The organism is Paenibacillus sp. PvR133 (genome assembly GCF_017833155.1).
Lineage (GTDB): Bacteria > Bacillota > Bacilli > Paenibacillales > Paenibacillaceae > Paenibacillus > Paenibacillus polymyxa_B.
Map to the genome: position 1 here is coordinate 1,712,501 of NZ_JAFIBS010000001.1, position 57,671 is coordinate 1,770,171.

General features: G+C 47.9%; 42 protein-coding genes, 21 tRNA genes, 5 rRNA genes, 1 pseudogene and 2 riboswitches (2 of these 71 running past the window's edge). Of the genes and pseudogenes, 50 read left to right on the top strand and 19 right to left on the bottom strand.

Annotated elements, in window-relative coordinates; genetic code table 11:
• The 23 genes from JOE49_RS07555 to JOE49_RS07665 form a co-directional block, all read left to right on the top strand.
• Positions 1-2,189: ribosomal RNA gene (locus tag JOE49_RS07555) — 23S ribosomal RNA — on the top strand; it begins 738 nt to the left of the window's first position.
• A 150-nt stretch (positions 2,190-2,339) separates the two neighbouring features.
• Positions 2,340-2,456, top strand: a 5S ribosomal RNA gene (gene rrf, locus JOE49_RS07560).
• A 36-nt stretch (positions 2,457-2,492) separates the two neighbouring features.
• Positions 2,493-2,569, top strand: a tRNA-Ile gene (locus JOE49_RS07565).
• 22 nt (positions 2,570-2,591) lie between these two features.
• Positions 2,592-2,667: transfer RNA gene (locus tag JOE49_RS07570), tRNA-Ala, on the top strand.
• 4 nt (positions 2,668-2,671) lie between these two features.
• Positions 2,672-2,747, top strand: a tRNA-Asn gene (locus JOE49_RS07575).
• 34 nt (positions 2,748-2,781) lie between these two features.
• A tRNA-Met gene (locus JOE49_RS07580) sits at positions 2,782-2,855 on the top strand.
• A gap of 3 nt (positions 2,856-2,858) precedes the next feature.
• A tRNA-Ser gene (locus tag JOE49_RS07585) sits at positions 2,859-2,950 on the top strand.
• Positions 2,951-2,982: 32 nt separating this feature from the next.
• Positions 2,983-3,054: transfer RNA gene (locus JOE49_RS07590), tRNA-Glu, on the top strand.
• 6 nt (positions 3,055-3,060) lie between these two features.
• A tRNA-Val gene (locus JOE49_RS07595) sits at positions 3,061-3,136 on the top strand.
• A 30-nt stretch (positions 3,137-3,166) separates the two neighbouring features.
• Positions 3,167-3,240 (top strand) — tRNA-Met (locus JOE49_RS07600).
• Between the two features lie 25 nt (positions 3,241-3,265).
• Positions 3,266-3,342: transfer RNA gene (locus tag JOE49_RS07605), tRNA-Asp, on the top strand.
• 66 nt (positions 3,343-3,408) lie between these two features.
• Positions 3,409-3,481 (top strand) — tRNA-Phe (locus tag JOE49_RS07610).
• Between the two features lie 26 nt (positions 3,482-3,507).
• A tRNA-Thr gene (locus JOE49_RS07615) sits at positions 3,508-3,583 on the top strand.
• Positions 3,584-3,587: 4 nt separating this feature from the next.
• Positions 3,588-3,673: transfer RNA gene (locus JOE49_RS07620), tRNA-Tyr, on the top strand.
• Between the two features lie 19 nt (positions 3,674-3,692).
• Positions 3,693-3,765 (top strand) — tRNA-His (locus JOE49_RS07625).
• Positions 3,766-3,782: 17 nt separating this feature from the next.
• Positions 3,783-3,857, top strand: a tRNA-Gln gene (locus tag JOE49_RS07630).
• A 4-nt stretch (positions 3,858-3,861) separates the two neighbouring features.
• Positions 3,862-3,937, top strand: a tRNA-Lys gene (locus tag JOE49_RS07635).
• 14 nt (positions 3,938-3,951) lie between these two features.
• Positions 3,952-4,038, top strand: a tRNA-Leu gene (locus JOE49_RS07640).
• A 6-nt stretch (positions 4,039-4,044) separates the two neighbouring features.
• Positions 4,045-4,119, top strand: a tRNA-Gly gene (locus tag JOE49_RS07645).
• A 10-nt stretch (positions 4,120-4,129) separates the two neighbouring features.
• Positions 4,130-4,200 (top strand) — tRNA-Cys (locus tag JOE49_RS07650).
• 26 nt (positions 4,201-4,226) lie between these two features.
• A tRNA-Arg gene (locus JOE49_RS07655) sits at positions 4,227-4,303 on the top strand.
• A 22-nt stretch (positions 4,304-4,325) separates the two neighbouring features.
• Positions 4,326-4,399 (top strand) — tRNA-Pro (locus JOE49_RS07660).
• Between the two features lie 9 nt (positions 4,400-4,408).
• Positions 4,409-4,479 (top strand) — tRNA-Gly (locus JOE49_RS07665).
• Between the two features lie 200 nt (positions 4,480-4,679).
• Here the strand turns inward: JOE49_RS07665 and JOE49_RS07670 are convergent.
• From JOE49_RS07670 to JOE49_RS07680, 3 genes are all read right to left on the bottom strand, one after another.
• Positions 4,680-5,783, bottom strand: coding sequence for a PAS domain-containing sensor histidine kinase (locus tag JOE49_RS07670; RefSeq protein ID WP_023986656.1), 1,104 nt, complete (start codon positions 5,781-5,783; stop codon positions 4,680-4,682).
• Positions 5,776-6,429, bottom strand: a complete 654-nt coding sequence (locus JOE49_RS07675; RefSeq protein ID WP_023986657.1) for a response regulator — start codon at positions 6,427-6,429, stop codon at positions 5,776-5,778. Before JOE49_RS07675 ends, JOE49_RS07670 begins: the two co-directional genes overlap by 8 nt.
• 144 nt (positions 6,430-6,573) lie before the next feature.
• Positions 6,574-7,023 (bottom strand): GAF domain-containing protein, encoded by a 450-nt coding sequence (locus JOE49_RS07680; protein ID WP_028542674.1) that lies wholly within the window; start codon positions 7,021-7,023, stop codon positions 6,574-6,576.
• Between the two features lie 299 nt (positions 7,024-7,322).
• Between JOE49_RS07680 and JOE49_RS07685 the strand changes: the two genes are divergently transcribed.
• The 4 genes from JOE49_RS07685 (at position 7,323) to rrf (JOE49_RS07700) (ending at position 13,757) form a co-directional block, all read left to right on the top strand.
• A complete protein-coding gene (locus tag JOE49_RS07685) occupies positions 7,323-8,063 on the top strand; it encodes a Crp/Fnr family transcriptional regulator (protein ID WP_023986659.1) in 741 nt (246 codons plus the stop codon).
• A gap of 582 nt (positions 8,064-8,645) precedes the next feature.
• Positions 8,646-10,201, top strand: a 16S ribosomal RNA gene (locus tag JOE49_RS07690).
• Between the two features lie 362 nt (positions 10,202-10,563).
• Positions 10,564-13,490 (top strand): 23S ribosomal RNA (locus JOE49_RS07695).
• A 150-nt stretch (positions 13,491-13,640) separates the two neighbouring features.
• A 5S ribosomal RNA gene (rrf, locus tag JOE49_RS07700) occupies positions 13,641-13,757 on the top strand.
• Together the 16S, 23S and 5S rRNA genes form the textbook arrangement of a ribosomal RNA operon.
• Before the next feature lie 179 nt (positions 13,758-13,936).
• Here the strand turns inward: rrf (JOE49_RS07700) and JOE49_RS07705 are convergent.
• Complete coding sequence (locus JOE49_RS07705) at positions 13,937-14,095, bottom strand: hypothetical protein (RefSeq protein ID WP_165147892.1); 159 nt, start codon at positions 14,093-14,095, stop codon at positions 13,937-13,939.
• Between the two features lie 293 nt (positions 14,096-14,388).
• Between JOE49_RS07705 and JOE49_RS07710 the strand changes: the two genes are divergently transcribed.
• The 5 genes from JOE49_RS07710 to JOE49_RS07730 all read left to right on the top strand — a co-directional run bounded on the left by JOE49_RS07710 (position 14,389) and on the right by JOE49_RS07730 (position 20,665).
• Positions 14,389-15,720, top strand: coding sequence for an extracellular solute-binding protein (locus JOE49_RS07710; protein WP_209940837.1), 1,332 nt, complete (start codon positions 14,389-14,391; stop codon positions 15,718-15,720).
• 223 nt (positions 15,721-15,943) lie between these two features.
• On the top strand, positions 15,944-16,834 hold the full coding sequence (locus JOE49_RS07715; RefSeq protein ID WP_023986662.1) for a carbohydrate ABC transporter permease: 891 nt from the start codon (positions 15,944-15,946) through the stop codon (positions 16,832-16,834).
• A gap of 5 nt (positions 16,835-16,839) precedes the next feature.
• The gene (locus JOE49_RS07720; protein WP_013308419.1) at positions 16,840-17,673 is read left to right on the top strand and encodes a carbohydrate ABC transporter permease; all 834 of its coding nucleotides are present in this window, start codon (positions 16,840-16,842) and stop codon (positions 17,671-17,673) included.
• A 30-nt stretch (positions 17,674-17,703) separates the two neighbouring features.
• Positions 17,704-19,500: a sensor histidine kinase gene (locus tag JOE49_RS07725; protein WP_209940838.1), complete on the top strand. Its 1,797-nt coding sequence runs from the start codon at positions 17,704-17,706 to the stop codon at positions 19,498-19,500.
• Complete coding sequence (locus tag JOE49_RS07730; RefSeq protein WP_076159136.1) at positions 19,481-20,665, top strand: response regulator; 1,185 nt, start codon at positions 19,481-19,483, stop codon at positions 20,663-20,665. Before JOE49_RS07725 ends, JOE49_RS07730 begins: the two co-directional genes overlap by 20 nt.
• A 72-nt stretch (positions 20,666-20,737) precedes the next feature.
• Here the strand turns inward: JOE49_RS07730 and JOE49_RS07735 are convergent, their stop codons facing one another.
• A complete protein-coding gene (locus JOE49_RS07735; RefSeq protein ID WP_076159133.1) occupies positions 20,738-21,643 on the bottom strand; it encodes a LysR family transcriptional regulator in 906 nt (301 codons plus the stop codon).
• 160 nt (positions 21,644-21,803) lie between these two features.
• Here JOE49_RS07735 and JOE49_RS07740 point away from each other — a divergent pair, with 160 nt between their 5' ends.
• From JOE49_RS07740 to JOE49_RS07765, 6 genes are all read left to right on the top strand, one after another.
• Positions 21,804-22,394 (top strand): flavin prenyltransferase UbiX, encoded by a 591-nt coding sequence (locus JOE49_RS07740; protein ID WP_013369033.1) that lies wholly within the window; start codon positions 21,804-21,806, stop codon positions 22,392-22,394.
• Positions 22,395-22,422: 28 nt separating this feature from the next.
• On the top strand, positions 22,423-23,841 hold the full coding sequence (locus tag JOE49_RS07745) for a non-oxidative hydroxyarylic acid decarboxylases subunit C (RefSeq protein ID WP_209940839.1): 1,419 nt from the start codon (positions 22,423-22,425) through the stop codon (positions 23,839-23,841).
• Positions 23,842-23,881: 40 nt separating this feature from the next.
• A complete protein-coding gene (locus JOE49_RS07750) occupies positions 23,882-24,106 on the top strand; it encodes a non-oxidative hydroxyarylic acid decarboxylases subunit D (protein WP_053324466.1) in 225 nt (74 codons plus the stop codon).
• 71 nt (positions 24,107-24,177) lie between these two features.
• On the top strand, positions 24,178-24,639 hold the full coding sequence (locus JOE49_RS07755) for a pyridoxamine 5'-phosphate oxidase family protein (RefSeq protein ID WP_209940840.1): 462 nt from the start codon (positions 24,178-24,180) through the stop codon (positions 24,637-24,639).
• Positions 24,640-24,803: 164 nt separating this feature from the next.
• Entirely contained in the window at positions 24,804-25,964 is a 1,161-nt protein-coding gene (locus JOE49_RS07760) for a serine hydrolase domain-containing protein (protein WP_209940841.1), read from the top strand.
• Positions 25,965-26,179: 215 nt separating this feature from the next.
• A complete protein-coding gene (locus JOE49_RS07765) occupies positions 26,180-28,516 on the top strand; it encodes an Ig-like domain-containing protein (protein ID WP_076159119.1) in 2,337 nt (778 codons plus the stop codon).
• A 70-nt stretch (positions 28,517-28,586) separates the two neighbouring features.
• On the opposite strand, the gene sdaAA is transcribed toward JOE49_RS07765, so the two are convergent.
• Both sdaAA and sdaAB read right to left on the bottom strand, forming a co-directional pair.
• Complete coding sequence (sdaAA, locus tag JOE49_RS07770) at positions 28,587-29,486, bottom strand: L-serine ammonia-lyase, iron-sulfur-dependent, subunit alpha (RefSeq protein ID WP_013308429.1); 900 nt, start codon at positions 29,484-29,486, stop codon at positions 28,587-28,589.
• Entirely contained in the window at positions 29,476-30,165 is a 690-nt protein-coding gene (gene sdaAB / locus JOE49_RS07775; protein WP_013308430.1) for an L-serine ammonia-lyase, iron-sulfur-dependent subunit beta, read from the bottom strand. The genes sdaAA and sdaAB overlap by 11 nt, the downstream gene beginning before the upstream one ends.
• Before the next feature lie 211 nt (positions 30,166-30,376).
• Positions 30,377-30,492, bottom strand: a riboswitch (glycine riboswitch).
• Between the two features lie 215 nt (positions 30,493-30,707).
• On the opposite strand from sdaAB, the gene JOE49_RS07780 reads away from it, so the two are divergent.
• From JOE49_RS07780 to JOE49_RS07810, 8 genes and pseudogenes are all read left to right on the top strand, one after another.
• The gene (locus JOE49_RS07780; RefSeq protein WP_028541235.1) at positions 30,708-32,297 is read left to right on the top strand and encodes a DUF6359 domain-containing protein; all 1,590 of its coding nucleotides are present in this window, start codon (positions 30,708-30,710) and stop codon (positions 32,295-32,297) included.
• Positions 32,298-32,622: 325 nt separating this feature from the next.
• Positions 32,623-33,654, top strand: a complete 1,032-nt coding sequence (locus JOE49_RS07785) for an ABC transporter ATP-binding protein (protein WP_209940842.1) — start codon at positions 32,623-32,625, stop codon at positions 33,652-33,654.
• The gene (locus JOE49_RS07790) at positions 33,632-34,558 is read left to right on the top strand and encodes an ABC transporter ATP-binding protein (RefSeq protein WP_028541233.1); all 927 of its coding nucleotides are present in this window, start codon (positions 33,632-33,634) and stop codon (positions 34,556-34,558) included. The genes JOE49_RS07785 and JOE49_RS07790 overlap by 23 nt, the downstream gene beginning before the upstream one ends.
• A gap of 13 nt (positions 34,559-34,571) precedes the next feature.
• Positions 34,572-35,540, top strand: a complete 969-nt coding sequence (gene opp4B / locus JOE49_RS07795; RefSeq protein ID WP_104497429.1) for an oligopeptide ABC transporter permease — start codon at positions 34,572-34,574, stop codon at positions 35,538-35,540.
• Between the two features lie 28 nt (positions 35,541-35,568).
• Positions 35,569-36,477 carry an ABC transporter permease gene (locus JOE49_RS07800; RefSeq protein WP_160788636.1) on the top strand — a complete coding sequence of 303 codons (909 nt, stop codon included), beginning with the start codon at positions 35,569-35,571 and terminating at the stop codon, positions 36,475-36,477.
• A 42-nt stretch (positions 36,478-36,519) separates the two neighbouring features.
• Entirely contained in the window at positions 36,520-38,340 is a 1,821-nt protein-coding gene (opp4A, locus tag JOE49_RS07805) for an oligopeptide ABC transporter substrate-binding protein (protein ID WP_209940843.1), read from the top strand.
• Between the two features lie 160 nt (positions 38,341-38,500).
• A pseudogene (locus JOE49_RS26310) lies at positions 38,501-38,581 on the top strand (LysR family transcriptional regulator); the annotation flags it as partial.
• A 6-nt stretch (positions 38,582-38,587) separates the two neighbouring features.
• On the top strand, positions 38,588-39,355 hold the full coding sequence (locus JOE49_RS07810) for a LysR family transcriptional regulator (RefSeq protein ID WP_245248352.1): 768 nt from the start codon (positions 38,588-38,590) through the stop codon (positions 39,353-39,355).
• Between the two features lie 15 nt (positions 39,356-39,370).
• Here JOE49_RS07810 and JOE49_RS07815 read toward each other — a convergent pair whose 3' ends face one another.
• The 4 genes from JOE49_RS07815 to JOE49_RS07830 all read right to left on the bottom strand — a co-directional run bounded on the left by JOE49_RS07815 (position 39,371) and on the right by JOE49_RS07830 (position 42,377).
• Positions 39,371-40,021 (bottom strand): amino acid ABC transporter permease, encoded by a 651-nt coding sequence (locus JOE49_RS07815; protein ID WP_023986680.1) that lies wholly within the window; start codon positions 40,019-40,021, stop codon positions 39,371-39,373.
• Between the two features lie 14 nt (positions 40,022-40,035).
• On the bottom strand, positions 40,036-40,695 hold the full coding sequence (locus JOE49_RS07820) for an amino acid ABC transporter permease (RefSeq protein ID WP_023986681.1): 660 nt from the start codon (positions 40,693-40,695) through the stop codon (positions 40,036-40,038).
• Positions 40,696-40,766: 71 nt separating this feature from the next.
• Positions 40,767-41,597 (bottom strand): transporter substrate-binding domain-containing protein, encoded by an 831-nt coding sequence (locus JOE49_RS07825; protein ID WP_160788638.1) that lies wholly within the window; start codon positions 41,595-41,597, stop codon positions 40,767-40,769.
• 42 nt (positions 41,598-41,639) lie between these two features.
• Positions 41,640-42,377 carry an amino acid ABC transporter ATP-binding protein gene (locus JOE49_RS07830; RefSeq protein ID WP_029514673.1) on the bottom strand — a complete coding sequence of 246 codons (738 nt, stop codon included), beginning with the start codon at positions 42,375-42,377 and terminating at the stop codon, positions 41,640-41,642.
• 327 nt (positions 42,378-42,704) lie between these two features.
• On the opposite strand from JOE49_RS07830, the gene JOE49_RS07835 reads away from it, so the two are divergent.
• Positions 42,705-43,172: a cupin domain-containing protein gene (locus JOE49_RS07835; RefSeq protein WP_013308442.1), complete on the top strand. Its 468-nt coding sequence runs from the start codon at positions 42,705-42,707 to the stop codon at positions 43,170-43,172.
• 89 nt (positions 43,173-43,261) lie between these two features.
• Here the strand turns inward: JOE49_RS07835 and JOE49_RS07840 are convergent, their stop codons facing one another.
• The 3 genes from JOE49_RS07840 to JOE49_RS07850 form a co-directional block, all read right to left on the bottom strand.
• Positions 43,262-43,927 (bottom strand): class D sortase, encoded by a 666-nt coding sequence (locus JOE49_RS07840; RefSeq protein ID WP_023986684.1) that lies wholly within the window; start codon positions 43,925-43,927, stop codon positions 43,262-43,264.
• A gap of 110 nt (positions 43,928-44,037) precedes the next feature.
• Complete coding sequence (locus JOE49_RS07845; protein ID WP_209940844.1) at positions 44,038-47,556, bottom strand: collagen binding domain-containing protein; 3,519 nt, start codon at positions 47,554-47,556, stop codon at positions 44,038-44,040.
• A 193-nt stretch (positions 47,557-47,749) separates the two neighbouring features.
• Positions 47,750-47,830, bottom strand: a riboswitch (cyclic di-GMP riboswitch).
• Positions 47,831-47,880: 50 nt separating this feature from the next.
• Complete coding sequence (locus JOE49_RS07850) at positions 47,881-48,762, bottom strand: AraC family transcriptional regulator (protein WP_028541226.1); 882 nt, start codon at positions 48,760-48,762, stop codon at positions 47,881-47,883.
• A gap of 593 nt (positions 48,763-49,355) precedes the next feature.
• Between JOE49_RS07850 and JOE49_RS07855 the strand changes: the two genes are divergently transcribed.
• Both JOE49_RS07855 and JOE49_RS07860 read left to right on the top strand, forming a co-directional pair.
• A complete protein-coding gene (locus JOE49_RS07855) occupies positions 49,356-50,612 on the top strand; it encodes a DUF445 domain-containing protein (RefSeq protein ID WP_068941032.1) in 1,257 nt (418 codons plus the stop codon).
• 33 nt (positions 50,613-50,645) lie between these two features.
• Positions 50,646-51,026 (top strand): TIGR02328 family protein, encoded by a 381-nt coding sequence (locus tag JOE49_RS07860; RefSeq protein WP_023986688.1) that lies wholly within the window; start codon positions 50,646-50,648, stop codon positions 51,024-51,026.
• Positions 51,027-51,130: 104 nt separating this feature from the next.
• Here JOE49_RS07860 and JOE49_RS07865 read toward each other — a convergent pair whose 3' ends face one another.
• Positions 51,131-51,805: an NAD(P)H-dependent oxidoreductase gene (locus JOE49_RS07865; protein ID WP_028541224.1), complete on the bottom strand. Its 675-nt coding sequence runs from the start codon at positions 51,803-51,805 to the stop codon at positions 51,131-51,133.
• Positions 51,806-51,994: 189 nt separating this feature from the next.
• On the opposite strand from JOE49_RS07865, the gene JOE49_RS07870 reads away from it, so the two are divergent.
• Positions 51,995-52,378 carry a winged helix-turn-helix transcriptional regulator gene (locus JOE49_RS07870; protein WP_023986690.1) on the top strand — a complete coding sequence of 128 codons (384 nt, stop codon included), beginning with the start codon at positions 51,995-51,997 and terminating at the stop codon, positions 52,376-52,378.
• Between the two features lie 98 nt (positions 52,379-52,476).
• Here JOE49_RS07870 and JOE49_RS07875 read toward each other — a convergent pair whose 3' ends face one another.
• From JOE49_RS07875 to JOE49_RS07890, 4 genes are all read right to left on the bottom strand, one after another.
• Entirely contained in the window at positions 52,477-53,724 is a 1,248-nt protein-coding gene (locus JOE49_RS07875; protein WP_209940845.1) for a stalk domain-containing protein, read from the bottom strand.
• Between the two features lie 237 nt (positions 53,725-53,961).
• Entirely contained in the window at positions 53,962-54,705 is a 744-nt protein-coding gene (locus tag JOE49_RS07880) for a YcnI family copper-binding membrane protein (RefSeq protein ID WP_209940846.1), read from the bottom strand.
• Positions 54,706-54,736: 31 nt separating this feature from the next.
• Positions 54,737-56,455 carry a copper resistance CopC/CopD family protein gene (locus tag JOE49_RS07885; protein WP_209940847.1) on the bottom strand — a complete coding sequence of 573 codons (1,719 nt, stop codon included), beginning with the start codon at positions 56,453-56,455 and terminating at the stop codon, positions 54,737-54,739.
• A 254-nt stretch (positions 56,456-56,709) separates the two neighbouring features.
• Positions 56,710-57,671, bottom strand: the 3' portion of a protein-coding gene (locus JOE49_RS07890) for a bifunctional diguanylate cyclase/phosphohydrolase (protein ID WP_209940848.1). 889 nt of this gene lie beyond the right edge of the window; 962 of the gene's 1,851 nt are visible here — the last part of the coding sequence; its start codon lies off the right edge, out of view — the gene reads right to left on this strand; it ends in the stop codon at positions 56,710-56,712.

A 57,671-nucleotide genomic window follows, 5' to 3' on the forward strand; every position in this document is an offset into this window, starting at 1 on the left:
CCCCTGTCCAGGGTGAAGGTGCGGTAACACGCACTGGAGGCCCGAACCCACGCATGTTGAAAAATGCGGGGATGAGGTGGGGGTAGCGGAGAAATTCCAATCGAACCCGGAGATAGCTGGTTCTCCCCGAAATAGCTTTAGGGCTAGCCTCGGAAAGAAGAATCGTGGAGGTAGAGCACTGATTGGGTGCGGGGCCCGCAAGGGTTACCAAGCTCAGTCAAACTCCGAATGCCATAGATTTAGTTCCGGGAGTCAGACAGTGAGTGCTAAGATCCATTGTCGAAAGGGAAACAGCCCAGACCATCAGCTAAGGTCCCCAAGTGTGTGTTAAGTGGGAAAGGATGTGGAGTTGCACAGACAACCAGGATGTTGGCTTAGAAGCAGCCACCATTGAAAGAGTGCGTAATAGCTCACTGGTCGAGTGACTCTGCGCCGAAAATGTAACGGGGCTAAACACACCACCGAAGCTATGGCTTGATGCTTGCATCAGGGGTAGGGGAGCGTTGAATGCGGGTTGAAGGTGTACCGTAAGGAGCGCTGGACTGCATTCAAGTGAGAATGCCGGTATGAGTAACGAAAAGATCTGTGAGAATCAGATCCGCCGAAAGCCTAAGGGTTCCTGAGGAAGGTTCGTCCGCTCAGGGTAAGTCGGGACCTAAGGCGAGGCCGATAGGCGTAGTCGAAGGACAACAGGTCGAAATTCCTGTACCACCGTAATCCGTTATGAGCGATGGGGTGACGCAGTAGGGTAGTGACGCGGACTGATGGATGTCCGTCTAAGCAGTGAGGCTGGTGTGTAGGCAAATCCGCACATCGTAAGGCTGGGCTGTGATGGGGAGCGAAAATTATAGTAGCGAAGGTCATGATCTCAGACTGCCAAGAAAAGCCTCTAGCCAGGAGAAGGTGCCCGTACCGCAAACCGACACAGGTAGGCGAGAAGAGAATTCTAAGGCGCGCGGAAGAACTCTCGTTAAGGAACTCGGCAAAATGACCCCGTAACTTCGGGAGAAGGGGTGCCTCGGTAGGGTGAATAGCCCGAGGGGGCCGCAGTGAAAAGGCCCAAGCGACTGTTTAGCAAAAACACAGGTCTGTGCGAAGCCGCAAGGCGAAGTATACGGGCTGACGCCTGCCCGGTGCTGGAAGGTTAAGGGGAGTGGTAAGCCCTTCGGGGCGAAGCTATGAACCGAAGCCCCAGTAAACGGCGGCCGTAACTATAACGGTCCTAAGGTAGCGAAATTCCTTGTCAGGTAAATTCTGACCCGCACGAATGGCGTAACGACTTGGGCGCTGTCTCAACGAGAGATCCGGTGAAATTTTAATACCTGTGAAGATGCAGGTTACCCGCGACAAGACGGAAAGACCCCATGGAGCTTTACTGCAGCTTGATATTGAATTTGGGTACGATCTGTACAGGATAGGTGGGAGCCGTTGAATCTTGAGCGCCAGCTTGAGAGGAGGCATCCTTGGGATACCACCCTGATCGTATCTAGGTTCTAACTTGGTACCGTGATCCGGTGCGAGGACAGTGTCAGGTGGGCAGTTTGACTGGGGCGGTCGCCTCCTAAAGAGTAACGGAGGCGCCCCAAGGTTCCCTCAGAATGGTTGGAAATCATTCGAAGAGTGCAAAGGCAGAAGGGAGCTTGACTGCGAGACCTACAAGTCGAGCAGGGACGAAAGTCGGGCTTAGTGATCCGGTGGTACCGCATGGAAGGGCCATCGCTCAACGGATAAAAGCTACCCTGGGGATAACAGGCTTATCTCCCCCAAGAGTCCACATCGACGGGGAGGTTTGGCACCTCGATGTCGGCTCATCGCATCCTGGGGCTGAAGTAGGTCCCAAGGGTTGGGCTGTTCGCCCATTAAAGCGGTACGCGAGCTGGGTTCAGAACGTCGTGAGACAGTTCGGTCCCTATCTGTCGTGGGCGTAGGAAATTTGAGAGGAGCTGTCCTTAGTACGAGAGGACCGGGATGGACGTACCGCTGGTGTACCAGTTGTTCCGCCAGGAGCACCGCTGGGTAGCTATGTACGGAAGGGATAAGCGCTGAAAGCATCTAAGCGTGAAGCCCCCCTCAAGATGAGATTTCCCAATTAGTAAGACCCCTTGAAGACGACGAGGTAGATAGGTTGGGGGTGGAAGTGCAGTAATGCATGGAGCTGACCAATACTAATCGGTCGAGGGCTTATCCTAAAATAAAACGCAAATAAGTTTCGGATCCAGTTTTCAGGGTGTAACCTTGAAGGTATGTAGAAATACATACAATAAGCGCATGGCTATTCATTCACACGATAAGTGATGAACTGAATAACCGTACGGTAGAATTTGCACAGCAAATTCATGTTTGGTGGCGATAGCGGAGGGGTTCCACACGTACCCATCCCGAACACGACCGTTAAGCCCTCCAGCGCCGATGGTACTTGGACCGCAGGGTCCTGGGAGAGTAGGACGTCGCCAAGCGATATCCTTTAAAGGATGATGAAGTTTTACATGTTAGGGCCTTTAGCTCAGCTGGTTAGAGCGCACCCCTGATAAGGGTGAGGTCGGTGGTTCGAGTCCACTAAGGCCCACCACTTCTAGAATAACAAAAAGATTGGGGCCATAGCTCAGCTGGGAGAGCGCCTGCCTTGCACGCAGGAGGTCAGCGGTTCGATCCCGCTTGGCTCCACCAATATTCCCTGATAGCTCAGTTGGTAGAGCACTCGACTGTTAATCGAGTTGTCACAGGTTCGAGTCCTGTTCGGGGAGCCATGTTTTGAATATTTCTGACTTTTATATATAAGGTGGCGGCGTAGCTCAGCTGGCTAGAGCGTACGGTTCATACCCGTGAGGTCGGGGGTTCGATCCCCTCTGCCGCTACTCGGAGAGATACCCAAGTGGCTATAAGGGGACCCTCTGCTAAGGGGTTAGACTGCGAAAGTGGTGCGAGGGTTCGAATCCCTCTCTCTCCGCCATAAATTTATTGGAATCAGAACTTATTTTGTAAGGCCCGTTGGTCAAGGGGTTAAGACACCTCCCTTTCACGGAGGTAACAGGGGTTCGAATCCCCTACGGGTCATAATATGGAGGCTTAGCTCAGCTGGGAGAGCATCTGCCTTACAAGCAGAGGGTCGGGGGTTCGATCCCCTCAGCCTCCACCATAAGAAAATTTGATAAATCCCTTTTAATGACGCGGGGTGGAGCAGTTCGGTAGCTCGTCGGGCTCATAACCCGAAGGTCGTAGGTTCAAATCCTGCCCCCGCAATTAATTTCCTATTGGAAATGCCTCTGGAACTGTGGTGTAGAGGCCTAACATGCCTGCCTGTCACGCAGGAGATCGCGGGTTCGAATCCCGTCAGTTCCGCCATTTTAATCTCATATATAGTTGACATATATAGTGTGGATTATATGGTGTAATAATAAAACAAAATATGGCTCGGTAGCTCAGTCGGTAGAGCAGAGGACTGAAAATCCTCGTGTCGGCGGTTCGATTCCGTCCCGAGCCACCTTTCAAGTGGGAAATGAGTAATGTGCCGGTGTAGCTCAACTGGTAGAGCAACTGACTTGTAATCAGTAGGTTGGGGGTTCAAGTCCTCTCGCCGGCACCATTTTGGAGGATTAGCGAAGTGGCCAAACGCATCAGACTGTAAATCTGCTCCCTTACGGGTTCGGTGGTTCGAATCCATCATCCTCCACCAGTCTTTTCATAATCATATGGCGGTCGTGGCGAAGTGGTTAACGCACCGGACTGTGACTCCGGCATTCGTGGGTTCAAGCCCCATCGGCCGCCCTTTATTCTTAATTTATTGGGGATTAGCCAAGCGGTAAGGCAACGGACTTTGACTCCGTCATGCATAGGTTCAAATCCTATATCCCCAGCCATTAAGAGCCATTAGCTCAGTTGGTAGAGCACCTGACTTTTAATCAGGGTGTCGAAGGTTCGAGTCCTTCATGGCTCACCATTTATAATTATTTTGCGGTCGTGGCGGAATTGGCAGACGCGCACGGTTCAGGTCCGTGTGGGCTAACCCCCGTGGAGGTTCGAGTCCTCTCGACCGCACCATATTTTGCGGACGTGGCTCAGCGGTAGAGCATCGCCTTGCCAAGGCGAGGGTCGCGGGTTCGATTCCCGTCGTCCGCTCCATTATCCATACGGCGCCATAGCCAAGTGGTAAGGCAAAGCTCTGCAAAAGCTTCATCCCCAGTTCAAATCTGGGTGGCGCCTTGACTGCTCATTATGGATTTAAATATGCGCCCTTAGCTCAGCTGGATAGAGCGTTTGACTACGAATCAAAAGGCCGGGAGTTCGAATCTCTCAGGGCGCGCCATTTCTTAAAAAAAGTATAATGTCGGGATGTAGCTCAGCTTGGTAGAGCACCTGGTTTGGGACCAGGGGGTCGCATGTTCAAATCGTGTCATCCCGATACTGATTTGCGGGTGTAGTTCAATGGTAGAACTCCAGCCTTCCAAGCTGGTAGCGTGGGTTCGATTCCCATCACCCGCTTTTTGCTATAGCGGATTCTTGTTGCCTCAGTGGTGACACCTTATAAATAAAGAGAGCCTGTCTGGGGACAGAGCTCTCTCTTTTTTTGTATTTATCTTCATGTACCCACAATGTGTTGATTATTCATAATCTCGGTATCGGTGTATATCGTTCTGATCATACAACTGGTATACACCGATAACCGATCTAGTGGACAGTTTTTACACGGGAATGGTCAGCTGGATGGAGGTTCCCTCATCTGGAGCAGAGGTCATGCTCATAAATCCCCCTACCCCTCTAGCTCGTTCTTCCATACTGAACAATCCAACTCCCTCTCCTTGGGACTTTCCAGAGAATCCAATGCCCTCATCCCGAATGGTCACTTGTATCATTTCATCTTGATCCTCAACATCGACATATGCCTCCGCTACATCTGCATATTTGGCTACATTCGTTAATGCCTCCTGTACAATCCGATAAATTGCTATTTCCTTGCGAATATCAAGGCGTTTACGTAGAGTGCATTGAAAATGCACCTCAATCCCGTAATGAGAACAGAAGTTTTCAATATAGGTTCTTATAGCTGGGACGACACCCAAATCATCCAGAACTGAGGGACGAAGTTCCCACGCTAGACCACGAACATCTTTGATGATGTCGGTCACCTGCGAACGAAGACTCTCCAGAGCAGCACTAGGTTGTTCGGCAAGTTGGCTATCTAACTGAATAATAAGTGAAAACAAGCTTTGTCCTATCCCATCATGTAGCTCTCTTGAAAAGCGTTTACGTTCTTCTTCCTGTATTTGCATGACTTGCGTCATCATAGACTGGAGTTCTGCTTCTACTTTCTTCAGTTTAGTGACCTCATTACGAATCGCTAAGTACTGATAGGGTTTACCTTCCTCGTCCATAAACGGAACGATCGTAGTATTCACCCAGTAGTAGCTGTTATCTTTAGCACGATTACGTATTTCTCCTTGCCAAACCTCACCTGAACGGATTGTAGTCCACAGGTTTTTCATGAAGGCAGGGGTATGATAGCCTGAATTAATGAGACGATGATCCTGACCGATCAGCTCTTCACGACTGTATTGCGAAATCTCACAGAACTTGTCGTTCACGTACTGAATAATACCTCGATGATCGGTCAAAGCAACGATGGAAGACGTATCTAGAGCAAATTTAAGATTGGATAGTTGGTGGAGTGAGTTACGCAGTGCATGGAGAAAAGGGGACTCTGGTATATAAATTTCCAGATCATTCAGCAGTGTATCGGTTGATTCACCAAAGGCATGCTGCAGTAAAGGATTAGAAGGTTCATTCATAATGGAGAAGCCCCTTTTTTAGTGCGAATTTGACTAGCTCAGGTCGTGTTTTCAAGTTAAGCTTCTCCATAAGGTTACTTTTATGGGACTCTACGGTTTTGACGCTAATCACTAGGTGCTCGGCAATTTCCTTGTTGGCATATCCTTTGGCTACCCACGATAGAATCTCCTTTTCCCGCTCAGATAGGGATTCATAGGGTCCGGCTATGCCTTCCTGTTTGATTTTGTCCAGATATTCACTCATCAGTCGTTTGGTTGCATTCGGGTACAAATAGGCACTACCCTCGGCTACAGACTGGATGGCAGCGAGCAACTCCTCGTGAGGTGCGCTTTTTAAAATATATCCGGATGCTCCAGCCTGAATGGCCCGGAACAGATATTCTTCATCATCATGCATTGTTAAAATAAGGACTTCTGTGTCGGGCAACTTTTTTTTTAATTCAGTGGTTGCCGTGAGACCATCTTTGCCAGGTGGCATGCTAAAATCCATGAGCACGACATTAGGTTGTAGCTCCACTGCCTTGTGGATTGCCTCATCCCCGTCTGCTGCATCTCCTACTACCTTGATACCGTTTTTGCCGTCCAATAGGGCCATGAGGCCAGAACGTACGACAACGTGATCATCCACTACTAGTATACGAATCAATTTGTCATCCCCTCGAACGGTAAAAAAAACCGTGCGTTTTGTCATAATCATAGCAAATTTTAGGGATTTCAATCAACAAAGATAGTTAGGGACAGTGATATCAAGTATTTTATGAGTTTCATTATCTACAGAAACATTGTTGATCTATGGAGTAAGAGGGTAAGCACATAGTTGGCTAAGGCGTTGAGCGACTTGAGTGGCCTCGGCTACATCAGACTCTGTGAACATCCTCACATCACGATTACCAAGAAGCAGCACACCGTTGGGCAGATCCCCTGTGCTGGAAAAGGGAATAGCAACAGCAGAGTGAAGCTGCTCGGCCAGCATTAGTGCACATTCCTGACGCAAACGTATACTACCTGATAGCAAAGCACTTACAGTCACGGTACGTCCCAAGCGAACAGCCATCCCGGCAATACCATGGCCAATCTTAAAAGAAATAAGGCGATAGCGATTGCTTCGGCTACCGGAGGCGTAATACCAATGCAACTTACCACCCGACTTGGACATAAATGCAAGGGCAGTGAGATCACCATAAATAGTATCTCTCAACTGGTTCAGTTCTTTTCGCATTTCATCCGTTATTTGTAGCATAGAAGACACATCCTTTTTCATAACCAAACTATATCTCTAATTCATTGTAGTTCCGACAGTTACAAAAGTAGATCAGGGAACCCCCTGATCTATAGGTGCAGGAAACACTGACTTTTCATCAGGTCGGGTAAGGAGTAGGGAAAAGGCCGATAAATGGGGCATTAGCTTACCTCGGAAGTGATATTTATCACAGTAAATCAGGGAGTAGGAAGGTATAAAATCAGGTGTTCTCCCGATAACAACCCAGGCATTAAAACATTATGATATAGATATCAGGTAAACACGAGGAGGACGCTAACATGCAAGCCACTTGTATGGAACGGTTTGGGGACGAAGCGGAACGCACGGGAATTCAGATTTATTTGACAGAAGAACATTTGGATCTGCTAAAAGATATTATGTCCTGGAAGAAGGTAAAGGCAGGCGTTATGCTTTTCCGAGAGGGCGATGATGCAGAGCAGCTTTATTATATACATTCAGGTCATGTTAAACTTCGTAAATCGACAGAAGATGGTAAAGAACTGATTCTGACCATTCAGCATCAAGGCGACTTAATTGGGGAATTTAGCGGGATAGATGGAGAAGAGTATAGTTGCACTGCGGAAACAGCCGATGTGTGTGAGTTAGGCGTCGTGCTTGTTAAGGATTTGGAGTCGCTCTTGTCCAAAAATGGGGAAATGGCACTTCAGTTCATCCAGTGGATGGCGATGAAGCAACGCATTATGCAATCGCGTTTTCGGGACTTACTGTTGTATGGTAAAACTGGAGCGCTAGCGTCTACATTGATCCGTGCTAGCAATACATGTGGCGTGGCTGTGAAGGATGGCATTTTACTAAATATGAAGCTAAGTCACTCTGAATTAGGTGAGATGATTGGAGCGACGCGAGAGAGTGTGAACCGGATGCTGAGCGCGCTGAAAGAGCAGGGAACCCTAGATACAAGGGATGGAAAGATTGTCATTCACGATCTCAAGGTATTACGTGGCATGTGCTGCTGTCCTTCGTACGGCCAATGTGCCCATGAAATTTGTCGCCTCTAATATTATGAATACCATTAGGCGGGGTCCAAGAGGCTTCGCCTTGTTGCATGTCTTCTAACAATCTAGCACATGGGGTAACGGGGTTAACGAACAAAATAGATTACAAAAAAACTAATTAACGTCGTATAGCGGTTAATTACCAATAATGTATTTATATTAAATGGAACTGAACACATGGCATTTTATGAACTAGCTGTTTTGAAATAACATTGGAGCTAATAATGGTTGACTAAAAGGTGAAAGGGATTTTAAGTTTGAAAAAGGGATTATTTACAAGTTGCTTTCTTTTGCTGAAAATGATATATTATTTGAGCTGAAAACAAAACAGCAGTTTCAAAAGCAAAAAGCTTGGGTGAAACGATCTTCAAAAAAAGAAAAAAATAACCCTTGCATTTTTGAAACGAACATGATATGATCTTATAGCTGCTGAAAAACGCAGCGAAAGAGGAATGTTTGGTCTTTGAAAACTGAACAACGAGTGAGTGAAACGATTTTGTTCGCAAAATCAAACAAGAGATATTTTATCTCGTCAGTTTCAAAATGAGCTTATCGCTCTTTCTATAAACCGACTTCGGTTGGTCTTTAATGGAGAGTTTGATCCTGGCTCAGGACGAACGCTGGCGGCGTGCCTAATACATGCAAGTCGAGCGGGGTTATGTAGAAGCTTGCTTCTACATAACCTAGCGGCGGACGGGTGAGTAACACGTAGGCAACCTGCCCACAAGACAGGGATAACTACCGGAAACGGTAGCTAATACCCGATACATCCTTTTCCTGCATGGGAGAAGGAGGAAAGACGGAGCAATCTGTCACTTGTGGATGGGCCTGCGGCGCATTAGCTAGTTGGTGGGGTAAAGGCCTACCAAGGCGACGATGCGTAGCCGACCTGAGAGGGTGATCGGCCACACTGGGACTGAGACACGGCCCAGACTCCTACGGGAGGCAGCAGTAGGGAATCTTCCGCAATGGGCGAAAGCCTGACGGAGCAACGCCGCGTGAGTGATGAAGGTTTTCGGATCGTAAAGCTCTGTTGCCAGGGAAGAACGTCTTGTAGAGTAACTGCTACAAGAGTGACGGTACCTGAGAAGAAAGCCCCGGCTAACTACGTGCCAGCAGCCGCGGTAATACGTAGGGGGCAAGCGTTGTCCGGAATTATTGGGCGTAAAGCGCGCGCAGGCGGCTCTTTAAGTCTGGTGTTTAATCCCGAGGCTCAACTTCGGGTCGCACTGGAAACTGGGGAGCTTGAGTGCAGAAGAGGAGAGTGGAATTCCACGTGTAGCGGTGAAATGCGTAGATATGTGGAGGAACACCAGTGGCGAAGGCGACTCTCTGGGCTGTAACTGACGCTGAGGCGCGAAAGCGTGGGGAGCAAACAGGATTAGATACCCTGGTAGTCCACGCCGTAAACGATGAATGCTAGGTGTTAGGGGTTTCGATACCCTTGGTGCCGAAGTTAACACATTAAGCATTCCGCCTGGGGAGTACGGTCGCAAGACTGAAACTCAAAGGAATTGACGGGGACCCGCACAAGCAGTGGAGTATGTGGTTTAATTCGAAGCAACGCGAAGAACCTTACCAGGTCTTGACATCCCTCTGATCGGTCTAGAGATAGACCTTTCCTTCGGGACAGAGGAGACAGGTGGTGCATGGTTGTCGTCAGCTCGTGTCGTGAGATGTTGGGTTAAGTCCCGCAACGAGCGCAACCCTTATGCTTAGTTGCCAGCAGGTCAAGCTGGGCACTCTAAGCAGACTGCCGGTGACAAACCGGAGGAAGGTGGGGATGACGTCAAATCATCATGCCCCTTATGACCTGGGCTACACACGTACTACAATGGCCGGTACAACGGGAAGCGAAATCGCGAGGTGGAGCCAATCCTAGAAAAGCCGGTCTCAGTTCGGATTGTAGGCTGCAACTCGCCTACATGAAGTCGGAATTGCTAGTAATCGCGGATCAGCATGCCGCGGTGAATACGTTCCCGGGTCTTGTACACACCGCCCGTCACACCACGAGAGTTTACAACACCCGAAGTCGGTGGGGTAACCCGCAAGGGAGCCAGCCGCCGAAGGTGGGGTAGATGATTGGGGTGAAGTCGTAACAAGGTAGCCGTATCGGAAGGTGCGGCTGGATCACCTCCTTTCTATGGAGAATCGTTTCCTGCAACGGAAACATTCAAATATGAAGCGTAAGCTTCAAAACTCAGGTTTAGGCCTGTTACTCACTCGTTGCTCAGTTTTGAGAGCTCAAACTCTCAAGCTTCGACGAATGTTTCATTCACACATCCGTGTGGAACCGAAATATTCATCGGGTTTCGCTTCGATGAAGCGAATTGCACCTTGAAAACTGGATACCGAAACGAAATTGCGTTTTAGAATATTCCTTTAAGCTGATCTTGTGTAAACAAGTGAAATAAAGGTAGCAGGTAAGGAAAGATCTTTTGCCTTTGGCAAAAATCATTCTTTATCGAACATCGACATTTTCTTTCTTTGAAAGAAAAGTCTAGGTTAAGCTACAAAGAGCACACGGAGGATGCCTAGGCGCCAGGAGCCGACGAAGGACGTGGCGAACAACGATAAGGCCTCGGGGAGCTGTAAGCAAGCTTTGATCCGGGGATGTCCGAATGGGGAAACCCGGCTGTCTTCATCGACAGTCACTTTCTGCTGAATACATAGGCAGAATAGAGGCAGACCAGGGGAACTGAAACATCTAAGTACCCTGAGGAAGAGAAAACAATAGTGATTCCGTCAGTAGCGGCGAGCGAACGCGGATTAGCCCAAACCAAGGAGCTTGCTCCTTGGGGTTGTGGGACGTCTCACATGGAGTTACAAAGGAACCGGTTAGATGAAGAGGTCTGGAAAGGCCCGCCAGAGAAGGTAAAAGCCCTGTAGTTCAAAACTTGTTCTCTCCGAGACGGATCCCGAGTAGTGCGGGGCACGTGAAACCCCGTATGAATCCGGCAGGACCATCTGCCAAGGCTAAATACTCCCTGGCGACCGATAGTGAAGCAGTACCGTGAGGGAAAGGTGAAAAGCACCCCGGAAGGGGAGTGAAATAGATCCTGAAACCGTGTGCTTACAAGAAGTCAGAGCCCTATTTATGGGTGATGGCGTGCCTTTTGTAGAATGAACCGGCGAGTTACGTTCCCGTGCAAGGTTAAGGTGAAGAGCTGAAGCCGCAGCGAAAGCGAGTCTGAATAGGGCGAATGAGTACGTGGACGTAGACCCGAAACCGGGTGATCTACCCCTGTCCAGGGTGAAGGTGCGGTAACACGCACTGGAGGCCCGAACCCACGCATGTTGAAAAATGCGGGGATGAGGTGGGGGTAGCGGAGAAATTCCAATCGAACCCGGAGATAGCTGGTTCTCCCCGAAATAGCTTTAGGGCTAGCCTCGGAAAGAAGAATCGTGGAGGTAGAGCACTGATTGGGTGCGGGGCCCGCAAGGGTTACCAAGCTCAGTCAAACTCCGAATGCCATAGATTTAGTTCCGGGAGTCAGACAGTGAGTGCTAAGATCCATTGTCGAAAGGGAAACAGCCCAGACCATCAGCTAAGGTCCCCAAGTGTGTGTTAAGTGGGAAAGGATGTGGAGTTGCACAGACAACCAGGATGTTGGCTTAGAAGCAGCCACCATTGAAAGAGTGCGTAATAGCTCACTGGTCGAGTGACTCTGCGCCGAAAATGTAACGGGGCTAAACACACCACCGAAGCTATGGCTTGATGCTTGCATCAGGGGTAGGGGAGCGTTGAATGCGGGTTGAAGGTGTACCGTAAGGAGCGCTGGACTGCATTCAAGTGAGAATGCCGGTATGAGTAACGAAAAGATCTGTGAGAATCAGATCCGCCGAAAGCCTAAGGGTTCCTGAGGAAGGTTCGTCCGCTCAGGGTAAGTCGGGACCTAAGGCGAGGCCGATAGGCGTAGTCGAAGGACAACAGGTCGAAATTCCTGTACCACCGTAATCCGTTATGAGCGATGGGGTGACGCAGTAGGGTAGTGACGCGGACTGATGGATGTCCGTCTAAGCAGTGAGGCTGGTGTGTAGGCAAATCCGCACATCGTAAGGCTGGGCTGTGATGGGGAGCGAAAATTATAGTAGCGAAGGTCATGATCTCAGACTGCCAAGAAAAGCCTCTAGCCAGGAGAAGGTGCCCGTACCGCAAACCGACACAGGTAGGCGAGAAGAGAATTCTAAGGCGCGCGGAAGAACTCTCGTTAAGGAACTCGGCAAAATGACCCCGTAACTTCGGGAGAAGGGGTGCCTCGGTAGGGTGAATAGCCCGAGGGGGCCGCAGTGAAAAGGCCCAAGCGACTGTTTAGCAAAAACACAGGTCTGTGCGAAGCCGCAAGGCGAAGTATACGGGCTGACGCCTGCCCGGTGCTGGAAGGTTAAGGGGAGTGGTAAGCCCTTCGGGGCGAAGCTATGAACCGAAGCCCCAGTAAACGGCGGCCGTAACTATAACGGTCCTAAGGTAGCGAAATTCCTTGTCAGGTAAATTCTGACCCGCACGAATGGCGTAACGACTTGGGCGCTGTCTCAACGAGAGATCCGGTGAAATTTTAATACCTGTGAAGATGCAGGTTACCCGCGACAAGACGGAAAGACCCCATGGAGCTTTACTGCAGCTTGATATTGAATTTGGGTACGATCTGTACAGGATAGGTGGGAGCCGTTGAATCTTGAGCGCCAGCTTGAGAGGAGGCATCCTTGGGATACCACCCTGATCGTATCTAGGTTCTAACTTGGTACCGTGATCCGGTGCGAGGACAGTGTCAGGTGGGCAGTTTGACTGGGGCGGTCGCCTCCTAAAGAGTAACGGAGGCGCCCCAAGGTTCCCTCAGAATGGTTGGAAATCATTCGAAGAGTGCAAAGGCAGAAGGGAGCTTGACTGCGAGACCTACAAGTCGAGCAGGGACGAAAGTCGGGCTTAGTGATCCGGTGGTACCGCATGGAAGGGCCATCGCTCAACGGATAAAAGCTACCCTGGGGATAACAGGCTTATCTCCCCCAAGAGTCCACATCGACGGGGAGGTTTGGCACCTCGATGTCGGCTCATCGCATCCTGGGGCTGAAGTAGGTCCCAAGGGTTGGGCTGTTCGCCCATTAAAGCGGTACGCGAGCTGGGTTCAGAACGTCGTGAGACAGTTCGGTCCCTATCTGTCGTGGGCGTAGGAAATTTGAGAGGAGCTGTCCTTAGTACGAGAGGACCGGGATGGACGTACCGCTGGTGTACCAGTTGTTCCGCCAGGAGCACCGCTGGGTAGCTATGTACGGAAGGGATAAGCGCTGAAAGCATCTAAGCGTGAAGCCCCCCTCAAGATGAGATTTCCCAATTAGTAAGACCCCTTGAAGACGACGAGGTAGATAGGTTGGGGGTGGAAGTGCAGTAATGCATGGAGCTGACCAATACTAATCGGTCGAGGGCTTATCCTAAAATAAAACGCAAATAAGTTTCGGATCCAGTTTTCAGGGTGTAACCTTGAAGGTATGTAGAAATACATACAACAAGCGCATGGCTATTCATTCACACGTTAAGTGATGAACCGAATAACCGTACGGTAGAATTTACGATGTAAATTCATGTTTGGTGGCGATAGCGGAGGGGTTCCACACGTACCCATCCCGAACACGACCGTTAAGCCCTCCAGCGCCGATGGTACTTGGACCGCAGGGTCCTGGGAGAGTAGGACGTCGCCAAGCAAGATAAAAGAGCACAGCCTTAACGGGCTGTGCTCTTTTTCCTATAACCGATTCATTTATCATTCACATGAAAGATCTTTCTCATGGATTCGGTCAAAAGTTTTATGATATCCTGGTTGTCCTTTGTATAGTGGTGCTTAGTTAGCATTTTTAACTAAGGACAGTATTAACTGGGGAAGTTAATCTATTTCAACCTGTTCTGTCTGAAGGACACTCAAGGCTTGAAGTTTACGGGTAATTTCTTTTTGCCACTTGGTATCTCCGACTTGTACGGCAAGATTGAGAAGGTCCAAATAATCATCAATATGCAGGGAGGTTTTACTGAAAGTTTCTTTCACTGCGGTCCTGCCTCCTTTAAAGTCTATGTGTATTTATCATTTAATAATGATAATCATTATCAAAATATGATCTTATTCATATTATGCCTGTGTTCTAGATAAATTGCAAGTTATGATATGAATGAATTTTGAAGCACGCAAATGAGGGCTTGAAAAAACAAACCCTTCTCCTTAAGTTCACGCATTGTTCACGTCTTTTCTATGGAACATAATGAAAAGAACAAGCGGGATTGAGTGTCCACCAATAAGGAGGGCAAATTGCGCAATGCTTCAACAAGAGGAGGAAAAGGACCATGAGCAGAACAAAAATGAAAGCGTTTGCCGTTGCGATGGTGAGCGCCTTGGCATTGACGCTGGCAGCTTGTAATAACGGACAAAGCGCAAGTCCGGGAAATTCAGGAGAACCGAGCAGAGGCACCGAAACGAAAGATGTTACGATTACCTTTCAGAACATTAATCCTGATCCGAGCACCCCTTCGTACAAAATGATTAAGCAAATTGTAGGTCAATACGAGCAGGATCATCCTCATGTCAAAATTGAATTGGATTCGCTAAATACAGATCAACAAAAGCTTAAGCTGAAGACACAGGCAGCGGCGAAGGAAGTACCTGATATCACGATTGTAAACCCGGCTGCACAGATGAAGCCATTCGTAGATGCCGGGCTGCTGGCTCCATTAAACGATGTGGCTGATAAAGAGGGGTTAAAAGATACATTTCAGAATGGACTTCTTAATTACTATAGTTTCGACGATAAGCTCTACGCTTTTCCGGATGGCAACAATATAGAAGTGGTGTTTTACAATAAGGAACTGTTCAAGCAGGCGGGAATCCAGAAGTTGCCGACCACCTTTGCCGAGCTGATTACGACGGTCAAAACGCTGAAGGCGAAGGGAATTACTCCGATTGCCATTGGGGAAAAGGATTCATGGACGGGGTCCCTCCTTTTTATGAACATTTTGTTGCGTACGAATGAAGGACCGAATTTTCTCAATGATGTACTGGACGGCAAAAAGACGTTTAACGACCCGGCTTTTGTGGAAGCGGTGGATGCATTTCAGGAATTGGTGCAGGCAGGAGCTTTCCCGGATGGAGCTACATCTATTGACTACAATGCAGGTGGTAATATTTTTAAAACAGGAAAAGCCGCGATGTATATCATGGGTACATGGGAAACGGGGTCTATTGATGCTTCTTCGGTAGCGGGTAAGGTAGGAGCGTTTCAATTCCCTACGGTGAATGGCAAGGGTGATGTGAATGAGTATGTAATTGCGCCGGGCAGCGCATTTGCGGTATCTGCGAACAGTGAACATTTACAGGAGACGAAGGATTTTCTGCACTATTTTATTACGGAGATGCCCAAAATTCAGTTTGATCTGAAAAATGCGATTGGCAGTGGTCAGAAAATGAAAGGTGATCTGAAGGAAGCGGGCTACTCCGAGTTAGCGATTAGTCTTAATGAGCTGTTCAAGAATGTAAAAGGGGGCGATCTCGCTTTTGATAATACGATGAATCCGGCTATTGCGCAGGCGCATCTGAGTAGCATTCAAAACCTGTTCGTGCAAAAGGAAGACTCTGCACAAGTTGCCAAGGAACATCAGAACACTTTTGAAGCGAATAAATAAGTGAGGATTTTGCAAAAATCCAATAAACGACTCCCAATGAACAATGATCGGAATGGCCTAGTTCGTCTAGATATTGCACTTTGGAGCGACTGGAATCGAATTTTGCAAAATCCTGAAGTAGCTGACACTAGGGAGGGGGCAGAGTGCTCCTTCCCTGATTGGAAATCATGTAGGTTGTGCATCCTCAGAAGATGTTCAGAATCAACACAAAGGAGATTAGAGCATGAATGTACTGAAGGTGCCAGCACGTACCATTGCCGTTTTCGTGCTACCCTGCCTGTTGTTGTATACCTGTATGGTATTTGTTCCGATTCTGGTGTCGGTGTATTGCGGATTGCTGGATTGGAACGGAATCGCCGAGGCAAAGTTCGTGGGGCTGGCTAATTTTGAACGGATTTTTACAGCAGATTCAGTGTTCTGGCCGTCCGTGAAACGGACTATGATGTTCGCTGTGTTTTCCATGCTGGAAATTCCGTTTTGTCTGTTGCTGGCGATCTTGCTTAATCGTTATGTGCGTAAGGCCAATACGCTGGTTACGATGTATTTTCTGCCGGTTATTCTATCGGTGGTCATTATCGGGCAGCTGTGGAAGACGATCTATAATCCAGCTTCGATGGGTGGAATGCTGAACGGTATTTTGCTGGCGATTGGGCTGGAAAGCTGGACGCGCTCATGGCTGACGGAACCGCAGATAGCGATGTACGCCCTCTATTTTGTATCGTTGTGGCAGTATTTTGGCTATCATTTGCTTATCCAGTTTACCGGGGTACAAAATATACCGAATGAGCTGTACGAAGCAGCCAAAATTGATGGAGCTGAAGGATTCAAAGCAGACCGCTATATTACGCTGCCGCTCATTGTACCTATTTTCAAGATATCAATTGTATTAGCATTTATCGGCTCCCTGCAATCATTTGATTTGATCTGGGTGATGACGGGTGGAGGACCAGCTCATGCAACGGATACAGTATCTACGTATATGTACAATATGTCCTTTTTATCGATGAAATACGGATATGGCAGTGCATTAGCTTCAATTCTCGTAGTGATTTGCTTGTCATTTACAATTGTGATAAATTTTGTTTTCAAACGAATCGAAAATAAGGTAAGCTAAAGGAGATGGAACTGTTGAATGCCTTAAAAAAAACGGGAGTCTTTTCCTTATTGGCAATCTTAATTGTCACGCAGCTGTATCCACTCTTTTGGCTGCTGACCTATTCGTTGAAGACGAATGAAGAGATATTGAGCTCAAGCTTCTTTGCACTCCCTCAAGTGCCCCAGTGGCACAACTATCAGGAAGCCTATGAATCAGGGAGCTACTTGCGCTATTTAGGAAACAGTGTGCTGGTGACCGGGGTTACGATGATTTTCGTCATTTTATTAAGCTCAATGACTGCTTATGCGATTACACGTTTTCGTTGGCGCTTCGGGGCTGTTGTGCTGACTTTGTTTCTGATCGGGATGATGATCCCGATGCAAGCTACACTGCTGCCGCTGATGGTGATGTTTAAAAACGTCCATATTCTGAATACGTATTTCTCACTGATTTTACCCTACATTGCTTTTCAGACACCGATTGCGGTCTTCATCCTATCCGGCTTTATGCGGTCCATTCCCCACGAAATTGAAGAATCCGCTTACATTGACGGAGCAAGCATTTATCGTATTTTCCGCAGTGTAATCTTACCCATCTCGATTCCGCCTATCATGACGGTATGTATTTTAACTTTCATTAACATCTGGAATGAATACATTATGGCTGCCACCTTTATCTCGTCCGAGAAGCTCAAAACTCTCCCTTTCGGCGTATATACGTTCGTCAGCCAGTATTCTGTGAACTACGGTAATATTGGTGCTTTTCTAGTCATGGGTGCCTTACCGGTCATTATTATTTATTTTGTTCTGTCCGAAAATATCACCAAGGGCATGGTTGCGGGAGCGGTTAAAGGATAGGCGGCCGATGCGAAAGGAGCGCACGGAGGTATGCTGCGCCGTTTTCAATCCATTCAATACCGCTTGTTTGTTCTGTTCCTGTTGAGCATGTCCGGCATTGTGCTGGCGGTCAGTCTATTATTTTACAACCGTACTACGGTGCAGTTCCATGATAAGGTCAGCGAGCTGGCGCGTAAAAATGTATCCCAGACGGCAGGCCTGTTCGAATTGCTACTCGGCAGCTATAACAGTCTCTCCAAATCGATCAGCAACAATATGGAATTGGTTCGTCTGTTGACGACGGATAGTAGTGATTTACCTGCTGTCAATTACATCAACGAACGTACGATTACGAATATTCTGGGCGCTATCTATTATTCGCGTGAGGATCTGATTGGCATCCATGTCATCACAGACACAGGCAAGGTATATAACTATGGCAATTATATGAATGTCATTGATACTCATTACGAACATACGGAATGGTATAAGGAAATTCGAAAGTCGGCGGGCAAAATTGCATGGCTGGGCGTGTATCCTCATTCTGTCATTGATCAGGTGGAAACCAGACCCGTGTTTGCGTTTGGACGGCAGCTCTATGATCTGGATGAGCACAAGCCGATTGGTATTGTCCTGTTTGAGGCTGAGCCGCGTTCTGTTTTGTCCGCTCTCCACAATTTGCGGCTGGGCACCAATAGTCAGGTATATTTGTTAGGTCATGAAAATCGAATTGTGTCGGCCACTTCCTCTGATCCGCCACCGGATTTGCAAAATCTAGAGCAGCAGGTACCGGAGGAGGATGTTATTGTAAATCGAAGTAATGAAAAAGTTGTAATCGCTTCCAAGTTGCCGTTTGCCGACTGGTCTGTGATTAGTGTGACACCTAGTGAGGATCTGAACGTGGAGCTGGTGCAAAATCAAAGGTACTTATTTATCGTGGCACCTATACTTATTATTGTGTCGGCGTTAATTGCATCTATCGTCTCCAGGGGCATTTCCCTTCCACTCAAGCGAGTCATTCGGGAAATGAAGCGGGTAGAGACAGGAAATTTCCGTCATACGGTAAACACCAAATCCTATGAAGAAATTAATCAGCTAGCTACTTCTTTTAACCATATGGTAAGACGGATTGCAGAGCTGATTGAGCTGGTGCGTATATCATCAGTCAGCGAAAAAAATGCAGAGCTGCACGCGCTTCAGACGCAGGTCAATCCACATTTTCTATATAATACGCTGGATATGATCTATTGGATGCTGGATGAAAAGGGACAAGATCAGCTCGGAGAGGTGGTTCTCTCCTTATCCCATATGTTCCGTTACAGCAGCCATTGCGAAGAGGGGACCGATGTAAGCCTTTGTGAAGAAGTGGAGCAGGTTGGCCACTATCTCACCATTATCCAAGCCCGGCTGGAGGGCAGGGTATCCGTAGACATCAATATTGAAGAACGATGGATGGATATCCGCTTGCCGAAAATGACCTTACAGCCATTGATTGAAAATGCGGTGAAGCACGGACTGGAGCCTCTTCATGCGGATACAGGTGGCAAGCTGCTCGTCAGAGCGGAGGAATATGGCGGTGTATTGAGCCTGCACATCATCGACAACGGTGCAGGGATGGAGTACGAACGATGGGAGGTGGTCCAGGTCGCTTTGGCAGAACCCGGCAAACAGGCGGGCAGCGGGCAGGCGGGAGGCATCGGCCTGCAAAACCTAAATTTACGGCTACGGCACATGTTCGGAGAAGAGTACGGCCTACGGATCTCTAGCGTACCTGGGGCCGGAACAACAGTCACTGTAAGTGTGCCTCTGCCACAGAAGGAGGAGAAACATGAATATTCTGATAGCTGACGATGAAAATATGATTCGGCAGGGGATTCGGCGTACCATTGGCCAAGCTCTACCAACCTGCGGCATTCATCTCGCTGCTTCCACCGAGGAGGCAGCAGGCATTCTGGCGGAGCATCCTGTAGATATTGTATTAACTGATATCCTGATGCCCGGTATGGATGGTCTGGAATTCATGCGTATTTCTAAGCGAAAGCATCCTCATCTGCAGTGGGTTGTTATTTCGGCCCATTCCGACTTCCATTATGCACAAAGAGCAGTAAAGCTGGGTGCCAAAGACTACCTGTTAAAGCCGATTGGTAAAAGAAAGCTGCTGGAATGCATTGAAATACTGGCAGCCGAAGCGCTTGTGGCCTCGCAGCAGGCGAACGAGGGTAGGCTTCTCAAATCCAATATGGTTTATTTGCGTGAAGCCGTTTTCCAACGCTATGCCCTTGGACTGGACACGGGCAAGCTGGATATACAGCCTTTTGTCGAAAATTATCCGGAATTCCATCTCTTCATGGTTCGTATGGAACCTGATCACAAGCAGACGCATTTGGAGCATTTTATGATTGAAAATGTACTGTCCGAGCTCATTGAGGCAGGAGGCAGCGGCTTTGTCGTCAGTCTAGACCGCCATAGTCTCCTGGGCATTGCAAGGCTAAGGGATGAGGCAGAGGCCGCACGGCTAGAGACATTGCTCGAATCCCATTTGAAGCGTTATGTGAAGGTGCCCCTACAAATTACACGTTCGGGTGTTCATCACAATTTTGCCTCCATACCTGAAGAGGTGGCGCGACTAAGACGTACGCCAGAGGAGATTGCAGCCGCAGCAGCGGATACAGGAGAATGTCTCCGCAAAGGCATGCATACGGTAGATGTGGCATTGCAATACATTCGGGCTCACTTTACAGAGGAGCTGTCGCTGGAGAAGGTGGCTTCAATCGTATTTTTGAATCCGGTGTATTTCAGCCAGTTATTCAAGCAAAAGATGGGACAAGGCTACAAGGATTACGTCATTTGCTTGCGTATGGAGGAGGCGAAGCGGCTGCTCAGTGATCCTCATCTGCGGCTGGCTGATATTTCAGAGCGGATCGGTTATCAGGATATGAGGCATTTTACACAGGTATTCCGGCGCAAATGTGGAATGACTCCAACCGAGTATCGACATCAGGGAGTCAAATAAGGCGGTATCAACGACCGAATGAAGGAAGTTCTTCAAGCATCAGACTGTTTCAGGAGTAGAGCGGTAGAGCATCTACTCGGGAGCAGTCTTTTTCGTGTCTCCAGCTTGTAGCAGTTCAACAAATTTGCGAGCTGCATTGGATAAATAACGATCCTTGCGCCATACGACGGCAGGCCGTGTGAAGGGGAATGGCTCCTTAATGGAGAGTGTGCGAAATCTGTCCCCGTATTCTTGTCCTAAGCCAGCGTCTGGAATAATGGTAATTCCCATGCCTGTGGAAACGAGCGAGAGAATGGTCGATATTTCTGGACAGTCCAGTACGACGTGCGGAATAAGATGGTGTTCCTGAAATTTGCGGATGACGGTTTCGTATAGTCCGTGTCCTTCTGTTCGGCGTCCCAACAAGAGGTCATAGCTGGCAGCTTCCTCTAAGGTAATTTCCCCACTGGGATGGCGATCTGCCCATTCACACGGAAGAACCGCAACAAAAGAAACTCCCTCCAGTTCAATCGTATGGTACGATTTGTCATCTACCGGAAGCAGCAGCAGGGCCAGATCCACTTTATTTTGGTGCAGCAGTTCTTCCAGATGATGTGTGTCTCCGTGTCCTATTTTAACGTATACCTCTGGAAAATCCTGATGAAAGCGGCTGAGTTGTTCAGTAATCAGAGACATACAGGCGGATGACGTGCCTATGGAAAGTGTACCAGTTACTTTGTTTTCAAACTCCCCAATTTCTCTACAGGTGTCCTCCATTTCAGCCAATAATCGCTTGGCGCGTGTATACAGTGTATATCCGGCCTCGGTTACCTCCCACTTCTTTCCTTCACGGTAAATCAGCTTTACGCCAAGCTCGTCCTCCATATTTTTGAGTTGTTGACTCAGCGGAGGCTGGGCCATGTTGAGCGTTCTGGCGGCCTTGGTGATTTGCCCTTCCTCCACGATGACGCAAAAGTAATGCAGATGCTTCATGTCCATTGGGATTCCTCCTTATTTCTAAAGAACGCTTCAATTTGGATACTTTTAAAGTATGTATTCCATATATTATATATATTTTTCGTGTGCAAGGAACAGGCGTATAATTTTTGACAGTAATGCATGGGTGAACATAAAACGATGGGGTGGAAGGAGGGGACATATGAAGAAAATCATTGTAGGAATATCGGGAGCGACAGGATCGATCTTCGGTATCCGTATATTACAACAATTACGAGAGGCTGGAGTCCAAAGCCATCTGGTGCTATCCCCGTGGGCTATTGCGAACATTCCCTATGAGACAGGCTACACGGTGAAGGAAGTGGAGGCAATGGCGGATGCAGTCTACTCGTATAAGGATCAGGCTGCGCGTATTTCCAGCGGCTCCTTTCGAGTAGACGGCATGGTCGTCGCTCCTTGCAGCATGAAGACCCTTGCCTCTATTCGTATAGGTATGGCGGACAACCTGCTTACCCGATCAGCGGATGTGATACTGAAGGAGCGAAAGAAGCTGCTGCTCATGACCAGGGAAACACCATTAAGCAGTATCCATCTGGAAAATATGCTGGAGCTGTCACGTATGGGCGTGATGATCCTGCCGCCGATGCCTGCCTTTTATAATCATCCTGCAAGTATCGAGGAATTAGTGGATCATATTGTTTTTCGTGCATTGGATCAGTTCGGTATTGTCACAACCGCAGCCAAACGCTGGGATGGAATGAAGCAGAATGACTCCAGGCTGCACCAGAATTGAGAAATCGAAAGACGAAGGAGAATGAACAATGGCTTATAAAGACTTTCGCGATTTTCTACACACCTTGGAAAAGGAGGGACAATTACTCACGATCAGCGATGAGGTAAAGCCGGAGCCGGACCTCGCAGCAGCTAACAGAGCATTAAACAATCTTGGAGATAAGACGCCTGCTCTCTTTTTCAACAACATCTATGGATATACGGATGCTCGTATTGCAATGAATGTGATGGGCTCCTGGCCCAATCATGCCCTCATGATGGGAATGCCAAAAAACACGCCGCTCAAGGAGCAGTTTTTTGAATTTGCCAGACGCTATGAACAATTCCCGGTGCCCGTGAAGCGGGAAGAAACCGCACCCTTTCATGAAGTCGAGATTACAGAGGATATTAATTTGTTTGATATTTTGCCGTTGTTTCGTTTGAATCAGGGGGACGGAGGGTTTTATCTGGATAAAGCAATTCTAGTTTCACGCGATCTGGATGACCCGGACACCTACGGTAAGCAAAATGTCGGTTTGTACCGGATGCAGGTAAAAGGCAAGAACCGTTTGGGCATCCAGCCTGTACCACAGCATGATATTGCGATCCATATCCGTCAGGCTGAGGAGCGCGGCGAAAATCTGAAGGTCGCTATTGCCCTCGGATGTGAGCCTGTGATTACAACGGCTGCTTCTACGCCGCTGCTGTACGATCAATCCGAATATGAGATGGCGGGCGCCATTCAGGGTGAGCCTTACCGTGTGGTCAAAGCGAAGGATGCAGATTTGGATCTGCCTTGGGGAGCTGAGGTCATTTTGGAAGGCGAAGTATTAGCAGGTGAACGTGAGTATGAAGGTCCATTCGGTGAATTCACAGGTCACTATTCCGGCGGTCGCGCGATGCCAGTCATTCAGATTAATCGTGTATATCACCGCAAACAGCCTATCTTTGAGCATCTGTACATCGGGATGCCTTGGACGGAAACGGATTATATGATCGGTGTGAATACAAGTGTACCGTTGTTTCAGCAGCTTAAGGATGCTTTTCCTAATGAAATCGTAGCCGTTAATGCCATGTATACGCATGGGCTGGTCGCTATTATTTCCACGAAAACCCGGTATGGCGGCTTTGCAAAGGCTGTGGGAATGCGTGCGTTAACGACTCCGCATGGATTAGGGTATTGCAAGCTGGTCATTGTGGTGGATGAGGATGTCGATCCGTTCAATCTGCCGCAGGTCATGTGGGCTTTATCCACCAAGCTTCATCCAAAGCATGATACTGTCATAGTCCCAGGCTTGTCTATTTTACCGCTTGACCCCGGTTCTGACCCGGCAGGTATGACGCACAAAATGATATTGGATGCGACGACACCTGTAGCACCGGATATTAGAGGACATTACTCGCAGTCGCTCGATTCCCCGTTGGGTGTAGCAGAATGGGAGAAAAAGTTGAGCCAAATGCTTCGCTAAATATTTTAAAAACAAAAAAAGATTAAAGGAGTGCTGACAGATGCATATTTGTCCCCGTTGTGAATCTAATCGTTCGGAGGTTGTTACCCGCTCGCCAGTTAAAGGCGCCTGGGAGGTTTTGTTGTGCCCTGTATGCCTGTTCACATGGCGGACCTCAGAACCGGATAGCATTACTGATCCAGCAAAGTATAAATCGGCGTTCAAGGTAAACCCCAAAGATATTCCGAATGCTGCTCATGTTCCTCCTATTCCAGAGCGGATATAGGGTCGTTCGTAAGTAGCCGTAAATTATGGTACTTTGAAGTTATAGGCCAAATGTAAAGGGGATTATACTTCATGCAGACACCAAGGATCGGTAAGGAACTGTTCACGCTACTGGACGGTAAGGTATTGGAGGACAAGCAGCATGAAGCAATGATGCTGCTGACGGTCACGGAAGATCAGTGGCCGCACATAGCGATGATTAGTGTGGGCGAAGTTGTAGCGCTGGACGAGGGGAATTTGCGTCTGGCACTATGGCCAGGCACGACCACGACGGGCAACATGATTCGTACCAGGAAGGCGACGCTTGCGGTGTTTACCGGGGGGAAGGCGCATTATGTGCGGTTGTCGCTGGAACATCTGCCTGCTTTGCCCGGAGCCAAGCATGTACGTGAGCGATTTGCGGCTCATGTTGTTGCATCCAGAGGAGATTCGGCCCAATATGCGGATATCTTGACAGGTGTCACGGTCCGTCTCAAGGAACCGGAATCGGTGATCCATCGCTGGAAGGAAACGGTGGCCGAGCTGTTAATGTAAAGCCATCTGATTATGACAAATAATCTATGTATTTACCAAGTTTACCGTTAAAATAAATGCGGGGAATAAGCGCTTACAAGGGATCGCGCTGAGCTTGTTAGAACAGGAAATTAGAGCGCGAGGGGAAGGTTGTTTCTTTTGAAGTAAAAATAGGAGGGATGAATATGTCTCGTTTTGACAAGGTAGATCAGCTATTGAAACATTTCGTAGCAAATGGGCCAGCAGGTTGCGGTTGTGCCATTGCCCAGAATGGTCAAGTGTTGTATGAAGGATATCATGGATATGCTGATCTGGAAGCCCGAAAGCCAATCACTGAGGATACAGTGTATCGCTTGTTTTCCATGACAAAAGTTGTTGTCTGTGCGGCTGCACTTATGCTGTACGAACGCGGGGAATTTTTGTTGAATGAGCCTTTGTATGAATATTTTCCCGAATATCGTAATGCGCATGTATTCAAAACCGCTCCTAACGGATACACCTATGTGGATAAGGCGGAGAATCCCATTTTAATTAAGCATATATTCAATATGAGTGTGGGTCTTCCTTACGCTTCCGAGTCTTCAGAGACAGGACGGGCAATGCAAAAGGTCCTTAGAACGTTAAAGGAAAAGCAGGGGAAATATGATCTGCGCACAGAAATTAAAGCGCTTTCTGATATTCCACTTTCATTTGAGCCGGGAACACGCTGGTTATATGGATATGGACATGACCTGGTTGCAGGTCTTATTGAAGTGATTTCAGGTAAATCATTAGGGCAATTCCTAAAGGATGAAATATTTGATCCGCTTGGAATGAACAATACAGGTTACCGATATCGTGGAGATATTGAATCGCGAATGGCCTCCTTTTACCAACGAACAGACGCCGGAGAGCTAGAAAAAATAGAGGGTTTCTTGGATGAATATCATCAGCCCGATGCTATATATGAAAGTGGGGGCGCAGGTCTGTATTCGACAGTTAAGGAGTACCTTACATTTTCACAAATGCTGTCGAATGGAGGTATGGTAGATGGTGTGAGGCTATTAGGGAGAAAAACTATTGATTTAATGCGCACCAATCATCTGAATACAGATCAATTATTGGATTTTACTAATTCTTATCATACAGGTTATGGTTACGGACTGGGCGTGCGCACGTTAATTGATAAAGCGGCTGGGCATGCAAATAGTTCTATTGGAGAATTTGGCTGGACGGGAGTAGCAGGCACTTGGGTTTCTATAGATCCAAGCGAACAATTCTCCGTCGTTTATATGCACCAACTGGCTCCTAATATGGAAGAATACCATCATTTGAGAGTTCGCGCAGCAGCTTATAGCTGTTTGTAAATGCGAGGTTGTGGGTCTGTTGGGGAAACTCTTCACTATGGCTCTGAAGCTACACAAATTGTAATGTCTAATCTTTATCAGAAATGATCTAGTTAATAAGGACCAAATTTCCTTCGAAGCCTAAACTATTCTTTTCCATATGACGACATAAAACGTAGGTGTAAGGATTTTGCGAAATCCTTAATTTAAGTTTTGGAATGGGAGGGAATTAGATTTTGAAGAATAGATGGTCCGGTTTTCTGGCGTTGGTCATCCTGATTTCAAGTTTTACATCATATGCAGGGTTTGCATCTGCTGCGGATGCGGTGCTTTCCAAGATTGTCCTTTCCTCTAACGAGGTAACTTTGCAGCAGGGAGATACGGCTGCGTTGACGGCTACTGCTGTTTTTAGCGATGGGACAACCTCGAATGTAACCGTAAGCACGGATTGGAAAAGTGATAATACAACTATTGCTACCGTGTATAACGGTACAGTTTCGGCCAAGGCTGAAGGGGAAGCCACCGTGGTTGCGACCTATAAAGAGAAGGTGCAATCGGTTCAGGTACATGTAACGAAAAAGGTTAAGGCGCTGACATCCAGTGTACAAAGCCTGAACTTGCGTTCAAGCGGTACAGGACAGGTTGATTTGACAGCGACATACAGTGATAATACAACTGCTCAGGTTTCGGGTGATGCTACTTGGACCTCCGATAATCAAAAGGTAGCCACAGTAGTTAACGGATTGGTTACCGCTCAGGGAGCAGGTACAGCCAATATTAAGGCCGTATATGGTCAACAGACCGTAACCATTGCTGTGCAGGTGGAGCAGGTTAAACGTCTCGATGTCAGTTCATCAGAGGTTTCTCTTTTGCTGAAGGATACTGAGAAGGTTAAACTTACGGCGACGTTCCCGGATGGATCGGTACAGGACGTGACAGAGTCTGCTGAGTGGAGCTCCAGCAATGCAGCCGTGGCGGATGTACTGAAAGGCACCATTACCGGCTACAGCGCGGGAAAGGCGACAATTACAGGTAAGTATGGCACGATGTCCGCTACGATTTCGGTAGATGTCGATCAAACGAATAAGCTGAAAGCCAGCGAATCCAATATTTTTCTCCGTCTGGATGAATCTAAAAAAATACAAGTTACTGCCGTTTACCCGGATGGGACGGTAACGGATATCACAGATAAAGCTACTTGGACATCAAGCGATGAAAAAATTGCGACTGTGAATAAGGGAACGATTATGGCCATTGGAGCGGGTTCGGCTACGGTGACCGCTAAGTATGGAGATAAGACTGTTTCGATCAAGACAGATGTCGAAACCTCCAGATATTTGGATTTGAGTGAGGACAAGCTGAGCCTGAATGCCAAGGAATCCAAAAAGCTCAAGCTGACCGCAACGTATGTAACAGGTACGGAAGAAGATATCACAAGTAAGGCAGAGTGGAAGTCCAGCAATGAAGATATCGCTTTTGTCAGTGCGGGAGAAGTCACGGGTTATAAAACAGGTGAGGCTACGATCACCGCTTCTTATGGTGGCAAAACAGTTACAGCTACGGTATCCGTAAATGTACCCGGTGATCTGTCTCTGTCCTCCAAAACGGCAACGATTGATATTGATGAGGACTATACTGCAACTTTGACGGCTACTTATGCGGATGGGCGTAAGGAAGATGTAACACAGGATGCAGAATGGGCTTCAAGCGCGGAAGATATTGCTTCTGTGTCCAAAGGAACGATTACGGGTAAATCCGCTGGTAAAGCGGTTATTACAGCGACCTATAATGGCAAAAAACTGACGATTAACGTACAAGTAGGCCTTGTAGACCGTCTGGAAACAGACTCGCGTGTAATTGCACTTGGTGCTCAGGAAACGAAGCAGCTGAAAGTAACAGGAGTTAAGAGTGGCGGTACAAAAACAGATGTAACCAAGGACGCCACCTGGACAACGAGCAATGTAAAAGTGGTTGAAGTTAGCGAAGGTTTGATCAAAGCGAATGGTAGCGGTAAGGCAACGGTGACTGCTTCATATGGCAAGCAAAACATTACGTTTACGGTAGAAGTGGACGTAGCGCAAAAGATTGAAGCGGATGCAATCGCGTTGTCACTTAAATCCGGAGATCAAAAAACCATCGCGATTGTGGTTAAATCGAGTGATGGTAAAGAAAAGGACGTTACGGCCCAAGCTGAATGGAAAACGTCTAATTATAAGGTAGCCACTGTTAAAAAGGGTCAGGTTACTGCGGTTAGCTACGGTAAAGCTAACATTCAGGCGAAGTTTGGCGGGAAGGTAATCAGCGTACCCGTGGATGTTGATACGCTTAAATATCTGCAAACAGACGAAGTTGCTTTGAATTTGAAGGCAGGACAGCTGGCCAAGGTTACGGCTACAGCCACGTATAAGGATGAGTCGGAGAAGGATGTTTCCAAACCGGCTGTCTGGTCCTCGTCCAGAATTGTTGTTGCGACCGTCAAAGACGGTAACATTAAGGCACAGGGCAAGGGCAAAGCAGTAATTACTGTGAAATATGCAGGTAAAATGACGAAGATACAGGTAACCGTTCAGTAAAAAAGAGAGCAAGCATACGTCCAAGGACGACATGCTTGCTCTTTTATTTTAAGGAGGCACCGCTTATAAATTATGACTTATCCTTCTTGGTCGGTGTGTTGCGTGTAAGTGATTCGGTCAAACGCTTGCCAGTCGGCGTCTGGGCCAAGCCGCCTTTGGCGGTCTCGCGGTGCTTCGACGGCATCGCACTGCCGACTTCAAGCATCACGTCAATGACTTCGTCAGACGGAATAGCGCTGCGCACACCCGCCAAAGCCATGTCCGCTGCGGCAAGCGCAGTCACGGCTCCCAGCCCGTTGCGCACGATGCACGGAATCTCCACGAGTCCAGCGACGGGGTCGCAAATCAGGCCGAGCGTGTTCTTAAGAGCGAGGCCCACGGCGTGAACAGCCTGTTCAGGCGTACCACCACGCAGCTCGACCATAGCGCCAGCAGCCATCCCGATAGCTGAACCAATCTCAGCCTGGCAGCCTCCCTCCGCGCCAGAAATGAAGGAGTTGTTGGCGATCACGTAGCCAATGGCTCCAGCGGCGAACAGGCCGTTCACCATATGCTCATCATCCCAGCCGAACCGCTCCTGCGCACTGATGAACACACCAGGGATAACCCCACATGAGCCTGCGGTAGGCGTGGCGACAATGCGACCCATGGATGCATTTACCTCCGACACAGAGAGGGCATAAGCCATGGCGAGCGCGGAGGCATCGCCGGAGCAGGTTTCCCCTGACCGCAGATACTCGGCTAGGCGCTTGCCGTCACCGCCCGTCAATCCACTGCGGGATACGGTGTCTTGTGTCTGACCGCGATGAACGGCTTCCTTCATGACTTCATAATAATCAGACATTTGGCGAAAGATTTCTTCCTCCGTTGTATTCGTCTCTTGTACCTGCTCTTGAATCATCAAGCGGCCAATTGTGGTGGATTCTTCAGCGCATAAAGCGCTGATTTCATGCAGATGGCTAAACCGCATCGGATTCAGCTCCTTTTTTCAAATTAATCATCTTAATTTCATACATATGAGGTAAAGAACGCAGTTCCGCAATCAGTTCAGCTGGAGCAGAACTGTCCGTTTCAATGGCGGTGAGTGCTTCACCATCCCGGCCTTTGCGATCTACGTGCATATAGGCAATGTTAATGTGGGCCGCGCCCAGCGCTGAAGTTATCGCGCCCAATGTACCGGGCTTATCCGAGTGGAGAAGCACCAGCGTAGGCAGCTCCCCGGTCAGATTGACCCGGAATTCGTTGAGCTGCTGGACATGGATGCTGCCGCCGCCGATGGAGGAGCCCAGCAGTGTGCGCTGATCCTCGCCCTTCCACAGTTCGAAACGGACAGTGTTCGGATGAGGCGCGGGGAGTCCGCTGACGGCGAATTCCACGGCCATCCCGGCTTGCTCTGCCCATTGCTCGGCATCCGGAATCCGGTGATCGTCCGTATCGTAATTAAGCAGCCCTGCGATGAGCGCCAGGTCTGTACCGTGTCCTTTATACGTGTCGGCAAAGGAGCCGTACAGCGTCATGCGGGCACGGTCAGGCTGCGTCCCGAGCCAGTGCCGGGCAACGCGTGCGAGCCGCACCGCGCCTGCGGTGTGTGAACTGGAAGGTCCGGTCATGGCCGGACCGATAATAGAAAATACATCTTTGAAACGCATGGTGTGGCCCCCTGTATGTTCTAATACCATACTATATGGTATTTCCGCGTCTTTGCGCGGTTATGACGGTTCCTAATGCTGACGCACAATGTGAGCACAAAAAAGGACAGGATAAGGAAGTTTCCCTTATCTCTGTCCTCGTTACCTGAGAGTTTCGTGCGGTGTTCTTACCGCCTTACCCCTTGGGTGGCTTGCGCTCTCTCCAGAGTTGCGTCAGATGACGATACATGGACCTGAGAGATTATCCGCCAGCCGGGTGCTGGCGTCTTGCTCCTTCGGTGCCGCCAGAGTGTAGGCTCCCTGGACAGACTCTCCCGTCATCTTCATTCGCGTATACCGTTCTACATGTCTTCCTTAGGGTAATGTATGCCGTGCTCGGTGTCAATCACAGGGTTCAATTTTTACATAAACAGGTGCGTTTCCAATAAAAAAGATTAAAATTTACATAATTATGGATGAAATCAGGAAGGAATTAGAAGATTGGCGGCTAATCTGATAAAGGACAAGTATATTTATGGAAATCATAGGAGGGATATTGACGTATGGTAAAAGGCTTGCGATTCACAGGTTCACGCTTAAAAGGGATGTTGCATCTAGCAGCGATCGTATCACTGCTGATTGGGATCTTCGTTCCATTCGGTCAGGTCAAGGCGGAGGGAGCATTGACAGTAGCCGAAGCACTTCAGCGCCAAAGCAGTGGAGGTACGGTGACGGTGGAAGGTTACATCGTCGGACATGCTACCGGATCGAAAACGGCTAACTTTTCTTCCCCGTTCGCGAATGATTTTAACGTACTGATTGCCGATCAGGCAAATGAACGTAATACGTCTAATCTGTTGGATGTACAGCTGACTTCAGCGTACAGAGGGCAATATGGGCTATCAGGCCATCCTGAGCTGATCGGCAGCAAAATTCGTGTGACGGGTACACTCGGCGCCTACAATAATTTTGGTGGAGTGAAAAGTCCAAGCGCTGTTGAACTGGTGAGCGGAAGCGAGCCGGGGGAACCAGGCGAACCTGGCAACCCGGGTCAACCCGGTACTACACTGCCGGATGGAAAAGGCAAAAAGGTGCTGTTCGATAATACGCACGCACAGACCGCTGGTGCAGCAGATTGGGTCATTGAAGGCGCCTTCTCCGACTTTGCCAATGGACTGCGTAATGTAGGCTTTACGGTAGACCAATTGAATCGTCCCATTCCTTTTACTTATGGAGAGCAGGCTATAACATATGATAAGTTGCGCCAATATGATGTGTTCATTATTGGTGAAGCGAATGTTGCCTTTAAGGCATCCGAGCAGGCTGCCCTGCTGCAATACGTGAATAGCGGGGGGAGCGTCTTCTTCATCTCCGATCATTATAATGCGGACCGTAACAAAAACCGTTGGGATTCCTCCGAGGTTATGAATGGTTACCGTCGTGGAGCCTATACTAATCCGGCCAAGGGCATGACTGCAGAAGAAGCTGCATCACCGGCGATGCAAGGATTAACAAGCTCCGATTGGTTGGCGGCCAACTTTGGCGTTCGTTTCCGTTACAATGCGCTGGGTGATGTGAATGCTACCGAAATTGTAGCCGCAGATCAATCTTTCGGCATTACCAAGGGTGTGCGCTCGATTGCAATGCATGCAGGATCTACGCTGGCTATTATTGATCCTACCAAGGCTAAAGGCATTGCTTATATCCCTTCAGGCACGAAAAAATGGGGTAATGCGGTAGACCAGGGAGTTTATAACGGCGGGGGCCGTGCGGAAGGACCTTATGCCGCTATCTCCAAGGTAGGTCAAGGCAAGGCAGCGTTCATCGGTGATTCTTCCCCTGTAGAAGATGCTACACCGAAATATGTGCGTGAGGAAAACGGACAGTCGAAGAAGACATATGATGGTTTTAAAGAAGTGGATGATTCCACCTTCCTGGTGCAAACGGTTCAATGGCTTGCATGGAAGCAGGACTACACGAAATTGTCTGATGTGGCAGGTTTGACTCTGGATCAACCGACGAAGCTTCTACCATTCGAGGAGCCTGCGGCTTCCACGGAACCGCAGCCTGAGCCTTGGTCTGCTCCGGCAGCAGGCTACAAATGGTACGATCCTAGAACGTTCAAGTCTGGCTCCTATGGAGCGGCTTCGTAATTATCGCCAGAAGCTCAATGTGAGCTGGTATTAGTTAGTCGTTTGATCCCTGCAGAGGGATCAAACGACTTTTTTTGTGATGAAAATTAACCTGTGGTTGGTTATTTCATTACATTTTGTGCCAGAAAGACCGCGCTACTGCTGGATCATTGATTTTTTAAATGATGTTGATAGCATAATCTTAATTGATATATCCATATACTGGTGATAGGATGTATTCAAATTATTCCGACAAAAACGGTATGTAATGTTCATGAGAGGTTTTAAACATCAAACATGGTGAGAATAAGCGGGACAAGACCATGGAGAATGGAGGAAGCGCGCATTGAATACCGGACCCGTGTTGGAAATTAAAGGATTATCCGTCTCTTTTCGCATCAATGATCAATATCACCCCGCAGTCGACCATCTGTATCTGACGGTCAACCCCAATGAAGTGCTGGCTGTAGTCGGAGAATCCGGCTGTGGCAAAAGCGCGCTGGCGCTTTCGATCGCACAACTGCATGACATGGAACGCACGCGTGTAGAGGGAGAGGTCCTTTTTAAAGGCACGGACCTGAACCGTCTTTCTTCAGGGCAAATGAATAAAATCCGCGGAGCGGGCATTGGCATGATCTTTCAGGACCCGCTGACAGCACTCAACCCGTTAATGAGCATTGGTAAGCAGATTGAGGAAAATCTTGATTATCATACGTCACTATCTACGAAGCAAAAAAGGGAACGTGTGCTGGAGCTGCTGGAAAGCGTAGATATACCGAATCCTGTGCGTGTGTATGAGCAGTATCCGCATGAACTGTCAGGAGGGATGCGTCAGCGTGTGATGATCGCGATTGCCATAGCTTGCCGACCTTCTCTTATTATCGCAGATGAACCAACTACTGCGCTCGATGTAACGATCCAATCGCAAATTCTCGACTTGCTCAAACAGCTTCAACAGGAGAGTGGGAGCGGAATTATCTTGATTACGCATGATCTTGGTGTTGTGGCAGAAGTAGCCGACCGTGTGGTGGTCATGTATGCCGGAGAAATCGTGGAGAGCGCTGATGTTTTTGAATTATTCAGGCATCCACAGCATCCGTACACGCGTTCTTTGCTTGCTTCCATGCCGGGAGCGCATACCAAGGGGGAATCACTGCATGTCATCGGCGGCATTGTTCCCTCATTACAAGATATCCCCCGCAATAGCTGTCGCTTTGCCCCGCGTATTCCCTGGATTCAGCAGGGAGTGCATGAAGACCATCCCCAACTAAATGAAATTTCCCCTGGACATTGGGTCCGTTGTACATGTTACCAGCATTTTCATTTTGAAGACGAGGCAAAGGGGGAAGCTGCTCATGGCACTACTGGAGTTAAATGATTTGAGGGTCCACTATCCGGTGCGCGGTGGTTTCTTCCAGCGTGTTATCGATCAGGTGAAAGCAGTGGATGGCGTGTCGATCAGCATTGAGGCAGGCCAGACATACGGGCTGGTGGGAGAATCCGGCTGTGGAAAAACGACGACAGGCAGGACGATCATCGGTCTAAATAAGCTGACGAGCGGACGGATTCTTTTTAAGGGAAAGGACCTTGCGGCTCTGAGCCGTAACAACCGTCATCCGCTGCGTAGAGACATTCAGATGATTTTTCAGGACCCCTACTCTTCGCTCAACCCGCGCAAGCGCGTATTGGATGTCATTGCTGAACCGCTGCGAAATTTTGAAAGGCTGAGCAGTGAGGAGGAACGGAGGAAAGTACAGACGTTGCTGGAAAAGGTCGGCTTGAACGCCGATGCAGCCTACAAATATCCGCATGAATTTTCCGGGGGGCAACGGCAACGGATCGGGATCGCGCGTGCGCTGACATTAAACCCCAAGCTGATCATTGCTGATGAGCCGGTGTCGGCACTGGACGTTTCCGTGCAGGCACAGGTGCTGAATTTTATGAAGGATGTGCAACGGGAATTTAATTTGACGTATTTGTTCATCAGTCATGACTTGGGTATTATCCGCCATATGTGCGACCAAATCGGTATTATGTATCGAGGCCGTCTAGTGGAGCAGGGGAGCGAGCAAGACATTTATGAGCGTCCACAGCATCTGTATACCCAGCGCCTCATTGCAACCATTCCCAATATTGATCCTACAAAACGGCTGGAAAATGCCCAAAAAAGGCGAATGCTTTTATCCTCCTACAAAACAGAGCTGCCCAAACATCTAGACGTGAGTGGAAAGCCGTTTGCACTAAAATCAGTAAGTCCATCCCATCAAGTCGCGCTACCATAAGGGGGGTACAGAAATGTGGAAATTTACACTGCGTCGGCTGCTGGTTATGATCCCTCAACTTTTTGCACTGAGCGTGCTTATATTTTTCCTTGCTAAGGCTATGCCGGGGGATGCCCTGACGGGACTTATTACTTCGACACCCAATCTGAATCCGGCCGCACTGGAAGAACAGCGACAAAGACTGGGACTGAATGACCCGGTGTGGGTGCAGTATGGGAACTGGCTCGTCCAGCTTGCTCACGGGGATCTGGGCAAATCTTATGTACATAAAATTAGCGTTACCGATCTGATTGGCAGCCGTCTGGGGAACACGTTTTTCCTGGGCGTAGTAATTCTGGTTCTGACGTATCTGATCGCCATTCCGCTCGGCGTACTCAGCGGTCGTTATCAGCATAGTCTGCTGGACAAAACCGTAGTGGGCTATACCTATCTCAGCTTTGCCACACCTCTATTTATACTCGCGTTGTTGCTGCTGTACGTATTCGGATTCAGGCTCGGCTGGTTTCCAACCAGCGGCAGTGTGGATGTAGGCGTGGAGCCGGGGACATGGTCATATTACGTGAACAAGTCGTATCATCTCATTTTACCAGCGGTTACAGGCGCATTGCTCAGTACAACGGCTACGATTCAGTATTTGCGCAATGAGGTCATTGACACACGACTGAAGGATTTTGTGAAAACAGCGCGTTCCAAAGGGGTGCCCGAAGGTAAAATTTATTCCCGCCATATTTTCAAAAACTCTCTATTGCCGATTGCTGCCTTTTTGGGCTATGACCTGACGGGAGTAATTGCAGGCAACATTTTCCTTGAATCTATTTTTGGATACCCGGGGTTGGGCCAACTATTTCTCCAGTCCATCACTCAACGGGATTTTTCAGTCGTGAACGCGTTGGTCATGATTTCCGGATTCTTGGCGCTATTAGGAACCCTTTTATCTGATGTCATCCTAAGCAAAGTCGATCCCCGCATTCGAATCGAATAGCGAACAAGTCTAGAGAAAAGGAGGGATTATGGTGTCTATTCAGGTGGAGGAGGTCTTCACGCCGGAAATCATTCGTAAATCACCATCCAGTTGGTCTGTACTGCGTCGTGAGCTGGTGCGTGACAAAACGGCCTTGGTTTCCATTGGCTTTGTAATTCTGTTCTTGATCTTTATATATGCCTCTGTCCTGTTTGTAAATCAGGATGTAGTCACGACGGTGGATTTGGGCGCAATCCGTGAAGCTCCCGGCTCAGTGCATTGGCTGGGCACAGATCGAGCGGGCAGGGATATTTTCGGCCAGCTGGTCATTGGAGCCCGCAATTCCTTCACCATTGGCTTTACGATTACATTGTTATCCGCCGCTATTGGCTTAACGTTAGGTTTGCTGGCTGGTTTTTATGGGGGACTGGTCGATAACATCATCATGCGGATCATTGATTTTATTCTGGTACTTCCATTTCTGATGTTGGTCATCGTATTTGTCAGCATTGTACCCAAAAGCGGCATAGGGTCCTTTATTTTCATTATGACTGCCTTTTTATGGATTGGAAAAGCACGTCTGATCCGGGCCAAGGTGTTGTCGGAGCGCGAACTGGATTATGTGCAGGCTTCCAAAACCCTTGGCACACCCAATTGGAAAATCATCTGGTTTGGCGTGCTGCCTAATCTTAGCTCGGTCGTGATCGTCAATCTGACCCTCAGCCTCGCGGGAAATATCGGGATTGAGACCGGGCTTTCTTATCTCGGTTTTGGCTTACCGGAATCTACTCCAAGCTTGGGTACACTGGTGAGTTATGCGAATGACCCGGATGTTTTGCAGAATAGCTGGTGGATGTGGTTGCCTGCCTCACTGCTTATTTTGGTGCTAATGCTGGCGATTAACTTTATTGGCCAGGCGCTCAAACGCGCCACGGATGCCAGACAACGATTGGGTTAACTGAAGTTCAAGGATAAGGACAATGACAAGGAGGGATTTACAATGGTTAAACACTGGAAAAAAGGAATTCTGCCTGTTCTATCTGCAATTTTGGTGCTTTCTCTGGCCGCATGCAGCGGTTCGCCTTCCGCTTCGAATGGAGGGAAATCGTCTGACGGTACAGGCGGCACAGGGTCCGACAGCAAGCAGGTGAATGCCACAGCGCTGGAGAAGGCGATCAAGAACGATAAGGCCCCGATTAAGGGTGGCATCATCAATTATGCACTCGTGTCTGATACCCCTTTTGAAGGTATTCTGAATCCTGTATTTTATGAAGGCAATCCTGATTTTGAAGTCTTCCAGTTTTTCTACCCTTCTATGTTTTCGATTGACTCCAATCTAAATATTGACAATAAAGGAGCGGCGACGATTTCCTTTTCCCCAGACAATAAGGCGGTGACTGTAAAAATTGATCCCAAACTGAACTGGACGGATGGTAATCCCGTAACGGCAGAGGACTATGCTTTTTCCTATGAAGTGATCGGTCATAAAGACTACGAAGGTCCGCGTTATGATAGCTTTATGACCAACATTGTGGGCATGGAGGATTATCACGCGGGTAAGGCCAAAACCATTTCTGGCGTCAAGGTGCTGAATGAGAAAGAGGTTACCATTCACTTCAAGGAACCTAATCCTTCGGTGAAATCGGGACTTTGGTCTACACCACTGGAGAAAAAGGTATTTCAGAATATCCCCGTGAAAGATATGGCCGGATCTGATCCTGTCCGTAAAAATCCGATTGGCTATGGACCGTTCAAAATTAAATCAATGGTCACAGGTGAATCTGTGGAATTCGTCAAAAATGAAGATTATTTCCACGGTGAGCCCAAGTTGGATGGTCTTCATCTGAAGGTGGTGAACCCGAATGTCATTACCGAGGCGCTGAAAAGTGGAGAAGTCGATTGGGCCAGCTATCCAACCACCCGTTACAATGAGGCCAGCAATCCGAAAAATGTACAGTTTCTCGGTCAGGAGGAATTATCTTATAGCTATGTGGGCTTTAAGATGGGCAAATTCGATCAGGCCAAGAATCTAAATATCATGGACCCGAACGCCAAGCTGGCGAACAAGTCATTGCGTCAGGCCCTCGGCTATGCGCTGAATAATGAGCAGGTCGGCAAGCAGCTCTATCATGGACTTCGGATTCCAGCAACATCCCTGATTCCGCCTGCCTTTAAGGGATATCATGATATAAATGCAAAGGGCATCGCGTATGACCCGGACAAGGCGAAAAAGCTGCTGGACGAGGCAGGCTATGTGGACACCAATGGAGATGGATACCGTGAGGACCCTAAGGGCAAGGAACTGGTTCTCCATTATGCGGCAATGAGCGGAGATGCGACAGCTGAATCGCTGGCAAAGTTTTATTTGCAAAACTGGAAGGATGTCGGACTTCATGTCGAGCTGGTGGACGGTCGTCTGCTTGAGTTCAATTCTTTCTATGATCGTGTGCAAAAGGATGACCCCGGCATTGATATTTTTGGCGGTGCGTGGAGTACGGGTTCAGATATAGACCCTAGTGGACTGTATGGACGCGGAGCCAGCTTTAACTATTCGCGTTTTACAAGTGAAGAGAATGATAAGCTGTTGCGGGAAGGGGTGTCTGTGAAAGCCTTTGACGACAATTATCGTAGAGATATATACAATCAGTGGCAGGCGTATATGAGCGAGGAGGCGCCAATCGTGCCGACGTTATTCCGTTACTCGTTGGAGGCAGTGAATAATCGGGTAGCCAATTACGATATTACCCGTGGCAAGGAGTATGATGCAGACACGTTTGCGAATATTACGTTGACTGCGGAAAAAGCCGAAGTAGCCCAATAATCTAAAAAAGCGCAACAACCTGAAGAAGAAGCGCGAACCGGATTGATCCGATTTTGCGCTTCTTTTGACCTTTTAATGCAATCATTCTGGGGATTCTCGAAGGGAGAGAAGGAAGACGGAAATACGTCAGCTTCAATACTTCATTGCCGTATGCGAGGAACTGCATTTTACGAAAGCTTCGGAAAAGATCGGAATCTCCCAACCCACGCTTAGCTTGCAAATTAAGGCGTTGGAAGAGGAATTGGGCATGACGCTTTTTGACCGTGCAGGCAAGAAAATAAAAATGACAGATGCCGGGAAATTGTTGCTGCAACACAGTGCACATGCGCTCAAGGATTTACAGCAAGCGAAGGCTTCCATTGAGGAGTTGCGCACCGAGCAACGCGGGAGTTTGCGGATTGGCATTGCATTACCGGAGCTGGAGGAACCATTGCAAGAGCTGCTTATCCATTTTCATCAGTCATTTCCTAGAGTCAGCCTGCACATCCATCCATCATTTGATGTAACAGAACAGCTGCTAGATAACCGAGTGGATGTTGGCATTACGCTGCATTCGGCTACGGATGAAAGGCTTGTCCAGCTTCCTCTTCGTACGGAGAACTACTGTCTTGTTGTTCCGGTAGAGCATGTGTTTTCCAACCGTACTTCCATTACGCTGGACGAATTGAGGCATGTACCCTGGGCGATGCAGCCAGAGTGTCATCCCGGCAGGAAACTGATTGAGAAGTGCTTCCGTGATCGCGGGTATCCCTTTGCAACCGTCTTGGAGACAAATTCCATACCTTCAATCCTGCGCTGGGTACAGGAGGGACTTGCCGTAACCCTACAGACGGAGTCCCTTGCGACAGAATTGGATCGCTCACAATTTTGCGCTGTACCTATTTTGTGCGACGTGCTCCAGGGTCAGCTAGAGCTGACTTATCGGTCTGGCCGTTATCAGGGAGAAGCGTTGAAGCGATTGATTGAAAAGATACAAGCTGTACTAACAGTGCGTTCCAACTTGTGGCAACCCTGATGAGTATCACGAGCTTTAATGTGTACGAACTTCCAGCCTGCGTGCAATCAGTGACATACTGTAATTGACAGCAAAGTACAGGAAAGCTGCGAACAGCAGGGCTGGAATGACAAAAGATTGATTTTGCCCACCGACAATCTGAATGTTATGCGTCAGCTCCGGCAAACTGATAATGACAGCCAGTGAGGTATCCTTGAATAGGGAAATGAACTGGCTGACCATCGGGGGCACCATGCGACGAAGCGCTTGGGGCAGAATGATATGCCATAAGGTTTGAGAATAGCTTAAACCGGAGGAACGTGCGGCTTCCACCTGTCCTTTATGGACCGAATTCAGACCGCTGCGCACAATCTCGGCGATCATGGCTCCCTCGAAGATCGACAGGCCTGTAATGGCTGCCCACTTGAGGGAAATCGAAATTCCGATGGATGGTAAAACCATGCCGATGAAGAAAATAATGAGCAATAATGGAAGATTGCGAATGAGATCAATGATAAAGGCTGCAACCTGTGAAATAACAGGTAAGCGGGTATAGCGCAGAATGCCGAATAAGATACCAAGAACGAAGCTGAACACGATAGAGTAAATAGCAACCTCCAGTGTGAGCAGGAAGCCCTCCAGTATAAAACGCACATTAGGCCACACAAACAATCCACCGAAATCCATACGGGCTTCCCTCCTTAGGATGTTTTGGACAGACGCCGTTCCATATAAAGTACAAGAAAGCTAAGCGGAACCGTCAAGATAAGATACAACAGCGCCGTGATGGCGTAGACTGTGATGGGCAGGAAGGTATCCGAGTTAATGAGGTCCGAGTAATACATTAGGTCCAGTCCGGCCACAATAGCCAGCACGGAAGAGTTTTTGACCAGATTAATGAATTGGTTGCCGATCGCAGGCAGTACAATTTTGATGGCTTGCGGTAAAATAATGCTGATCATCGTCTGGTTGTAACTCAACCCGGAGGACCTTGCCGCTTCAAATTGCCCCTTGGGCACAGATTGAATGCCGGCACGTATGGCTTCAGCAATAAAGGAGGCTGTGTATACAGTCAATCCGAGCGTTCCAGATACGAATCCGTCCAAAGGGATGCCCAAAGTAGGAAGTCCGAGATAAAAAAACAGTACGACGATCAGCAATGGGATATTGCGGATGACCTCTACATAGACGGTACCGATCCAGTTCAGCCATTTAAAAGGCGCAATTCGGAGGATGGCAATAATAGCCCCTAGAATAAAGCTTCCGATCAAGGCAATGACACTAGCTTGAACGGTATGAAGCAAGCCTTCTCTGAAACGGTCGCTATGATCGAAAAGTACGTTGATATCAAAAGTAAGCATCTGCGAATTTACCTCCTTATCCAGACTTAAGAAAGGAAGGAGCACGCAATTGCGGCTCCTTCACAAGAATACTATTCGGGTTTAACCCCAAGCCATTGCTCGTGGAGCTTATCGTATTCACCGTTGCTTTTCAGTTCCTTGAGCGTATCATTAATAGCTTGTAGCAGTTCGGTTTGCCCCTTCTTCACTGCAATGCCGTAAGGTTCCTCTGTGAAGTTCCCGCCTACAAGAGTATAATTCGGGTCTTGCTGCTGCATGCCGAGCAGAATAGAGTTATCCGTAGTCAAGGCTTCTCCTTTACCTGCTTTGAGGGCGTTGAAAGCATCCTGATAGTTTTCGAATTCCAATATCGTTGCTTCAGGTGCTTTTTCACGGATATTTTTGGCGGAAGTAGAGCCCTTCACGGCGAGCACCTTGGTATTCGGGGTCAGAGACTCCAGCCCGGTGATGGGGCTCCCTTTTTTCACAAGCAGAGATTGCCCGGCGTTAAAATAGACGTCGCTGAAATCAACCTGCTTTTTACGTTCATCCGAAATGGTCATCGTCGCGATAATGGCGTCGATGTCCCCGTTTTGCAATAAGGTGATTCGTGTTTTGGACGTGACTTCTTTTAGTTCAAGCTTGGTTTCATCGCCAAAAATATGTTTGGCTACAGCCTTGGCGATGTCGATATCAAAGCCTTCTACTTTTCCGCTAGCCGGGTCTTTCAGTCCGAACAGCTTGGTATCGTATTTCACACCAACGACCAGTTTGCCACGCTGTTTGATCGCTTCCAGCCCGTTGGCTGCCGCCGGCTCATTCCCCGACGTTGCCGCTCCTTCTTTGCCTCCACAGCCTGCCAAGACGAGCAGACAAGATAAAGCTACCAGCACCAAAGTACTCCATTGAAATCTTTTTCTCATCAGAACATTCCCCTTTCGATTTACGCTACATTGGTAGTCTGTTTAATGATGAATCAGACGGCTCAGGAACAGGCGAGCCCGTTCCTCACCCGGATTCTGAAAAAATTCGGCAGGTTGGCTGTCTTCCAAAATCTGTCCTTTATCCATAAAAATCACGCGGTCCGCCACTTCACGTGCAAAGCCCATTTCATGAGTGACAATGACCATTGTGATGCCCTGATGGGCGAGCGAGCGCATAACATCCAGTACCTCTCCGATCGTTTCGGGATCAAGAGCTGAAGTAGGCTCGTCAAACAACATAATTTTTGGATTCATCGCGAGCCCGCGGGCGATCGCGACCCGCTGCTGCTGTCCACCGGACAATTGGGCGGGGTAGCTTTGTGCTTTTTCTTCGATTCCGACGCGCTTTAGATAGGTGATGGCTGTTTGAGTAGCTTCTTCTTTCGAGATGCCCAGTACCTTCATAGGTGCCAGTACAATGTTTTCAATCACCTTTTTGTGGGGATACAGATTGAAATGTTGGAACACCATCCCGATATTGCGGCGGAAGGCATTAATATCAATTTTTTTGTCGTGTACAGGGATCTCGTTAACGATCAGCTCCCCATCCGATATCGTTTCCAGACGATTGATGCAGCGAAGCAGGGTGCTTTTACCCGAGCCGGAGGGACCGATGATTACGACGACCTCGCCCTCCTTAATCTGAAGATTAATGTCTTTGAGTACATGGAAGTGACCGTAATGCTTGTTGACGTTGCGAAACTGGATCAGAGAGCTCACTCCTTTTTAGGCTTGGATACATAGCTTAGTAGACGGATTGACATGATCAAGCTCTATTAGAATTTAAAAATTTCTCTCATGATACTATAAGCTTACAATAAAAAACAAGATTTTATGTCACTAAACTTTACGTGTGATGTATTTTGGTGTGTTTTTTGCTAGTAAACTGTTATTTATATGTTGAAAACGAATAAATATCCGTAATTTTATGTTATTAAATTTGACATAAACTATTGATCCTCGACATGCCAAGGGAGAAACGTGACAAAAGCAACGCTATGTTTTACAGTAGGGAAGAAGGAATTTAGGGTAAAGGAAGGTTAGACAATGACGAAAGCTATTTCACCGCTAGTAACGGCATTGGGCATGGAGCCCCATCCAGAAGGCGGCTGGTACAAAGAGATGTGGAAGGCCCATTTCCAAATTCCGAAGCCTGTACTGCCGGATGTGTATTCCGGTCCGCGCTTTGCAGCTTCGTCTACGTATTTCTTGCTGCATCCGGGTGAGTTCTCCGAGTGGCATGTGGTCCATTCTGATGAGCTGTGGTTATATCATAGCGGAAGCCCTGTAGAGTTGAAATTGGGTGGAAGTGGAGAAGAGCCTGGTGAAGAAACTGTGATTATCGTCGGTGCGGATGTGGAGGCAGGACAGCATCCACAAGCACTCGTTCCAGGAGCAGTATGGCAAACGGCACGTCCGCTTGGGGATGAGCCCGTGCTGGTAACCTGTGTGGTTGCACCAGGATTCCACTTTGATGATTTCAAGCTGATTGCCAAGAATCCAACTGAATCATGATGTGAGCATTGGCGGGTGTATTTCTGTAATGAACAGGAATGGCCCGCCTGATTTATGTTTACTCATAGAAATAGGGCTTTAAAATAGCTTTAGGTGCTTAGTTTCGCCTGAACAATGAGACGATGGGTGGGGTTTACGAGAGGGTCACATGTAATCAGTGTAAGCAGCTTTTGTTTTTTGAAGCTTTTCAGAACAGACACGTCCGTAGGATCGACCACCTTCAGGCTATAAACGCTATATACATATTGGTTACCCCGAGCGTTAACAACAATCTTATCCCCGATCTTCAATTCATTTAGACGATTAAATAAACGTCCAGAGGTACGGGCTCGATGAGCAGCAATGGCGGCATTCCCTGCTTGTCCCAGCGTCCCCGTTTCCGGCATATGTACAGCCGCGTGTCTCATATTTATCCTCGTTGCGCCTTCCAATACAGGGAGCTTTAAAGCAATACGACTTATACTAATAGTGGCTATGGGAGTTTGTTCATTAGCGCTTACCATGGGAGCAGGGGATGGGGAAGTATTTTGTCGTGCTTCACTAACCGGAACTTCTGTAAGACGAGTGGACAAGCGAGCATAGCTGTCCGTAAGACTGGGGGGCCATAGCGCGTCGCTTTTTCCAGATGGTAGCTCTGCTGCTTTTAATAGCTTGCTTTGTTCCTGATCCTCATTCCATTCTGTCGCTTTAGGAAACAAAATAAAAAGTAAGCCTAACACAATAAATACGTAGGAAAGTTTACGCAGACTCAGCAATCTCGCCTCCCCTAAGCAAAGTACGGATTATACATATTTTTTGAAAAATGCCCCATTCCCGACTCATTCCAATCGGGAATGAGTCGGGAGATCAGGGCAGGTGATCGGTTTTATTTTTTGTTTGTTCGTGTGAATTTCAAAAATACGCCCCACATAACCATCGCTATGCCTGTCAAATAGAACGGAACGGGGCTGCTTTCACCTGTTTGGGGCAATTGGTGTACCGCAGGTGTATCCTCCGGATCTTCAGGTTCTTTTCCCGGAACCTTGAGACGGATCTTAGGTTCGGGATCGTCTTTCGAATCCACCGGAGGAGGAGGAGGATCTTGATGAGGCATGACGGCTGGCGGCTCCGGCTCCGGCGGTATAGGCGCAGGTTCCTCCTGTGGAGGGACTATGTCCTCCGGAGACTTTGGCAATGACGGAGGAACGGTTATAGACGGAGTATCGGGTATTTCTGGATCTTTGTCATGTTTTTTACCTGAGCCTCCGGACGGGGGTGAAGGATCTGGATGAGTAGGCGTTCCTGGTTCGTTTTTCTTTTCTTTACGATTGGTGATCACAACCCTCTTTACGCCAGAGCTTTGCCGCAGTGTTGCGTCTATTTTGATCTCGAGCTTGCCCTCGGTGACTTTATAGCCCTCCGGTGCTGCCAATTCTTCCAAGATGTAATCGTCATGAAGCAAGGAGGAAAAGATGATTTTGCCTTCCGCATTGGTGGTCTGAATGAGAGGGGCTCTTTTTTGACCTTTATCATAGAGCGCAAACTGTGCGCCAGGCAGTACCTTGTCAGGCATATCCTGATCTACTTTGGTCAGCTCAAGACTTTCGGTCACACCCCCGCCAGAACCGGAGCCGGAAGACGTTCGTACGATGATTTCCTGGCTGGTTTCCCGCATCTCTGTCGTCAAGCGATCCCCCTCAAAGGCAACCTTATTACTCACCTTGGCTTTGTCCTCAGCATGAATGAACGATTGATATTCAAGTATAAAAGCAGTGGAAATATCCTTGGCAAAAGTAAGTTCAAACGTTTGCTGGCCTTGAGCGTCTGTCTTGATATACAGCTTGTAATCTTGGTTTCTAATCAACTCGGTGCCCTTGGTTGTATTTCCGTTGGCAGCGATGATTGTAGAGTACAAATGAAAGGAATCCTCAATTAGGATTTGATTGCTGCTAGGCTGATCTATAATTTTACCGTTGGATACATGGGACTGTCCTTCATTGATGCGGATGCTCCAGTCAATCTTATTTCCATTTTGTGCACCGACTTTAGATACATATTCTCCGCCATGAGGTACCGTGACTTGCGCTGCCCATTCGGAGACAGTTTTTTGTCCATCCAGTAGAAGGGCTTGATTATGGATTTCCTTTTCAATCAGTTCTCCTTCCAATGAAGTTTGAAAGGTAATCCAGTAGGGAGTCTGTATCTTATTTTTGAACTGGATACGCAATTCATTACCATTTTGCTGGGAGGGAGGAATAATGGTGTATTGATCTGCTGGGATTTCAGCCCCTTTTTGTACGCCATCCCACCATCCCAGCAAGGTCATATCGTATACTTTTACGGAGGCGGGCAGTAACTTCTGACCTTGCAACAAGGGGTCTCTCACTTCCGCATGATTCAGAATCTTGCGATTGTAGTTAGCTTTAATGTCCCAGGTAATGAGCTTGGAGGTCGCATTATAGCTTCCTTGCTTGGCACCGTTTCGTTGTGTCATAAAGTCCGGCCAGATCGGGCACTCCACGTCTTGCGATGATCTTTCTCCGTCTTCAAACTGGTATTCTATATGGGATTTATTACGAAACTCGGGCTTCGTCGTATCCGTTTTCCAGTCATTATTATAGGTGGTTGAATACTTGATTGTATAAGCCTTCTGAATGGCTTTATGAAAAATGAGCGTAAATCCTTGTTTATAGTCCTGTGATAGCGGAATCAGCTCATAATCCGTGGGTGCACGTAGCTCCGTTGTTCCGTCAACACTTTGAATTTTCAGGGTGTCCGGTAACAAGGCCAAGCCCCCGTTTGGAAACACATCCTGAATGACAATATTTTTCATGATGTACAAGTCTGTATTGATGGTAATCACCCAAGGTATGATTTTGGTGTTGTAATTGGGTGTGTCATACATTTTAGTCATAACTCCGCTTATGATTTCCGTCGATACAATCTTCTGCGTTCCATCCGAGGTTATGATGTTTATAACTTTTCCATTATCATAGACACGGCCTCTGGCTTGAGTCTGGTATCGGATGGTATAGGCTGAATCTACGTCGAAGTTGAATTGAAGTTTGAAGCCGTTGCGGTCCGGATAATCAACTGGGATGACAGTATACGCCCACGATGGGAGTTCCTCCAGTGTGTTTCCCTTAAATACTTTCAAAGAACCGGGCAGCAATTCTTGAGTTTTATTGAAATGATCAATTAAAAGAGCTTTGGCTTCGGGAATTTTTGTCTCGCTGAAGTTATATCTTATGGCCCACGAGAGTGTTTGTGTGGCATGATCATATTTTTCAACCTTTTTGGACAAAAATTCACCACGTTCCACCTGAACAGTAGCGGTAGCAACAACGTTCTCTATCGCATCTCCTGAAAGCGTTGCTGTGTTGGAGAAACGAGTTTCATCGCCAATAATACGCGTGGAATATTGAATCTGATAGGCCGTGTTAATGCTATGATCTTGAAAACGAATCCCAAACCCTGTCCCGGCTTGATCTGCTTCAATGACATATTCACTCGCATTTACTAGGTCTTGAACAACGGTCGAGCCGTCGATATTGATTTGTAGATGATAGAGCCGGATAGAGTCTCTTCTGAGTTCCAGCCCTGAAGGAATGGGATCGGTGATGAGGGCATGCTTTACGGTGTTTAGCTGTTTGTTCACATCAATGGTCCAGTCGATCTGGTTTGTGCCAGCTATTTTCCCTTGTTTGCTTAGGGTTGGCCCTGACTGGGGTTTAACATTCACGATGACCGTTTGCACCCCACCTTTGATCGGAATCGCAATGATGATCTCTGTACTGCCTTTCACCGTTTCTTTCGTAAACTCGGTTTTAACTTGTAGTTTGCCGCTGACATTGGAGTGATTCTCTACATATTGGTTAAAGGTCATGATCACCTTGCCCTGACGATCTACTGTGAAGTATCCCACGGTTCCGTCGGTAGTGACTAACGGAGATGAGATATCAGTGTAGATGACAAGCTGTTCTGGTAAATGAAAGATGAAGGTGTCCCCTGACTTATAGGTATTGTCAGGAAGCTCCCATTCATAGCCTAGTTGGATGGCTGATCCGATGTCGAATTGGCTGTCTGGACTATATACCGCATCAATGACACGCCCTGCTTCGTCTGTCAGGCTCAACTTCGTTAATATGCTCTGCGGAGCTGCATCATGTTGAGACTTTGAACTGACTGCTCCTTGAACGAAGGGGACCGTGTTTGAAGGAATCTCCCCAGGAGGTTCAAGGTTTGGGACAACGTATACAGCATCTGTAACGGTAGGTGTAGGATCAGATACAGCACTCTGCGGCAGTTCTGGGGCTGGAGCATCTGCGTAAGCCAGCGTTGCGCTGAAAAAGCTTTGGACAATGAGCAATAAGGCAATGATCATTACATTTATTTTTGTTCTCATGCTCCAAGTGATTCTCCTATTCATCGTAATATGGCAATGCTTCGTTCGAAATTAGTATATTCAGCATGCTAGGCAGACATGACTATCCCAATAGAAAAAAAGCCCTGATCATAGCGATCAGGGCTTTCTTCGAGAGAGGCATAGCAATTTGTGATGGATCTATGTAAAAAAGACATAATAAAAAGCTCGTTCATCTGGTAGCTGGCTGCCATCCGGATAGGAAGGCCCTATAGTTTTGCGTCACTGCCTTTCGACAGTTTTGCCATTAACTTGAATAGCTTGTGCGTCTATCATCTATCAAACTGATTTCATGTAACCTCTCATTTACAACTTGGAACGGTTCCCCCATTTTTTGCGGAAGGAATGAGGTGTTTCTCCTACATGCTCCTTGAATAGGTTAATAAAATGGCTCGTATTGGGAATCCCTACGTACCTTGCGATATCCACAATGGACATGTCACTGGTTTTAAGCCAGCTTTGAGCGGCTGTGATACGGACATTAATGAGATAATCAATCGGAGAGAAACCGATCTGCTTTTTGAAATTTTTAGCCAGATTAAACTTGTTTAATTCAAACATGTCTGCCAGCGAGTCCAGTGTTATTCGCTCACAGTAGGACTGATCCAAATATTGTTGTACCCGGCGTACTTCGCTGAGGGTTTCAGCATTCACATGCGGATGATCATAGGGATGTTGCAAAATGCACATTAGTATTTCACCAATGAGCCTGGACGTTAGCAGCTCAGCGGAAAGACTTCTGTCAGACTGCCCGCAAATCAGAGCATGGAGCTTATCCAATATAATATGCGGATTATGCATGGAAATGACCGGTTTATTATGCTTGGCAAATTGTTCGTAAAAATTTTCGATCAGGTTGCCATACAGGTACAGGCTGATATACTCCCAGGATTCATGACCGGAGGTGCTGTATTGAACATATTCCTCGCAATTAATAAAGAACAAATCTTGAGGTTTTATGATATATTTCTTGCCCCGGTACAGTAATTCTCCCTTACCAGACAACGTAAAGACAAGCAAAAAAGAGGCAAGTTCTTTCCTTTCCATCGTAAAAGCAGAAGTTTTTTGGAAGTAGCCTAATTCCTGGATATATAAAAGGGATTGCTTGGCAAAAGCGGAGGGAGTGCGTACAATTACGACCGGATCGCCATTCCAGAGGCCCACGTTGTTTTTTTGGTCTGTTGTCATATTCAATTCCTTTACAAAAAAGCAATTTTATCTAGCATATCTTGGTTTGATTTACCAATATATAATGGCTGATTAAACATGATTTCCTATTTATAAAAGTTTATTTTATCACAACAAATATGTCTATATATCAAATTATGTGTGTGAGCTTTATGGGAGTCTCGCTTTTTATGGATATTTAATCTGATAATCCATATGAAAAAGTCGAATGCTGTTGAAAGAATCTGGGGTTATCATGGATTCAAATCCTTTCTGAGGTCAAATACCAAAATGGTACTGAAAAAAGGTATCTTATGCCCATTCAACTTTCTTGTTCACTTCTCCTTTCGGTTTAAAAAAATTGGGACTTGGTTTTGTTAAAATGGTTCGTAAGGCTTATTATTGAAAATAAGAGTTTGGGCCCAGTACTGTGATTTTGTTCACAAACATGAATGTAAAAAAGAGAGATATATGCATAAAAAATTACGCAAAAAGTGCCCTTGCGCGTTTCATCAAAAGTGCTTTCAACTTTGGAAATGACACGGGCAATGATATGATGGGTAATACAGGTATAGTGCTTTACTTACTCGACAGTCAGTTTGGAGGATTACAGGATGGGAAAACCAAAAAGTACGAAAACCGCAGCGGCTTGGTCGCTCGTTATTCTAGGGGCAGGCTTTGCAGCCACATTGCCCTTCCAGCAATATGGCTGGGCTCGTTTATTAGCCGGAGCTTTTGAGGCAGGACTTGTAGGGGGACTGGCAGACTGGTTCGCTGTCACTGCTTTGTTCCGTCATCCGCTAGGCATTCCGATACCACATACGGCGCTGCTTCCTAAAAATAGGGACAAGCTCACGAATGCATTGGTGAGTACCGTGGAAAATAACCTGCTAAACAAAGACAGCATTGCGTCTAAAATTGCAGATATTCGTTTGGCCGATTTGGTACTGGGCGGTGTGGAAAAAGGAATGCGCACGCCGGAGGCGGCGGCATCCATAGATGTTCTTGCCAAGCGTCTCGTCCAGTCGCTCCCGCTCGCGGAATTGGCTCCGGTCATCGTGGCAGAGCTCAAGCGGCAGGTGACTGACTTTGACACCGGACCGCTGCTGGAGGCGCTTGCTCGTCAAACCAGCGAGAAGGGCTATGATCGCCGCGCACTGGATTACACGCTGGAGCAAGCCGAGTCCTGGCTTTTGCGACCCGAAACGGGTTATACGCTGGGCACCTTAGGGATGCAGGCTGTTAGCGGTTTGCAGGTGAGCGGGCTGATGCAGTTTGCCTTGAACGCATTCCTCGGCTATCTGAACGAAGAGCGTATGGGTGAAATGATTCGTCATTTCCTGCTGGATCAGGTAGCAGAACTGCAAAGGGAAGAGCACCCGCGCCGCCAGGCCGTGCTGGATGGTCTGAGAACACAGGTGACCCGATTGGCGACGAAAGATACGGTTCAGGAAGGGTTGAACGGCTGGAAGGATAGCCTTGTTGAAGCCTGGGAAGGCGATGCGTCAGTGCTGGGCAAAATGGAAGAACTGCGTATACGCTTATTGGACTACATGGAAGACGGAAGCTATGTGCAGACCTATATTTTACCGCTATTGGATCGGATGCTGACTGATTTAAGAGGGAATACCGAGCTGCTGGACAAGATCAATGTGCGAATTGTGGAAGGTATTACTGGACTGGTGGAAGCCAACCATAGTCGAATTGGTAACTTGGTACGCGAAAATGTAGACAAAATGGATAACAAATCCCTGATTGCACTGATGGAGGACAAACTGGGACAGGATTTGCAGTGGATACGTATTAACGGCGCAGTTACAGGCTTCCTGATCGGCATTGTGCTGACAGGTATCCGTATGCTAATCCAATAGACCAGAAAAAGCTACAGATAGGGTTGTGGAAGCATGAGGCTTTGGCATGAACATTTAATCGACAGGTTACCCCGTCCGCAACTGCTGGGGCAACATCGTGAGTGCTGTGCCCTGCGCGGGAATGGGTGGGGCAAGCCACACGCCACCGTGAATTATGTGTTCGATTATCACCCAATGCTGCTGGTGCGCTATCATAGGCTCATTATGGACGAAATGAAAAGCAGAGGGTACAATGTTGATCCACTATGGGAACAGCCGTTGTATCGCGGTAAGCAGTGTGAGCCTTGGGAGGCGGAGCTGGGTGAGGAACTGGCAGGCGCGGGTGCATATGTGGAGCATGACGATGAGTATATGAAGGAGTGCCTGGATAACCTGGCTTCCAAGGGTATTTTAATAGAGATTGAAGTGACCTAAAAAAGACGGGCTGCGGTATGTTCATCATTCAGATGAAGTGCCGCAAGCCCGCTTTTTTGATGCTTCAGTGTTCAGTGCTTGGGGGAGAGACTCGGGATATTAGATTACAGAATCCAGCGGGTGACCTTTTCCAGCGGTTGTCTGGATTTTTCCCGCTTGGGTTCATGAGCGCGATAACCGAAGGCAGCAATGACTGAAATATCGAGCAGCCCGTTTTCTAGCAGTCCTTCTTCCTCCAAAATGGCATGCACCTGATCGTAGTTAAAGCCCTCAATTGGACAGGAATCAATACCGATCTGAGCCGCCGCTGTCATCATATTGCCTAAGGCAATGTAGGTTTGCTTGGAAGCCCAGTCAAATAACGTACGTTCGTTTTCCAGTAAGCGTTGATTTTCACCCTGGAAAATCTTATAGCGGCCTGGCAGTGAGGCAAAGTCCTCCTCAGACATACCTTTAACCTCTTTATACATATACTCCACGTAAGGAGAATCATAACGAACATCCTTGCGCGCCAAAATCAGGACGACGTGGCTAGCCGCAGGAATCTGCTTTTGACCGCCGCTGGAAACTGCAGCCAGCTTTTCTCTCAATGCCTGATTTTGTACAACTACAAACTGCCATGGTTCAAAACCAACGGAGCTTGGAGAAAGTCGCCCGGTTTCGAGAATGAACTGAAAATCCTCTTCTGGTATGATGCGATTGGGATCGAATTCTTTCGTGGCGTGCCTGAACAGAAAGGCGTCCAGAATTTCCTGTTTTTTAGCTGATGTATTAGACATAAAATATACTCCTTTTGATATGGGTTTAGTTGGTACTCTATGGGTTTTCTGCTACTATAATGAGAGCTGATATCGAATATATAGTTATCATATAGAAAGTTTTTGCAGGGAACAAGTACGCACATATTTGTTCCTTGTCATGCGTCTGGGGCTATTGGTTTACACATTCTACAGAAAGAAGGGGTATACATGGCACAGGAGATGGAACATGCAGTTAGCGTTAATTTTGGATGTCCGGTAGCGAAAACCGTCGGGGTTATAGGCGGCAAGTGGAAGGGAGTCATCTTGTATCATTTGACGACAGGACCGCGGCGCTATAACGAAATTCGACGGACCTTACCTAATATTACACAGCGGATGCTAACCTTGCAGTTGCGTGAACTGGAGAGAGATGGCATTGTGCACCGTGAAATTTATAATGAGAACCCACCGCGTGTGGAATACTCGCTTACCCCGTTGGGAGATACGTTAAGGCCGTTGCTGGATTTTATGAGAGACTGGGGGATCTTCTATGGAGAACAGGGTTGCGAGCCTGTGACGACAACTTCCAAATCAGGCAAGCACTTTTGTTAAAGGGCATGAAGAAAGCCCGCCAAATGATTTCATAGAAGACGCATAAGAAATCATTAGCGGGCGGAATAAGGTCTGGGTTATTTAGATAAAATGTACACTTATTTAAACTCGATGGCTTCGTTCATCTGCGCCCAGGCCGTTTCTCCAATGATGCCCAAGCGCCAGATAGCGATTCCTTTGAGGTCATAACGTTTGGCTAAACCGATCTTGACGTTAACGGTGCTATCTTTTTCACTACCCATCGAAATCCCCAAAATGAGCTTGTCCCGCGAGGTTTCCTTCAAGGCCAGTTGTATGGCTTCGTCCACTTTATCCAAAGGCTCAGGCGTAGCCTTTTGTCCGTAATCATAGGCCATGATGATCAGATCGTCCGCCAGATTGCCCAGCGTTTTGTAGTCATAGCCAGAGTAAGAGCTGTTCAGCGGATGTAGAACGACGGTGAGCTTGAGTCCAGCCTGATGCGCTTTGGCCGATAACTTTTGAATAAAGGCGTTGTAGTCTGAACGCGCTTTGGCTTTATCGCCGCTCCAGCCCAATCCTTCCAGATCTAGCGTAATGCCTTTAAATTGTTTGTCGGTGGCGGTACTGACGATTTGGGAAATGGTTTGTTCTTGAAGCTGCGCATTTTCCAAAACCTTGGTCAGTTCGTGATTGCCATCTCCGGAATAGACCATCAGGTAAGGGGAAGTCCCCTGGCTGTCTGCCTCCTGCACAATGGACTCCGGCGTTACGGTTCCAGCGGCTTGAGGCCATTTGTATTCTTTGCCGTTTGTCGTAAATTGTCCGTTCGTATCAATTCGACTCCAGCCGAAGGCAACTGCGTTAAAATCCGGTATTTTGGATTTTTGGTCAAAGGAAGACAGCGCATAGAAGCCTACTGTATACATAGCTTCACGTGGCGATGTAATGGAGACCGTCCGTGTTCCCTGGTTCCAGTTCACCGTGGCTCCAAACTGCTGCCCGAAAAAGCCCAGCGGAATCATGGTGCTGCCGTGCACGGTTTGCGGAGCGGCTGTTAGTTGAACCGTTTGTCCGTCCACTGTGGCATTGCGGCTACCCATCTTTAGAACCACCTGTTTGGTAGCAGAGCCTTGCGCTTTGGTAGCAGTGATGCTTTGGCTGGCTTGATCCCATTTCACTGTAATGCCGAGAGCCTCAGAAATAGCGCGAAAGGGAACCATGGTCGTGCCGTTCATCATGGCAGGTTGTACGGGGAACGGTAATGGATATCCGTCCAGCATAATGCTGATCTTGCCGGTCTCGGCTTGTGCCAAGGGGCTATAGATGCCCGCTGCGGTACTCAGGAAAATAGCGCTAGATAACAGAGCCTTATTTACGATTTTCATCCTATGATCTCCTATGCTCAATAGATTGCAATGCTATCATGTTAGAATCGTGAGGTATCTACCATTTTACCAAAAAAATGATAGAAAGGTGAATGTGAAATAATAGGATGAGATGAATTTGAGTATGTATTAAAGCTGAATATTAATCGTTTTCTTTCATACAAAAAAAGCTGACCCCTTTAACTAGGTGTCAGCTTTTTCTTTTTAAAACGATCTTAACTTCATTCGTAACCCAGATTACTTGCGGCGCTTGAGTGTAATGCCGACAGCTGCAGCACCAAGAACGACTGCAATGATCGAGAGGACGAGTGCTGTCGTTTGTGCAGTAGAGCTGGCAGGAGCAGAAGCGGCAGGTGTAGCCTCTACAGCATTGTTAGAAGCAGGTGCGGGGCTACTACTATCTTTAGCCGTATCTGTGCTCGTATGGCCTGCTGCCGTGCCCGCCGAATCGTGTCCGCTGTCTGCGGCAGGAGTTTGGGACGTGGCATCTGCCGTGATTTCGGTAATGGAATGAGGGTTGTTACTTCCTTCGTCGCCTGTCCATTCCACAATACTTCCGTCACTATAATATTGGAAGGCGTCCCAGGCTGCTGCGGTATTCTGGTCTGCATTTTGCGCTACAAAGCTGAAACGCTGATACTGACCCGCTTGAATGCCGTCTTTTTCAGTCGTCCAGGTCACGGTGGTTACTTTGCCAGAGCTGTCTTTTTCGGTGGCTACCTTCCAATTCGGTACAGGCTCGTATTGTTTGAAAACGACCTCTTTCGGAATTTTCAAGGCGACTTTGGTGGTTGGAATGTTTTTTTCCACGGGTACTTTCAATGTGTACGTTTCCCACGCATTAGGTTGTGAAACAGAAGGCTTGACTGTCACATGTGCACTGGCCAAACCTGCAAAAAATAAGGCACCCGCCGCAATTAGACCCACAGAGGTTGCAAACCTGGAAAATCTGGATTTTGCTGTTTGAATCGTTGTATTCATATTCATTTCGCTCCTTTTAAGTATAAAATAATTATTTTTTACCGCCTACATGCAGGGTAAATTCAGCATCAACCGCATCGAGTGATGCCGTCAGAGCATGTACTTTTACCGCCCATGTTCCTTCGGAGGTTATCAATTCCTGACTGCGGAATGGTTGTTGTTGCTTTACGGGCAGAACAAATTCCTGTTGATCTTGGTCAGGGTCTGCTGGAGTGAGCGTTAACGTGACCTGCTGGATTCCCGAAACGGCAGCACCATTGCTATCCTGAACGGATACCTTAAATTCATTGCTGCCCACAGCATTGGGGCTGACTGCCAGTGTAACGTTATATTCGCCCGTAGTGCGAGTCTCCTCAAATGGTACAGCAGGTGCCTGGCCGGGTGACAGGTGAGTGAGCACCGCGGTCAACAGCATCACGAGCAGGCCGACGGACAACTCGGCACGCAATCCCCCAGCGGCTCGCTTACTCGCCGCCGCTTGCCGTGCGCTGCGGAACTGGCTGGCCGCGAAGACCAGCATGACTAGCAGCAGCGCTGCTTTGCCGAGCAGAACGAGTCCATAGGACGTGTTCAGCAGCATGGAGGGAGCCGGAATGTACAGCACGGCTCCATATATACCGGTGGCGAGTAACGCTGCCACCATCGCAATGCCCCAGCCGGCGAAGCGGCGCAAGGCGGCTTGTCGCAGAGTTGCCCGTTCGGATACGGGCAACTCTGCTCCGGCAACCGGCAGGCACACGACCATGACGGCAAGTGAGCCGATCCAAAAGGCTGCTGCCGCGAGATGGACGAAGTCCGCCGCAATGGCTGGAGCTGGATGCGTAGCCGCTGCCGGATGGCCGACAAAGGCCTTGGACAGCATGAGGCATAGCGTTAGGAGAGCCGAGCTGTATCCCCAAAGACGGCGCTGGCGATTCGAAATGCTGTGATCCAGCGCGTAAATCAGCGTTACGCTTAGGAGTAGCACGAGAATCATCTGGATAAACCAAATTTGTCCGGCTCCAGTAAACTGGAGAGCTTCTCCCAGAATCGGGAATGAGAAGCCCTCCCTGATGGAAACCCCGGCATCCCATGAAGCCTGAAGTGGCAGGCTGATCAGAATGGCGGCAGACGTTATGCCGTAGCCGCTCCATAGCAGCTTAGTCCAGCGGGGCAATGTTTCAAAGGGCCGCTGATTTTGCTTATGCTGTTCACTTCGATTCTTGTCTTGGCTTATGCTCGGTAAGATGAACAGCCGGAAACAAATCGCTCCAAAAAGCAGCGATAGTCCTATGTAAAGAAACCAACGGACAGCGATTAAGTCGATTCGTGATGTCCCTGAGCCTTCAGATGCGGCAGCTTGATGGGTAGGCGCATTGGAACCGCTGCCTACTTGAAATGGAATAACTCCATTAACCGGATGTCCGTCTGCGGATAAAGCTCTCCAATTGACGGAGTAAATTCCATTTTTCATCCCTGGAATCAATTGGATTTCCATGGTGGATTTGTGATTCGGGTCAAGCTGTGCTTTTCCTGTGTCGACCCGCTTGCCTGTTTCATCGGTCACTTTGATCGACATGAAGGCAGATTGCAAATCTTCATTGAAGGTGATGGTCACCTGAGAAGGCGACTTGTCCAAAACCTGATTTTCGGTCGGACTGGATTCAATGACAAATGCATGAGCCCACGAAGAGTGAGGAAACAGGATCAGAAGGGGGAGACACAGCAATAAAAGACAAGCCACACGGGCTGGTCTGGACAGGTACAACATGCCTGTGAAGTCACCTTCTCTCGATTACTTGAAGCGAGGATATCCCCATTTGTAACATTTTATACGGACAAACCCCTTCCTATCTTAATCATAGTGCATATAACGTGAATAGATGGAGCGAATTATGACATTTATATGAAATTTGAAATAATAAGCATTATACAAAATGCCAATCATATGAAAACCCCTAGGGTGGTTGAATTCAGGACGATTTCAACCATGCTAGGGGCAAAGAGGAAGAGCCTATGAAGGAATTAGAGCCCTGTTTCCATGAGATCCGTGAAAGCAGGTTGCTTATGTTGAATATAATGGATAAAAATAGCCGTTAGTTTGGGATCGAATTGGCTACCCGAGCAAGCACGTAGTTCCTCAATGGCCTCCTCGAACGTTTTGGTGGGTTGATAGGGGCGCTCGGTTGTCATTGCGTCAAAAGAGTCGATGATCGTCAGCATCCGACATAAACGTGGAATTTGCTCGCCCTTAAAGCCAAACGGATAGCCTCCTCCGTCATAACGTTCATGATGCAGCTCCACAAAAGGAACTAAATCTATGAATCGTTCGTTGGCTTCGACAATACGTTTGCCCCACATGACATGCGCTTGCACCATCTGCCATTCCTCACCGGACAGTTTCTCTTTTTTATTGAGGATATTCCAGGGAATCTCCAGTTTACCAATGTCATGAATGAGGGCACCTAGTATGAAACGCCGCTTATCCTCCGGTCCGAGCTGAAGTACATCGCTCATGTCTGCTGCATATCTGAATACCCGCTTGGAATGCTTGAAAGTGTTAATATCCTTGTACAAGAACAAATTAAGCTGCTGTTCAAGATCGCGAATATCCTGCCCCAGATCGACCTCGCGCTCCACTTCATTTAAACTTCCGTGCGTATGAACGATGTTTTTGCCCTGTTTCTTGGCGTAGTACAGGGCTTTATCCGCCAGATCGACCAGCTGTGACTTGTCGTAGATGTCAATGCGACTTTGTGCAATACCTGCGGAGAAGGACAGACAGCCATGCGGAAAAATTTCAACACCCTCATAACGAGAATCATTTAATCTTTTTCGAATAGTATTGACTGTTTCATATGCTTGTTCAGCGGTATGACCGGGCATAAGCAGGGTGAATTCTTCTCCACCATAGCGGGATACGGTGATATGGGTGCCGGAGGTTTCCTTCTTAAGAAACTCACCGAGAAATCCCAGTAGCTGATCGC

Excerpts from the sequence above, each read along its gene's own strand:
- JOE49_RS07670 (WP_023986656.1), bottom strand. The coding sequence starts at position 5,783 with ATGAATGAACCTTCTAATCCTTTACTGCAGCATGCCTTTGGTGAATCA.
- JOE49_RS07680 (WP_028542674.1), bottom strand. The coding sequence starts at position 7,023 with ATGCTACAAATAACGGATGAAATGCGAAAAGAACTGAACCAGTTGAGA.
- JOE49_RS07685 (WP_023986659.1), top strand. The coding sequence starts at position 7,323 with ATGCAAGCCACTTGTATGGAACGGTTTGGGGACGAAGCGGAACGCACG.
- JOE49_RS07710 (WP_209940837.1), top strand. The coding sequence starts at position 14,389 with ATGAGCAGAACAAAAATGAAAGCGTTTGCCGTTGCGATGGTGAGCGCC.
- JOE49_RS07715 (WP_023986662.1), top strand. The coding sequence starts at position 15,944 with ATGAATGTACTGAAGGTGCCAGCACGTACCATTGCCGTTTTCGTGCTA.
- JOE49_RS07720 (WP_013308419.1), top strand. The coding sequence starts at position 16,840 with ATGGAACTGTTGAATGCCTTAAAAAAAACGGGAGTCTTTTCCTTATTG.
- JOE49_RS07725 (WP_209940838.1), top strand. The coding sequence starts at position 17,704 with ATGCTGCGCCGTTTTCAATCCATTCAATACCGCTTGTTTGTTCTGTTC.
- JOE49_RS07730 (WP_076159136.1), top strand. The coding sequence starts at position 19,481 with ATGAATATTCTGATAGCTGACGATGAAAATATGATTCGGCAGGGGATT.
- JOE49_RS07735 (WP_076159133.1), bottom strand. The coding sequence starts at position 21,643 with ATGGACATGAAGCATCTGCATTACTTTTGCGTCATCGTGGAGGAAGGG.
- JOE49_RS07740 (WP_013369033.1), top strand. The coding sequence starts at position 21,804 with ATGAAGAAAATCATTGTAGGAATATCGGGAGCGACAGGATCGATCTTC.
- JOE49_RS07745 (WP_209940839.1), top strand. The coding sequence starts at position 22,423 with ATGGCTTATAAAGACTTTCGCGATTTTCTACACACCTTGGAAAAGGAG.
- JOE49_RS07750 (WP_053324466.1), top strand. The coding sequence starts at position 23,882 with ATGCATATTTGTCCCCGTTGTGAATCTAATCGTTCGGAGGTTGTTACC.
- JOE49_RS07755 (WP_209940840.1), top strand. The coding sequence starts at position 24,178 with ATGCAGACACCAAGGATCGGTAAGGAACTGTTCACGCTACTGGACGGT.
- JOE49_RS07760 (WP_209940841.1), top strand. The coding sequence starts at position 24,804 with ATGTCTCGTTTTGACAAGGTAGATCAGCTATTGAAACATTTCGTAGCA.
- sdaAA (WP_013308429.1), bottom strand. The coding sequence starts at position 29,486 with ATGCGGTTTAGCCATCTGCATGAAATCAGCGCTTTATGCGCTGAAGAA.
- sdaAB (WP_013308430.1), bottom strand. The coding sequence starts at position 30,165 with ATGCGTTTCAAAGATGTATTTTCTATTATCGGTCCGGCCATGACCGGA.
- JOE49_RS07780 (WP_028541235.1), top strand. The coding sequence starts at position 30,708 with ATGGTAAAAGGCTTGCGATTCACAGGTTCACGCTTAAAAGGGATGTTG.
- JOE49_RS07790 (WP_028541233.1), top strand. The coding sequence starts at position 33,632 with ATGGCACTACTGGAGTTAAATGATTTGAGGGTCCACTATCCGGTGCGC.
- opp4B (WP_104497429.1), top strand. The coding sequence starts at position 34,572 with ATGTGGAAATTTACACTGCGTCGGCTGCTGGTTATGATCCCTCAACTT.
- JOE49_RS07800 (WP_160788636.1), top strand. The coding sequence starts at position 35,569 with ATGGTGTCTATTCAGGTGGAGGAGGTCTTCACGCCGGAAATCATTCGT.
- opp4A (WP_209940843.1), top strand. The coding sequence starts at position 36,520 with ATGGTTAAACACTGGAAAAAAGGAATTCTGCCTGTTCTATCTGCAATT.
- JOE49_RS07810 (WP_245248352.1), top strand. The coding sequence starts at position 38,588 with ATGACGCTTTTTGACCGTGCAGGCAAGAAAATAAAAATGACAGATGCC.
- JOE49_RS07815 (WP_023986680.1), bottom strand. The coding sequence starts at position 40,021 with ATGGATTTCGGTGGATTGTTTGTGTGGCCTAATGTGCGTTTTATACTG.
- JOE49_RS07820 (WP_023986681.1), bottom strand. The coding sequence starts at position 40,695 with ATGCTTACTTTTGATATCAACGTACTTTTCGATCATAGCGACCGTTTC.
- JOE49_RS07825 (WP_160788638.1), bottom strand. The coding sequence starts at position 41,597 with ATGAGAAAAAGATTTCAATGGAGTACTTTGGTGCTGGTAGCTTTATCT.
- JOE49_RS07835 (WP_013308442.1), top strand. The coding sequence starts at position 42,705 with ATGACGAAAGCTATTTCACCGCTAGTAACGGCATTGGGCATGGAGCCC.
- JOE49_RS07845 (WP_209940844.1), bottom strand. The coding sequence starts at position 47,556 with ATGAGAACAAAAATAAATGTAATGATCATTGCCTTATTGCTCATTGTC.
- JOE49_RS07850 (WP_028541226.1), bottom strand. The coding sequence starts at position 48,762 with ATGACAACAGACCAAAAAAACAACGTGGGCCTCTGGAATGGCGATCCG.
- JOE49_RS07855 (WP_068941032.1), top strand. The coding sequence starts at position 49,356 with ATGGGAAAACCAAAAAGTACGAAAACCGCAGCGGCTTGGTCGCTCGTT.
- JOE49_RS07860 (WP_023986688.1), top strand. The coding sequence starts at position 50,646 with ATGAGGCTTTGGCATGAACATTTAATCGACAGGTTACCCCGTCCGCAA.
- JOE49_RS07865 (WP_028541224.1), bottom strand. The coding sequence starts at position 51,805 with ATGTCTAATACATCAGCTAAAAAACAGGAAATTCTGGACGCCTTTCTG.
- JOE49_RS07870 (WP_023986690.1), top strand. The coding sequence starts at position 51,995 with ATGGCACAGGAGATGGAACATGCAGTTAGCGTTAATTTTGGATGTCCG.
- JOE49_RS07875 (WP_209940845.1), bottom strand. The coding sequence starts at position 53,724 with ATGAAAATCGTAAATAAGGCTCTGTTATCTAGCGCTATTTTCCTGAGT.
- JOE49_RS07880 (WP_209940846.1), bottom strand. The coding sequence starts at position 54,705 with ATGAATACAACGATTCAAACAGCAAAATCCAGATTTTCCAGGTTTGCA.
- JOE49_RS07885 (WP_209940847.1), bottom strand. The coding sequence starts at position 56,455 with ATGTTGTACCTGTCCAGACCAGCCCGTGTGGCTTGTCTTTTATTGCTG.